The 57671-nt window shown below is 49.6% G+C and carries 52 protein-coding genes, 2 tRNA genes and 2 rRNA genes (1 of these 56 running past the window's edge); 18 read left to right on the forward strand and 38 right to left on the reverse strand.

Translation table 11 applies throughout. The features are described 5' to 3' along the window. The 3 genes from G451_RS0108665 to G451_RS0108675 form a co-directional block, all read left to right on the forward strand. Positions 1 to 186 (forward strand): 23S ribosomal RNA (locus tag G451_RS0108665); the annotation flags it as partial. Between the two features lie 47 nt (positions 187 to 233). Then, positions 234 to 348: ribosomal RNA gene (gene rrf / locus G451_RS0108670) — 5S ribosomal RNA — on the forward strand. Positions 349 to 783: 435 nt separating this feature from the next. After that, positions 784 to 1266 (forward strand): NanQ anomerase/TabA/YiaL family protein, encoded by a 483-nt coding sequence (locus G451_RS0108675; RefSeq protein WP_027183948.1) that lies wholly within the window; start codon positions 784 to 786, stop codon positions 1264 to 1266. Between the two features lie 393 nt (positions 1267 to 1659). Here G451_RS0108675 and G451_RS32530 read toward each other — a convergent pair whose 3' ends face one another. After that, positions 1660 to 3369, reverse strand: coding sequence for an adenylyltransferase/cytidyltransferase family protein (locus G451_RS32530; RefSeq protein WP_051261308.1), 1710 nt, complete (start codon positions 3367 to 3369; stop codon positions 1660 to 1662). A gap of 737 nt (positions 3370 to 4106) precedes the next feature. Here G451_RS32530 and G451_RS0108685 point away from each other — a divergent pair. The 3 genes from G451_RS0108685 to metK all read left to right on the forward strand — a co-directional run bounded on the left by G451_RS0108685 (position 4107) and on the right by metK (position 6911). After that, positions 4107 to 4313 (forward strand): hypothetical protein, encoded by a 207-nt coding sequence (locus G451_RS0108685; protein WP_027183949.1) that lies wholly within the window; start codon positions 4107 to 4109, stop codon positions 4311 to 4313. A gap of 475 nt (positions 4314 to 4788) precedes the next feature. Continuing rightward, the gene (panC, locus tag G451_RS0108695) at positions 4789 to 5658 is read left to right on the forward strand and encodes a pantoate--beta-alanine ligase (RefSeq protein WP_027183950.1); all 870 of its coding nucleotides are present in this window, start codon (positions 4789 to 4791) and stop codon (positions 5656 to 5658) included. Positions 5659 to 5741: 83 nt separating this feature from the next. After that, entirely contained in the window at positions 5742 to 6911 is a 1170-nt protein-coding gene (gene metK / locus G451_RS0108700) for a methionine adenosyltransferase (protein WP_027183951.1), read from the forward strand. A 120-nt stretch (positions 6912 to 7031) separates the two neighbouring features. Here the strand turns inward: metK and G451_RS28435 are convergent, their stop codons facing one another. From G451_RS28435 to G451_RS0108720, 4 genes are all read right to left on the reverse strand, one after another. Then, on the reverse strand, positions 7032 to 8255 hold the full coding sequence (locus G451_RS28435; protein ID WP_034641462.1) for an ABC transporter substrate-binding protein: 1224 nt from the start codon (positions 8253 to 8255) through the stop codon (positions 7032 to 7034). A gap of 42 nt (positions 8256 to 8297) precedes the next feature. Beyond that, positions 8298 to 9260 carry an ABC transporter ATP-binding protein gene (locus G451_RS0108710; protein WP_027183952.1) on the reverse strand — a complete coding sequence of 321 codons (963 nt, stop codon included), beginning with the start codon at positions 9258 to 9260 and terminating at the stop codon, positions 8298 to 8300. Next, positions 9245 to 10231, reverse strand: coding sequence for an aminoglycoside phosphotransferase family protein (locus G451_RS0108715; RefSeq protein ID WP_027183953.1), 987 nt, complete (start codon positions 10229 to 10231; stop codon positions 9245 to 9247). The genes G451_RS0108710 and G451_RS0108715 overlap by 16 nt, the downstream gene beginning before the upstream one ends. A 173-nt stretch (positions 10232 to 10404) precedes the next feature. Beyond that, on the reverse strand, positions 10405 to 10623 hold the full coding sequence (locus tag G451_RS0108720; RefSeq protein WP_051261309.1) for a hypothetical protein: 219 nt from the start codon (positions 10621 to 10623) through the stop codon (positions 10405 to 10407). A gap of 191 nt (positions 10624 to 10814) precedes the next feature. On the opposite strand from G451_RS0108720, the gene G451_RS0108725 reads away from it, so the two are divergent. Next, complete coding sequence (locus tag G451_RS0108725) at positions 10815 to 11240, forward strand: hypothetical protein (RefSeq protein WP_027183955.1); 426 nt, start codon at positions 10815 to 10817, stop codon at positions 11238 to 11240. Between the two features lie 64 nt (positions 11241 to 11304). Next, a complete protein-coding gene (locus G451_RS0108730; protein ID WP_027183956.1) occupies positions 11305 to 11757 on the forward strand; it encodes an amphi-Trp domain-containing protein in 453 nt (150 codons plus the stop codon). A gap of 235 nt (positions 11758 to 11992) precedes the next feature. Here G451_RS0108730 and pheT read toward each other — a convergent pair whose 3' ends face one another. The 9 genes from pheT to G451_RS0108775 form a co-directional block, all read right to left on the reverse strand. Beyond that, positions 11993 to 14389 carry a phenylalanine--tRNA ligase subunit beta gene (gene pheT, locus G451_RS0108735; protein ID WP_027183957.1) on the reverse strand — a complete coding sequence of 799 codons (2397 nt, stop codon included), beginning with the start codon at positions 14387 to 14389 and terminating at the stop codon, positions 11993 to 11995. Positions 14390 to 14754: 365 nt separating this feature from the next. Beyond that, entirely contained in the window at positions 14755 to 15795 is a 1041-nt protein-coding gene (locus tag G451_RS0108740) for a phenylalanine--tRNA ligase subunit alpha (RefSeq protein ID WP_027183958.1), read from the reverse strand. Between the two features lie 33 nt (positions 15796 to 15828). Beyond that, the gene (gene rplT / locus G451_RS0108745) at positions 15829 to 16182 is read right to left on the reverse strand and encodes a 50S ribosomal protein L20 (RefSeq protein ID WP_027183959.1); all 354 of its coding nucleotides are present in this window, start codon (positions 16180 to 16182) and stop codon (positions 15829 to 15831) included. An 85-nt stretch (positions 16183 to 16267) separates the two neighbouring features. Further along, a complete protein-coding gene (gene rpmI, locus G451_RS0108750; RefSeq protein ID WP_027183960.1) occupies positions 16268 to 16468 on the reverse strand; it encodes a 50S ribosomal protein L35 in 201 nt (66 codons plus the stop codon). A 43-nt stretch (positions 16469 to 16511) separates the two neighbouring features. Beyond that, on the reverse strand, positions 16512 to 17036 hold the full coding sequence (infC, locus tag G451_RS0108755) for a translation initiation factor IF-3 (protein WP_027183961.1): 525 nt from the start codon (positions 17034 to 17036) through the stop codon (positions 16512 to 16514). Beyond that, positions 17023 to 18957 carry a threonine--tRNA ligase gene (gene thrS / locus G451_RS0108760; RefSeq protein WP_027183962.1) on the reverse strand — a complete coding sequence of 645 codons (1935 nt, stop codon included), beginning with the start codon at positions 18955 to 18957 and terminating at the stop codon, positions 17023 to 17025. The genes infC and thrS overlap by 14 nt, the downstream gene beginning before the upstream one ends. 78 nt (positions 18958 to 19035) lie before the next feature. Next, positions 19036 to 19110 (reverse strand) — tRNA-Val (locus G451_RS0108765). A 321-nt stretch (positions 19111 to 19431) separates the two neighbouring features. Continuing rightward, a tRNA-Val gene (locus tag G451_RS0108770) sits at positions 19432 to 19506 on the reverse strand. A 104-nt stretch (positions 19507 to 19610) separates the two neighbouring features. Beyond that, positions 19611 to 20714: an NADH:flavin oxidoreductase gene (locus G451_RS0108775; RefSeq protein WP_027183963.1), complete on the reverse strand. Its 1104-nt coding sequence runs from the start codon at positions 20712 to 20714 to the stop codon at positions 19611 to 19613. A gap of 238 nt (positions 20715 to 20952) precedes the next feature. On the opposite strand from G451_RS0108775, the gene G451_RS0108780 reads away from it, so the two are divergent. Then, positions 20953 to 21138 carry a hypothetical protein gene (locus tag G451_RS0108780; protein ID WP_027183964.1) on the forward strand — a complete coding sequence of 62 codons (186 nt, stop codon included), beginning with the start codon at positions 20953 to 20955 and terminating at the stop codon, positions 21136 to 21138. A 226-nt stretch (positions 21139 to 21364) separates the two neighbouring features. Here G451_RS0108780 and leuS read toward each other — a convergent pair whose 3' ends face one another. The 15 genes from leuS to G451_RS0108865 form a co-directional block, all read right to left on the reverse strand. Further along, a complete protein-coding gene (gene leuS / locus G451_RS0108790) occupies positions 21365 to 23887 on the reverse strand; it encodes a leucine--tRNA ligase (protein WP_027183965.1) in 2523 nt (840 codons plus the stop codon). Positions 23888 to 23916: 29 nt separating this feature from the next. After that, positions 23917 to 24381 carry a transcription antitermination factor NusB gene (nusB, locus tag G451_RS0108795; protein ID WP_027183966.1) on the reverse strand — a complete coding sequence of 155 codons (465 nt, stop codon included), beginning with the start codon at positions 24379 to 24381 and terminating at the stop codon, positions 23917 to 23919. Positions 24382 to 24501: 120 nt separating this feature from the next. Further along, positions 24502 to 24972: a 6,7-dimethyl-8-ribityllumazine synthase gene (ribH, locus tag G451_RS0108805; RefSeq protein WP_027183967.1), complete on the reverse strand. Its 471-nt coding sequence runs from the start codon at positions 24970 to 24972 to the stop codon at positions 24502 to 24504. A gap of 26 nt (positions 24973 to 24998) precedes the next feature. After that, positions 24999 to 26213 carry a bifunctional 3,4-dihydroxy-2-butanone-4-phosphate synthase/GTP cyclohydrolase II gene (locus tag G451_RS0108810; protein WP_027183968.1) on the reverse strand — a complete coding sequence of 405 codons (1215 nt, stop codon included), beginning with the start codon at positions 26211 to 26213 and terminating at the stop codon, positions 24999 to 25001. A 420-nt stretch (positions 26214 to 26633) separates the two neighbouring features. Next, positions 26634 to 27296 carry a riboflavin synthase gene (locus G451_RS0108815; RefSeq protein WP_027183969.1) on the reverse strand — a complete coding sequence of 221 codons (663 nt, stop codon included), beginning with the start codon at positions 27294 to 27296 and terminating at the stop codon, positions 26634 to 26636. A 3-nt stretch (positions 27297 to 27299) separates the two neighbouring features. Next, the gene (gene ribD / locus G451_RS0108820; RefSeq protein ID WP_051261310.1) at positions 27300 to 28466 is read right to left on the reverse strand and encodes a bifunctional diaminohydroxyphosphoribosylaminopyrimidine deaminase/5-amino-6-(5-phosphoribosylamino)uracil reductase RibD; all 1167 of its coding nucleotides are present in this window, start codon (positions 28464 to 28466) and stop codon (positions 27300 to 27302) included. Next, positions 28435 to 28893: a deoxycytidylate deaminase gene (locus tag G451_RS0108825; RefSeq protein ID WP_027183971.1), complete on the reverse strand. Its 459-nt coding sequence runs from the start codon at positions 28891 to 28893 to the stop codon at positions 28435 to 28437. The genes ribD and G451_RS0108825 overlap by 32 nt, the downstream gene beginning before the upstream one ends. Before the next feature lie 6 nt (positions 28894 to 28899). Beyond that, positions 28900 to 30138, reverse strand: coding sequence for a serine hydroxymethyltransferase (gene glyA / locus G451_RS0108830; protein WP_027183972.1), 1239 nt, complete (start codon positions 30136 to 30138; stop codon positions 28900 to 28902). Positions 30139 to 30276: 138 nt separating this feature from the next. Beyond that, positions 30277 to 31521 (reverse strand): beta-ketoacyl-ACP synthase II, encoded by a 1245-nt coding sequence (gene fabF / locus G451_RS0108835; RefSeq protein ID WP_027183973.1) that lies wholly within the window; start codon positions 31519 to 31521, stop codon positions 30277 to 30279. 225 nt (positions 31522 to 31746) lie between these two features. Further along, the gene (gene acpP / locus G451_RS0108840) at positions 31747 to 31983 is read right to left on the reverse strand and encodes an acyl carrier protein (RefSeq protein ID WP_027183974.1); all 237 of its coding nucleotides are present in this window, start codon (positions 31981 to 31983) and stop codon (positions 31747 to 31749) included. A gap of 36 nt (positions 31984 to 32019) precedes the next feature. Then, positions 32020 to 32763, reverse strand: coding sequence for a 3-oxoacyl-[acyl-carrier-protein] reductase (fabG, locus tag G451_RS0108845; RefSeq protein WP_027183975.1), 744 nt, complete (start codon positions 32761 to 32763; stop codon positions 32020 to 32022). 235 nt (positions 32764 to 32998) lie between these two features. Next, a complete protein-coding gene (locus tag G451_RS0108850; RefSeq protein ID WP_027183976.1) occupies positions 32999 to 33994 on the reverse strand; it encodes a beta-ketoacyl-ACP synthase III in 996 nt (331 codons plus the stop codon). A 38-nt stretch (positions 33995 to 34032) separates the two neighbouring features. Further along, a complete protein-coding gene (plsX, locus tag G451_RS0108855; protein ID WP_027183977.1) occupies positions 34033 to 35073 on the reverse strand; it encodes a phosphate acyltransferase PlsX in 1041 nt (346 codons plus the stop codon). Next, positions 35060 to 35242 (reverse strand): 50S ribosomal protein L32, encoded by a 183-nt coding sequence (gene rpmF / locus G451_RS0108860; protein WP_027183978.1) that lies wholly within the window; start codon positions 35240 to 35242, stop codon positions 35060 to 35062. The genes plsX and rpmF overlap by 14 nt, the downstream gene beginning before the upstream one ends. 49 nt (positions 35243 to 35291) lie before the next feature. Next, the gene (locus tag G451_RS0108865) at positions 35292 to 35822 is read right to left on the reverse strand and encodes a YceD family protein (RefSeq protein ID WP_027183979.1); all 531 of its coding nucleotides are present in this window, start codon (positions 35820 to 35822) and stop codon (positions 35292 to 35294) included. Positions 35823 to 35994: 172 nt separating this feature from the next. On the opposite strand from G451_RS0108865, the gene rpmB reads away from it, so the two are divergent. Further along, positions 35995 to 36210: a 50S ribosomal protein L28 gene (gene rpmB, locus G451_RS0108870; protein WP_027183980.1), complete on the forward strand. Its 216-nt coding sequence runs from the start codon at positions 35995 to 35997 to the stop codon at positions 36208 to 36210. 128 nt (positions 36211 to 36338) lie between these two features. On the opposite strand, the gene ahbD is transcribed toward rpmB, so the two are convergent. The 4 genes from ahbD to G451_RS28445 all read right to left on the reverse strand — a co-directional run bounded on the left by ahbD (position 36339) and on the right by G451_RS28445 (position 40869). Then, positions 36339 to 37481, reverse strand: coding sequence for a heme b synthase (gene ahbD, locus G451_RS28440; protein ID WP_034641466.1), 1143 nt, complete (start codon positions 37479 to 37481; stop codon positions 36339 to 36341). Positions 37482 to 37605: 124 nt separating this feature from the next. Further along, positions 37606 to 38592, reverse strand: a complete 987-nt coding sequence (hemB, locus tag G451_RS0108880) for a porphobilinogen synthase (protein WP_027183981.1) — start codon at positions 38590 to 38592, stop codon at positions 37606 to 37608. A 212-nt stretch (positions 38593 to 38804) separates the two neighbouring features. Beyond that, complete coding sequence (ahbC, locus tag G451_RS0108885) at positions 38805 to 39989, reverse strand: 12,18-didecarboxysiroheme deacetylase (protein ID WP_027183982.1); 1185 nt, start codon at positions 39987 to 39989, stop codon at positions 38805 to 38807. 148 nt (positions 39990 to 40137) lie between these two features. Beyond that, a complete protein-coding gene (locus G451_RS28445) occupies positions 40138 to 40869 on the reverse strand; it encodes a hypothetical protein (protein WP_051261311.1) in 732 nt (243 codons plus the stop codon). Between the two features lie 89 nt (positions 40870 to 40958). On the opposite strand from G451_RS28445, the gene G451_RS0108895 reads away from it, so the two are divergent. Then, positions 40959 to 41636, forward strand: coding sequence for an SOS response-associated peptidase (locus G451_RS0108895; protein WP_027183983.1), 678 nt, complete (start codon positions 40959 to 40961; stop codon positions 41634 to 41636). A 183-nt stretch (positions 41637 to 41819) separates the two neighbouring features. Then, positions 41820 to 44267: a methyl-accepting chemotaxis protein gene (locus tag G451_RS32535; RefSeq protein WP_051261312.1), complete on the forward strand. Its 2448-nt coding sequence runs from the start codon at positions 41820 to 41822 to the stop codon at positions 44265 to 44267. Between the two features lie 131 nt (positions 44268 to 44398). Here the strand turns inward: G451_RS32535 and tsaB are convergent, their stop codons facing one another. The 5 genes from tsaB to G451_RS0108930 form a co-directional block, all read right to left on the reverse strand. Further along, positions 44399 to 45178 carry a tRNA (adenosine(37)-N6)-threonylcarbamoyltransferase complex dimerization subunit type 1 TsaB gene (gene tsaB, locus G451_RS0108905; RefSeq protein ID WP_034641468.1) on the reverse strand — a complete coding sequence of 260 codons (780 nt, stop codon included), beginning with the start codon at positions 45176 to 45178 and terminating at the stop codon, positions 44399 to 44401. Positions 45179 to 45253: 75 nt separating this feature from the next. Beyond that, the gene (gene rseP / locus G451_RS0108910) at positions 45254 to 46315 is read right to left on the reverse strand and encodes an RIP metalloprotease RseP (protein ID WP_027183985.1); all 1062 of its coding nucleotides are present in this window, start codon (positions 46313 to 46315) and stop codon (positions 45254 to 45256) included. Positions 46316 to 46501: 186 nt separating this feature from the next. After that, positions 46502 to 47698, reverse strand: coding sequence for a 1-deoxy-D-xylulose-5-phosphate reductoisomerase (gene dxr / locus G451_RS0108915; protein ID WP_027183986.1), 1197 nt, complete (start codon positions 47696 to 47698; stop codon positions 46502 to 46504). A 24-nt stretch (positions 47699 to 47722) separates the two neighbouring features. Further along, positions 47723 to 48526, reverse strand: coding sequence for a phosphatidate cytidylyltransferase (locus tag G451_RS0108920; protein ID WP_156921564.1), 804 nt, complete (start codon positions 48524 to 48526; stop codon positions 47723 to 47725). Between the two features lie 228 nt (positions 48527 to 48754). Continuing rightward, the gene (locus G451_RS0108930) at positions 48755 to 49150 is read right to left on the reverse strand and encodes a class II SORL domain-containing protein (RefSeq protein WP_027183988.1); all 396 of its coding nucleotides are present in this window, start codon (positions 49148 to 49150) and stop codon (positions 48755 to 48757) included. 408 nt (positions 49151 to 49558) lie between these two features. On the opposite strand from G451_RS0108930, the gene G451_RS0108935 reads away from it, so the two are divergent. The 6 genes from G451_RS0108935 to G451_RS0108960 form a co-directional block, all read left to right on the forward strand. Next, a complete protein-coding gene (locus G451_RS0108935; protein ID WP_027183989.1) occupies positions 49559 to 51592 on the forward strand; it encodes a hypothetical protein in 2034 nt (677 codons plus the stop codon). Continuing rightward, entirely contained in the window at positions 51579 to 52874 is a 1296-nt protein-coding gene (locus tag G451_RS28455) for a polysaccharide biosynthesis/export family protein (protein WP_034641473.1), read from the forward strand. Before G451_RS0108935 ends, G451_RS28455 begins: the two co-directional genes overlap by 14 nt. A gap of 4 nt (positions 52875 to 52878) precedes the next feature. Further along, positions 52879 to 54294 (forward strand): GumC family protein, encoded by a 1416-nt coding sequence (locus G451_RS0108945; protein WP_027183990.1) that lies wholly within the window; start codon positions 52879 to 52881, stop codon positions 54292 to 54294. 66 nt (positions 54295 to 54360) lie between these two features. Continuing rightward, positions 54361 to 55473 carry a sugar transferase gene (locus tag G451_RS32540; RefSeq protein WP_027183991.1) on the forward strand — a complete coding sequence of 371 codons (1113 nt, stop codon included), beginning with the start codon at positions 54361 to 54363 and terminating at the stop codon, positions 55471 to 55473. A 74-nt stretch (positions 55474 to 55547) separates the two neighbouring features. Then, complete coding sequence (locus G451_RS0108955) at positions 55548 to 56954, forward strand: O-antigen ligase family protein (RefSeq protein ID WP_169727850.1); 1407 nt, start codon at positions 55548 to 55550, stop codon at positions 56952 to 56954. Between the two features lie 16 nt (positions 56955 to 56970). Further along, positions 56971 to 57671 carry the 5' portion of a glycosyltransferase gene (locus tag G451_RS0108960; RefSeq protein WP_027183993.1) on the forward strand. It continues 481 nt past the right edge of the window, so 701 of the gene's 1182 nt are visible here — the first part of the coding sequence; the start codon lies at positions 56971 to 56973; the stop codon falls past the right edge of the window.

The following is a 57671-nucleotide window of genomic DNA, read 5'->3' on the forward strand; positions in this document are numbered from 1 at the left end:
GCCAGCGGCATCGCAGGGTAGCTACGTTCGGAAAGGATAACCGCTGAAAGCATCTAAGCGGGAAGCCTGCTTCAAGATAAGATCTCCCTGAAGACTCCGAGAAGATGACTCGGTTGATAGGCCGCATGTGTACGTGCAGCAATGTACTTAGCAAAGCGGTACTAATAAGTCGTTCGACTTATTTTCCTTCAAACTATCCTGTTTCTTATTTTACTTATATATCACCAATATTTCCTGGTGACCAAGGAGGAGGGGGTACACCCGATCCCATTCCGAACTCGGAAGTTAAGCCCTCCATCGTCGATGATACTGCGGTTCTAACCGTGGGAAAGTAGATCGTCGCCAGGATTCATTTCCACTGCCACACACGGCAACACAAAGCCCGAACTTGATGAAAGTTCGGGCTTTCGTGCGTTCAAAGACCGGAAATTGCCTCCGGCATTTATTTAAATTCGGCTTTATTCAGAAGCAAAACTGCTGTAGCAGGATCAGTGTGTTTTCCTTGCTGTTGACATGTTGTTTGTCTTAAAATGTCCACTCGACTATTTATAATTATTTAAACGAAACATGCTTAATTGGTAATGATCATCTTGAGATCGACGTTTGGGGGGACCGATCCCATAGGCGTTTTGAAGAACGCTGGCATCTGATCCTGCTACAGAGTATCAGGGAGGTTTGCGCCTTCCTTGTTCTTTTGAACTTTTAAAGAAACTATGAATTTCAAGTTACCTGTGAGGCTGGGTTTGAAGTTTTAACCATCTGATTGCATTTGAGGAATACGATATGATCTATGATTCTTTGAAGAACCTTTCTCTGTATGGTTCAGGCGAGCTTTGGCAGAGCATTTGCGAAATGGTGCTGGGGCTGAATATTGATACACCGGAAGGAGAATATTCTATTCAAAGCGATATCGCCTTCTGTCGTGTTATGCAATTTGAGACCAAATTGGAAAAAGATTGCCGTATCGAAGGACATCGCCGATTTATCGACATCCAGCTTACCATTGCCGGAGCTGAACAGATTGATATCTTTCAACTCGATAGCGTCGCGGAAGAAACACCATACGACGAGACGAATGATGTCATGTTTTATACAAGTCAAAATGCTCCGATGATTTCAACAATCAATCATGCCGGCTTTTTTACTTTCTTATGGCCGCATGATCTGCACAGACCACAGCGTGCTGTTGAATCATATAAAGATGTCAAAAAAGCCGTTGTTAAACTCGATGTCAACGCTTTTCTTCATAGCCGAGGCGGTAAATAAATTTTACTAGGTGTTTAGTCCCATGATGTGCTGGTGTAAAATATGACCTGAAATGCGCTGATGACGGAATGTTTATTAAGGGAATCGCTGACATCCCTGCCAACAACCAATCTCGACAATAAATCAATAAATGCCGTCGCATCGTGCCACTTCTTTCCAACTTTGAGGTGTGAAATATCATTCTCTCAGACTGTGTTCGGGTATCGACATTAAATTGTCGCTTCAGAATATTGGCAGTTACGAGGGGATTGTGTTTTGAGTCCGTTATCACAACATATTTTCATGCTGTTCTGCTGCATTCCAAGCTCATTTGGCGCGCATGCCGGGCGACACAAGGGGAGCTGATTTTAAACAATTCTTTTTCTAACCGTAAATAAGCTGTCATCATAGAGCTTACAGTTGCTCCGTCTGCTTCAAATAGTCCCAGGTTACTTGCGGAACAAGTTGACAAAGGTTTTTCCAGTCTTTGTCTCTATAAAAGCGACGAACCAAAGACGCACTAATAATTTTATCATGGCGTGCTATGCGTGGAATTTCAATAACCTGAATTTCATATTCCGGGCAAATAATTTTGAGTTGTTCATTGTGTTGTTTCGTAATCTGACAATATGGTTCTTCCCCGACAAACCTGAGGTTAATTCCAAGCAAGGGGGCGATGTGAATACAGAAAGGAAGGATGTCACGTGTTGCGTCAATACGTACATGTTGGCAGGCTTCTTTATTAAAATACTCTGGAAACGATTCTGAAGAAACCATGAATTCTCCGGATGGAAGAATTGAAACATTGTTGATATGGGCAACACCTGCTTTGACAAGCTTAAACCGGATGTCAAAAGAGAAGAATGAGCGATTCTCTTCGACGACGAACACATACAGATGGTCTACCATCCCAGCCGCTGTTTCAATGAGATGTACATGACCCCACGTGAGGGGATTCGCATTGATTACAGTTGCTCCAATACGGCACGGAGAGATTGTAGGTTTAATTGCCTTCCCGCGTAAGAAATCAAGATATATCTGAAGGTTTGGATGAGAGAGCCCTGAGAGGTCTGGTTTCCTCTTCTGGAGGGGAGAGACTGCCGTCGTTGTCTTCGATTTTCTGTCGTTGATTTGATGAATAATGTGATTGAACAAAGTATCGGCTATAACTGCATTTCCTTTGTATGAGAAATGTCCCCGATCAACAAAAATTTCACCGTGATTATGTGGGCGTTCAAAAATATTACGAGCGTCAAAAACTGGAATGTTGTAGCGGCTGTATGCTTTCATGTCGGTTGATCTTGTATCAATCAACTTATATCCATGCGTTCTGTTTTTTTGTGGAAGAGAAATTGTATTATCAAAAAGTATTACAAAATCTCCAGGAGAAATTCCTGCTTGCCATATTCGAATGAGATTACAGTTCAATCTACTCCCTCGTACTCCATGATTTTGTACTCGCCAGATCGGAGATTGAGTATTGTTATTATGGTGCTCATTAAATCTGTGTTGAAGAAAGCTCGAAATGGTGTGGTTATCCTCACAAACCAAGCCATAAACTTCTGAGGCTCCAAACATATGGAGAGTTCGATCAAATTGAGAGGATTGCCCTGTTGTTAGTCGGTGTCCCGCTATGACATTAACCCAGCGGCTAGAATAGTCCTCCTGAAATGGAAGACCATTAGCATCTCGGCCAAGATTTGCATCCGAAAAAATATCTTGAATATACTCATTATTAAACGTGTTGAGTTCTCCGAAGATCGTCTGGTGGATCTTTGAACAGGTGCGCAAGTATTCAAGGCGGTTTCCAACGTAGTTTGGGCCAAGGTTTGGATTGCCAAAACGTATAGAACGTAAAAATTGTTCATGGGGAGACGGGGAGTTGACATGAGATAACATCGGGCAAAAGACAAATAAAAACTGGGCATCGCGTTGTTTACAGATTGCGTGAGCTGCTTGCACTACCGATATATAAAACGAAGGACTCCACTCGACATCTAATAAAAAATCTGCGCCACCTGCATAATCAACTATAGGGCCTTTGGTTTCGTCATCACATGGAGAGACATAATCCCTGCAAGCCGAACAGGATATATTGGGATGACCATAGCATCTTGTCTTCATAAGCTCCCTTCCTTTTGGGGAGGACCCAAATCGATAACATTTAGATAAAATTTGCTTGCTCGATTCAGGTCAGGATCATCAATAATGTCCAAGCTGCTGTCTAGAAAGAAACTTGGTCCTATTTATAACAACGTGGAGTGTCGGTTAAGCCATGTTTGAAATGACATGACTTTGTTCAAGTTGAGCCGTTGACATCCAGCCATTTGTTGAATGCCACCGTTTCAGGTTGGAGTAGGCTTCGATATATCGATATAGAGTCAATCTAAGCTTCATACGTGCTGGAAAATTTTTGGTAGTGGACAATTTGCGTTCTCAACGTATGAAAAAATTATTTCGTATCATACCGTCCAGCAAATATGCCTCATTCACGTCTCCTGTTTACTAGCCAACATAGTGGCTTAACTCCGTGTCCACAACCCCGTAGTAAGATTTTCCTGATGTTGACGAAAAGCGGACAGTAAAATGCACTGCACAACAAGGTGGGCAAAATTTGCCCACTTTCTTGTCTGACAGACCTAAAGAAACCATGGGGCTGGACGATATGACTAATACTCGGGTGCAATTATTGCCGTGAATTCACGATATTTCGCGAAATAACTTGGTAACCCGACAGACTTAAGGATCGATAGGGTTATAAAGACCGCAATGAACACTGTTAAGTTCGCAATAAATGCGCGTTTCCCATATTGGCATGATCCTAGCTTTAAAAAGGGAAAGAACGTGGAGGTGGGAAGAAAATGCCGAATCCTATGAATTCTATTGTTAGCCATGATGAAGTTAATTCTCTTCTGAAGGGAGATTTTAGCCGTAAAGCCGAAATCGCTCCCATCCCGCGGCAACCAATGAACGCGACACCTTCTCGTTCTTCCAAGAGTGTGGTGACTCCCCTTGAACTTCGGTTTCTCATGAGCGGTCCCGGAAATCTTTTCGAGACCAACGCTTAATTATATCGTAGCCACACACGACACTATTTTTATCATCTAAGCGCGGAAGATACATTTTCTTCCGCGCTATTTTTTGTCTCTGATCACGCCATTCTAGTCTTTCTCATCGGTTTCCCCGTATCACTCGTATCTTGTCATCTTCGTTTACCATGCCATGGTGGTAATACTTCACCATTGAGCTAACACATTATGATTATAGTTAGTTATGTGGCGTAAATTTTCTGGATCGTACATATGGGAAGTTTGTTTTGGTTTTTGAAAATACGAGACAATAGACATTGATCACGAAATTATGAAGCCATGACTCATTTCCAAGGAGACCTTTTTTATGGGCAGATTCGAAAATCATGGTTTGCTGTGGACAGCAGAGGTCATTTCGGGTAAAGCCTGTATGAGTATATTCGGATAACGTGATTTAGTTTGTTTCGCCTTGAGTGAGCAAGCAATAGTAGGACTCTGTAAGCAGATATAGATTATGCAAATTTATCATTCTCCCCTTGATCTCCAGGTGACGGCATGGAAATGGCGCAGCCAGGGAGTCAATGTCGGGCTCGTCCCGACGATGGGCTATCTTCATCAGGGACATGTGAGTCTGATGAAGCACGCTCGAGATCGAGCAAACAAAGTTATTGTTAGTTTGTTTGTGAATCCGACACAATTCGGACCGAATGAGGATTTGTCTCGGTATCCCCGTGATTTTGAGCACGATGTTGCCGTCGCGGAGCAAGCAGGAGTCGATGTGCTTTTCGCGCCGACACCGCTCGATATGTATGATGATGGAAGCCCTGTGTGGGTTGATGTTCCTGATATGGCTCTCCGATTATGTGGAAAAACCCGGCCTACACATTTTCGCGGAGTGACAACTGTAGTCACGAAGTTGCTTATGCTGGCGATGCCGCAATTTGCGGTATTTGGAGAAAAGGATTGGCAACAGCTCCAGATTCTTCGCCGGATGGTGAGCGCACTCAATATTCCGGTTGAATTGATTGGATGCCCTATTGTTCGTGAAGCCGATGGACTTGCATTAAGTTCTCGCAACGTCAATTTGGCAGCGGAGGAACGCCGTCAAGCGGTCAATATCTATGCAGGATTGACCATGGCTGCGACTCGTGTCGCAGACGGTGTTACCGATGTTTCTCAACTCGTAGCTGACGTGCAAGCATATTATGAACGTAGCATGTCGCTTGGACGTATTGATTATTTGGAAGTTTTTCATCCATTTACCCTGCAGCCGTTGGCTTCCATAACGGGGCCTGCGCGAATCGCTGCAGCGGTTTTTTTCGAAAAGGCCAGACTTATCGATAATATGGCGCTCAATAATGACCTTCTGTCCGACCCGGCATGACGGTGGAGTGTCAATAAACACGTAAAGCATGTGTGAAGTCGTCTTTTGACTTCGCGCCTACTAACACTGTGGAGGAATACTCTATGATCAGCAAGAAAGGCCGTTATCTGTTCACTTCCGAATCCGTGACTGAAGGACATCCTGACAAAGTTGCGGACCAGATCTCTGACGCCGTTCTCGACACCATTCTCGAGCAGGATTCTGATGCCCGCGTGGCCTGCGAAACCTTGATTACGACTGGGGTTGCGTTTATCGCCGGTGAAATCACCACGAAAGCGTACGCAGACTTCCCGTCAATCGTTCGGGATACCGTCAAGGAAGTGGGGTATAACAGTTCGGCCATGGGGTTTGACTGGGAAACCTGCGCTGTCATTTCGTCTATTGACAAACAGTCCGTTGACATTGCTCAAGGCGTTGACCGTAAGGCTCCTGAAGAACAGGGTGCCGGTGACCAGGGGATGATGTTTGGTTTTGCCAGCAATGAAACTGACACCTTGATGCCTGCTCCCATCTACTATGCTCACAAACTGAGCCGCCGTCTTTCCTATGTGCGCAAAAACAATGTGCTGGATTTCTTGCGCCCTGACGGCAAAACACAGGTTGCTGTCGAGTACATCGACGGTAAACCGGTACGCTTCGATAACATCGTTGTGTCTTCGCAGCACGATGAAAATATTGCTTATGCCGATCTTGTCGATGCTATCAAGAAGGAAGTTATCCTGAGTGCATTGCCTGAAGACATGTTGTCGAAAGACACGAAGATTTATATCAACCCGACCGGTCGATTTGTCATCGGCGGCCCGCTGGGTGACTGCGGCCTGACCGGTCGTAAAATTATTCAAGATACGTATGGTGGAATGGGGAACCATGGTGGTGGTGCTTTCTCGGGGAAAGACCCCTCCAAAGTGGACCGTTCCGGAGCCTACATGGCGCGCTATGTCGCGAAGAACGTAGTCGCTACGGGAATTTGTGAAAAGTGCGAAGTCCAGATCGCATACGCGATCGGCGTCGCTGACCCGGTTTCCGTCCTTGTTACATCGCAGGGAACGAGCGAAATGAGCGATGAAGAATTGACCAAGGCTGTGCGTGAAGTTTTTGATATGCGTCCTTACTTCATCAGCAAACGCCTTGATCTGCGCCGTCCCATCTATAAGGCGTCGTCGTGTTACGGGCATTTTGGCCGCGAACGTCCTGAATTCACTTGGGAAAAAGTCGACGCTGTTGAAGATCTGAAGACTGCTTTGAAAATCTAAGTTCAATACGGGAGGGGAATCCTCTCTTTTGTGGTCTTTATAATAAAAACGCCGAGCACTTCGGGAATATCCTGAAATGCTCGGCCGTTTTATTATTGACTTGTGGTGAAGGGGGCCGTTTTATTCTTGGTGTAAAACGTGTTCGTTCCAGCCTTCTTCAAGTGGTTCGACGTAGCCGGCTGGAATCTCAGGGACTCCTTTAGCGGCCAACGCCTCGGGTGTCATAGTCGCTGCCCCGAGATCAACATCGCTGAATTTTTCCTGCCAATCTTGAGGAAGTTTTGCGATGTCGATAGCGGGGTAGTCTCCCCAATGTTTGGGGTCGAATTTGTCGAGCTGAGCTTCGGGGGAGAGCAGAAAGTTCGCAACAACCATAGCGCCAGCTTTGTTCGGAGCTGTATCGGGTATGGCCGTAAAATGGGTGTTGAAAATCGATCCGTCATCCATAACACATGTCCGTACGGTTTTAGGATAGTCTCCGTCCAAGATTTTGCTTTGGGCATGTGCCGGATGATAACTCATACCAAAGTCGATTTCTCCTCGACCAAAAAGGGTATCCAGGGCCGCCGAGTCTTTTGGATAGCTCCGGCCTTCCTGCCATAACGCTGGCTTGATGAGATTGAGATACGTCCAGAGCAGCGGAGCCTTTTTTTCATATAAGGATTTGTCATACCCGCGCATGTACTGCTCGAACCCTCCGGATACCGCATAAAAAACCTGGCGAATAAACGCTGATCCTGTAAAGTCCGGTGGTTGTGGATACGTAAAGCGTCCTGGATTTTGAATGATCCATTGCGCCAAGGCTGCGTATGTTTTGGGTGGATTGGGAATTTGGGCAGAATCATATTCGAATACAAACTGGGCACGTCCATAGGGGGCTTCAAATCCTCGGACAGGATATCCAAAATCAAAGCGGACGCTATTGGGATCCACATAGCGGAAGTTGGGTAATCGCTCGGCAAATGGACCGTAGAGCAGGCCGGCTTCCATGGCGTTCTTAAAGTTTTCGCCATTAACCCACAGCAAATCAATAACGCCGTTTTTTTTCCCTGCTGTTTTCTCAGTCAACAGTTTCGATACAAATACGGCTGCATCCATGGGAATGCGTTTCAATGTTATATTGTAACGACTCTTTAGTTCCTTTGCGACATATCCATCGATCCATTTGTTGACATCGGCAAAACCGCCGAACATGTAAAAAGCGACTGTTGTCCCTTTCGCCGCTTCTTCGATTTGGGCAAAAGAGGAATCTTTAAAAGGGTCTTTCTGCTGGTCCTGTGCATAGCTAAGGCTCGTGCAACACAGAAGCCACATGGTCAAACATAAAGCGATAAATCGATACATGTTTTCCTCTCTTTGATGGCGTTGCCGGCGTTTAACGGTGGTTCAGGCAGTGATTGTGCGAACAAGTTCGATACGCACGTGGTCGCCGACGTCGGCCTCCTGACTGAGTCCGTAGATTGTCAATGTAACAGTTTCAAGTTGGACTTTATACTGGATATAATGCCCGACGAAAAGCACTTCCAACACAGTTGCCGGTCCGTTGGGATCCGGATGTAGGCGCAACCCTTCGGGTCTGGCATAGACCATGCCATTGTTGTCTTCCAGAGGAATGGGCGTGTCCAGGAAGGAGAGAAGTTGGGGAGGGATGGCATTGACCGGCCCGAGGAAGGATGCAGCCTTGAGATTTCGTGGGTTGTGATAGATGTCGGCGACACTGCCGAATTGTTGCAAGCATCCATCGAGTAGAATACCGATTTTATCAGACATAATAAATGCTTCAGCAAGGTCATGAGTAACACTTACCGTCGCTATGCCAAACGCCTTTTGGGTTTGACGAATGAATTGCGCGGTTTCGGCTTTGAGGTTTCGATCAAGATTGGCAAAAGGTTCGTCAAGAAGTAAGGCGGATGGTTCGACGGCCATGGCACGAGCGAGCGCAACCCGTTGTTTCTGGCCGGCTGACAACGTGGCTGGATAGGTATCGCCCATATCGGAAAGGTGAAACGCGTCGAGCATGGAGGCGACGCGGGACTGAATTTCGGCTTTGGGGAGGTGTCTGGCGGTCAAACCGAAACCTATGTTTTGGCGAACCGTAAGGCTCGGAAAAAGAACGTAATCTTGAAAAACAAGAATGACTGGATGTGCTTTTGACGGTGGACGGGTGAAGGTTACCTTTCCACTGGTGGGTGTATCCAGCCCGGCGATAATATTGAGGAGTGTTGTCTTTCCGACACCGGATGGCCCAATGATCGAAATGATTTCATTTGGTTCAGCGAGAAAGCTGACGTTGTTGAAAACGGTCTTCCCGTGAAATTGCTTGCTGAGATTGTCTACGCGAAAAACCATTCCATATTATCCAGGTAGGACGTAATTTTTCGAAACGTCTCTTCGTTTTTCAGAGAACGCTCGACCTGAGTGTATTCATACCATGCCATAAAACACCACGATAGAGCGCGAAGTAAAATCGTGCGCTCAAGAAGGGCTGTTCCTTCACGGAGTACATCGAGCTCCGGAACATTCTGTGCTTCGTGTTCGAGGAGGCCGGATCGATAGGCACAGAGAAATGTCTCTTTTTCTTTTGCTGAAAGTTTATGGTCGGTTTTCCATAATGTCGTTGTTGGAACACAAAAGTGTCCGAGATCCTGATAGCGACTTGAAATCACCGCTTTTTCCCAATCAACAAGGCAGGCTCGTTCCGGCGAGATGAGAAAGTTACCGGAATTCACTTCCGTGTTCACAATCACATCCGTATCAGCCTTGAATATATGGGAAGTTTCATCGGCCAATTTTATAATTGTATCATGATAGTCCAGTAGTTTGGAGCGTTCCGCGTCGCGAGGATGATCAGGAAAACGTTGGATAAGTCCCAGGCTTTCACGAGCGATATCGGCGATGGGGTGGTGTTGATGAATGAGGTGAGGGGCTGCCTGCACTGTGGGCAAAGCATGAATGCGAGCAAAGATGTCGGCGGCTCGTGTAAGGTCGCGCTCATATTGAAGAGCACGGCCTGGAATATATTCCATTGCCAGGCATCCCTTGTCGAGCCCGAACTGTTTCTCGGGGGCGACATCGTACCAGTAGGGCTGGGGGGTGACACCCGAAGGAGCAACTGCTTCAAGAACGTGGAATTCGTATTCGATTTGGTTGCTCAGGCCGAGTTGGCTGCCATGATTGATTCGAAAAACAATATCGCGCCCATCAAGATGAACAAGATAATTGGCGTTATATTCACCGGCCGCGAGAAAGACGGGGTCGTCAATGCGAGATGCGCGATGAGTACATTGAAGGTAGCGGAGAATGGCTGTGGTGATGTTCATAACATGCTTGGTATAAAATATGAGCGTAACCCTGGGGTTTATTGGTGCATTCCCGAAGAAGAATGCAAAAAAGGGCCAACCGCTCAGGCGGGCAGCCCTGAACATCGTATGGTGGAGGAGTAAAGGAAGCAAAGAGCCCGGTCAAGCTGGACCGTGAATGCAAGCATAAACTCTTATTCTGTGGGTTTGTCAATTTCCTTGCCGTGGATGTGGTCCATAGCAAATCCTCCTTGGTAGATAACACCGGTCCGTGAATCGACGATAAATTCTTGCTGCTCTTCAAAAACAGCGATGTATCGACCGTTTTCGGATGACTTGGCGTAAAGCATGAGAAAACCGGCAAGGATAGCCAAAATGCCGATTTTGAAAATGATATCAATGCCATCTTTCATAAAAAACTCCATGTTTTTTGTCTGTATCAACAAAGTAAAACCTTTGTATTTTGATGTATTAGCGTTTTTTTAAGAGAAATCAAGCGTGTTCATGCTGTACATAATTTGTACAAATTACAAAAAAATATGTTTACAAAAAAATAATTGTCGTACAAGATGCGTACAGCTTTTGACATAAACGAGGAGGGGATATGTCGATATTCAAGCAAGATAAAGAAATCAAGCGAATGATTTTTAACGTTGAATCGGACATTGCTGAACGGCTCGAGTTGGCGAAAGAACGAGCGAAAGCTATCGATAAAAAACTCGATGTCGATACAGCGGTAAACAAAGCCTTGGAAAAATTTTTAAAAAAAGCGGAAAAAAAATTATCTGAGATTCTTGGTGAACCGCGAGGAAAACGGAAAGAAAGTGAAGCGCAGGACGAGGCTGACGATGCTATCGCCGTTCGTTCTGGATCAGATGTCGTGGCGAAACCGAAAGCCGAAGTTGCAACCAAGGCTGCGGCTGATGTGGCCATCAAGCCTGGGGCGCACGTTACGCCAATTAAGTCAGATGGAAGCACTGCATCCGGCGAGAAAAAAACAGGTGAGAATTCAGCGAAAGCTAACGCATAATGCAATAATATTGCCGTCTGTCATCACACACAATCCATAAGAAACAATGGAGAAGGAAAAGAACATGAGCAAAAAAGGTATCGAACTGAAAGGAAACATGGAATATCAGGCCATCGTCTATTTTCTTGAAGACATTTTGGCCAGCTTCAAAGAGCGCACGATTTGCATTCAGAAAAATGACGACCATGTCACGCTGAAGCCCACGGATTCCATTGATTTTGAAGTTGAAGCGACCACGAAAAAGAATAAGCAAAAACTGACCATCGAACTGTCTTGGACGGAAGAATCTGTTCAAGATACGACCGAGACTTTCACGATTTCTTGCAAAGAGCCTGAACCTGCTCCTGAAGCCGTCGAAACAGAAGTTGTCGTCACCAAGCCCGCTGAAGCCATGGCGAAAGAAGCTGTTGAAAAGACCGCTCAGCAACCTGCCAAGGTCGATGACAAAACTTCTGCGAAAAACCAGGATAATAAGGCCGATGAGAAAAAGCCGGGTACTACTCCCACCAAAAAATAGTTTGTATTTGTCCTCCCTGATCAGCGCGGGCGCGCTTTAGAAAAGAATGGGCCGCGGGATTCCCGCGGCCCATTCTTTTGCTCAAGAGAGAATAACGCTGAAGTTTTTGTATTACTCTGTAATGTACTTCTTATTCATCAGAGACACAGCGGAGCATAGCATTTTGAAACAACAAAACGCCGCCGTGAGCCCGAATTGAGGCTCACGGCGGCGTTATCTATAGAATGGAATAGAATTAGAATCGAACGGGCAGGGCGCTCGTCAGGCTATCGGCCAATTTGGCATGAAGTTTATCGACTTCTTTGTCTTTGAGCGTCTTGTCAGGATGGCGATACGTCAATCGGAAGCTCAGATTGCGTTCTTCGGTATTATCCTCGGGTTGGTAGACTGCAATCAACGTCGTATCATCTAAATTTGGAATGCGAGCGCTGTTGATGGTTTCAAACACTTTGGCCACGCTTAAAGTCACGGAAGCGATGAGCGTAATATCACGTTTAACTGGCGGATATTTGGGCAAAGCAACGAATTTTACGACGTGGTCTCGCCAGACAGAAGCGAGCAGATCGGCATCAAGCTCTGCAACCCAGACATTCTTACGGGCAAGGAAGCTGTCTGCAATATCGGGCATAACACGGCCCATGACACCAAGTTCACCCGCAGCGGTTGATACAACAACGCATGGCTCCAACCAGGGGTGATCCGTTTTCAGGGTAAACGTTGGGTCTACGTGTCCGAAAGTTGTAAGGAGGTTTTCGACAACACCCTTGAGGTCGGCATAATCGCATTCTTCATCGGGCCAGGGCCATGCATTGGGATTTCGTCTACCAGAGAGAACAAGGCCAATACGGGTTGGTTCGAAGGCCCCGGTTTCGTTTTGAGGAGCTGCATGAAAAACTCTTGCCACTTCAAAAAGACGGAGATTGGTATTTCCCTGCGACATATTCTGTCGCACGCTCATCATGAGTCCAGGAATCAGCGTAGGCCGCATGACATTTTGATCTTCAGACAACGGATTGGCAACGGGAATACGGATATCGTCCGGGATTGCAAAGAGATCAAGATCGGTTTGTCCGACGAAACTGTAGTTGATGGCTTCGTTGAATCCTTTGCCCACAGCCCATGTCTTCAGGCGGTTGGCGAAGCTGTAGTCATTCTCCGTGGCGGACTGATCGTCAATGTCTTTTGTAATAGCAGGGAGAATTGCCGGAATACGATCGAGACCGTAGACACGACCTGCTTCTTCGATGAGGTCGACTTCCCGTTCAAGGTCGGGGCGAAACGGCGGAGGCGTGACTGTCCACGAATCACTTTTGCACTCCACGGTCATGCCAAGAGCAACGAACGTCTTGCGGCAGAATTCTTCATCCAAATCTATGCCAAGTAGACTGGCTGCGCGGGCCGGTCGAAATGTGATAGGCGTTTCTGTCCATGGTGACGGTTCATTGGTCACAATTCCAGGACGAACCTGTCCTCCAGCAACTTGATGCATCAGGCCTGCGGCACGATTCAAGGCAAAACGCGATCCGGGTTGATCCACGCCGCGCTCGAAACGGTACGATGCTTCACTGGACAAGCCGAGTCGGCGAGCCGTGTGCCGGATGCTTGGTGGATGAAAAACCGCAGATTCCAGCAAAACGCGAGTAGAGCTGGCCTGCATTTCCGAGTTGGCACCACCCATGACACCGGCGAGACCGACAGCGCGCTCAGCATCGAAAATAATCATATCTTTGGCGGTCAGTGTGCGTTCCTGATCATCCAAAGTGACGAATTTTTGTCCTTCTTCTGCCCGACGAACGCCGATGATATTGCCCTTCAGCAGATCGAAGTCATAGGCATGCAGCGGTTGCCCAAGTTCCATGAGCACGTAGTTGGTGACGTCGACGATATTGTTGATGGGACGTTGTCCCACTGCAAGAAGTCTCCAACGCAACCAGTCGGGACTCGGCCCAACGGTGACGTCTTCAAGTGCACGTACCTGGAAAACCGGGCAAGTATCAGGATCGGGAATTTCAATGGATATAATATCAGAGGTGTCGGGACCGTCTTCAGGGACATGGACTGCAGGTAGGGTCATTGGTAAATTGAATGCAAGCGCGATTTCACGTGCAAGGCCAATGACACTTAAACAGTCGGGACGGTTTGGCGTGACACCCACGTCAAGGACTTCGGTATCCAGGCGAAGAGCATCAACCAGTTTTTCTCCGGGGTTGAGATCTTCCGGCAACACCATGATGCCGGAAGATTCTTCGGCCAGACCGAGTTCTTTTTCCGAGCAGATCATGCCGAGCGAGACGACACCACGAATTTTACTTTTCTTGATTTTAAAGTCACCAGGCAAAACCGTTCCAACCGTGGCGACGGGGACGTTTTGGCCAGCAGCAACGTTGGGCGCGCCGCAAACGATGGTTAATGGTTCGTCTGCAACCACATCCACTGTGCACACCGACAGTTTGTCTGCATCGGGGTGCGATTCGCGGGTCGTGACATGCCCAACAATCACGTCGTCGATATCTTGAAATGGCCGGATGATCTCTTCCATTTCCAGACCGAGCATAGTGAGGCGGTCGGCCAATTCCTGGATCGATCCCGTATATGGGACAAATTCACGCAACCAGTTCAAACTTAAAAGCATTATTGCCTCCAGCACGTAAGAAAAAAGAAGAAGAATGCCTCCGGCGATTCTGCACTCACATCTTTATAAAAAGTTCAAGAAACGTGAGTACAGAGCATCTTCAAAAACGATTTACGTTAATTGTTTTGTATTCTGCGTATCCATGCAGTTTGCAACATACGTAACACAAATGTGTTTCCGAATGCCTATTCACGGTGGCCCCAGGATTCACACCCCCGTTAAAAAGGTTTGAAAAGAGGAGGTGATGGGAGGGGAGAGGGGGCTCTGGGGAAGGGGCAAGGAAGAGGGGAAACCTCTTTCCTCAAAAGGGGAGTCTCCTCTCTTTCCCGACCCTCTTCCTCAGACCGTTGGAGGCAAACGCTTCATCACGCAAATTGACGTAAAAAGCGGGTGTCGTTTTCGAAAAGCATACGGAGATCGCCGATACCATATTTCAGCATGGCGATGCGTTCGAGACCCATGCCAAAAGCAAATCCTGTCCATACCTCCGGATCGTATTCGGCAGAGGTAAAGACATTGGGATCGATCATTCCGCACCCAAGGATTTCGAGCCAGCCGGTTCCCTTACAGACTCGGCACGTTGAGCCAGCGGTAACGCCTTTTCCTGCACACATGGTGCAGGAAATATCGACCTCGGCACTTGGCTCGGTGAATGGGAAAAAGCTCGGTCGGAAACGGACCATGGTATCGGTGCCGAATACGCGATGGACAAACGCCGTCAGCACTCCACGTAAATCGGCCATGCTCACATTTTTATCGACAAGAAAGCCCTCGATTTGGTGAAACATGGGGGTATGCGTCAAATCCGAATCACGACGATAGACTTTGCCAGGAGCAATCGCAGCAACAGGCGGTGTCTTAGACAACATCGTCCGGACCTGAAGTGGAGACGTGTGCGTTCGAAGGAGCGTATCAGTCCCAATATAGAGGGTATCTTGCATGTCCCGGGCTGGGTGCTCAGGGGGAAAATTGAGTGCTTCGAAGTTGTAATAATCGGTCTCGATTTCGGGACCGATGACAATATCAAAGCCGAGACCGGCGAATGCCGTGCAGATATCGTTCATGACGAGCGTAATGGGGTGCAGGCTGCCCGAATGAGGCGCACGCCCGGGCATGGCCGGATCAAAAGAAGAAAGAAATGCGTTTGATTGTGAACGCTTGAGTTCTTCTATGCGCTTGGCATGAAGGGTCGTCAGCGTATTTTTTGCGGTATTGGCGGCTTTGCCGGCTTCTGGCCGCATCTCAGGAGACAGTTCGGGCAAACGAGCTAATACGGCGGCAAGCGCGCCTTTACGGCCAAGGTACGCCACTCGAACGTCTTCGAGGTCCTCAAACGATGAAACCTGGTCGAGGCGCTCGCGGCATTCCTCGACCAGGTTGTGAAGGTCGTGAAACAGATCCGACACGTCGGTATCCCTTGGTTGTGCGGGTGAACGGGGTTATTGCATTTTCGCTTTGGCCACTTCCGCGAGTTTGGCGAAACCTTCTTTCTCCCGAACAGCCATGTCAGCCAGCATTTTGCGATTGATCTCAACGCCAGCCAGCGACAGGCCACGCATGAACGCACTGTAGCTCAGGCCATGCAAGCGAGCAGCTGCATTGATGCGGATGATCCACAGCTTACGGAATTCGCGCTTTTTGGTCTTCCGGTCACGATACGCGTAGACCAGGGCGCGTTCGACGGTCTCACGTGCGGTTTCATACAATTTAGAACGGCCACCGCGGTAGCCTTTGGCCATCTTCAAATATTTTTTATGCCGTTTATGGGCGGCTTGTCCACGTTTTACACGCATGGTTGCTTCCTCCTCGGTTCACGAAAAAAACGCTCCGCAGGCTATAACGGCGCCAGCGGAGCTGATATCTGGCGATGAAAAACGACTAGCAGCAGTACGGCATCAGTCGACGCACAGCCTTTTCATTGGTCGAATCGACCAATGTAGCCTTGCCAAGCTGACGCTTCCGCTTAGAGGCCTTCTTCGTAAGAATGTGGCGCAGATTTTTTTTACGACGTTTGAATTTGCCGCTGCCGGTCACAGTAAAGCGCTTGGCCGCGCTGCGGTTCGTTTTAATTTTAGGCATGGTGCGTCCTCCTTGGAATATGGGCGCGACCGAATCCGGTCGGTTATTTCTTTTTCGCTGTCGGGGCCAACATCATGTTCATGGTGCGGCCTTCAGAGCGGGGAGGTTGATCAACCTTGGCGATTTCTTTGAGATCTTCAATCACCCGGTTCAGGATCGTTAATCCCCTGTCTTTATGAACAATTTCACGGCCACGGAAAAACACGGTTACTTTACAGCGATCACCGGCTTCAATAAATCGCCGGATATGCTTGAGCTTTGTTTGATAATCGTGCTCGTCGGTTTTTGGGCGGACCTTAATTTCCTTGAGTTGGATAGTGGTCTGCTTTTTCCGGGCTTCCTGTTGCCGTTTCTGTTGCTGGTACTTGAACTTCCCATAATCCATGATTCGGCAAACGGGTGGTTCGGCCCCGGAAGCAACCTCGACAAGATCAAGGCCTTTTTCCTGAGCAATACGCAGCGCTTCCTGCGTTTGCAAAATACCGAGTTGTTCCCCGTCGTCAGCAATCACCCGCACCTGGCGAGCGCGAATTCGATTATTTCGACGGACTTCGCTAGAAGAAACTATAGCTCATGCCTCCGCGTTTGAATGGTTCCAGGCAATCGTTGCGAATCATGTCGACCACCTCATCAATGGTCTTGGTTCCGAGATTCTCGCCGGTGCGCAACCTGACATTGACAACATTGTCGGCCACTTCCTTGTCCCCTATAACCAGCATATAGGGAATTTTTTCCACCTGCGCCTCACGGACTTTGTAGCCGAGTTTTTCATTACGGGTGTCGGCTTCAACCCGTAGACCGACGCCTTGCAACGTTTTATGACAGGCTTCGGCGAAATCATTTTGGGCGTCGGTGACGGTCAAAATACGCACTTGGGTGGGAGCAAGCCACGTTGGAAAAGCTCCTCCAGTGTGCTCAATAAGGATTCCAAGGAATCGCTCGACCGATCCGAGAATGACGCGGTGTAGCATAACAGGCCGATGTCGCTCACCATCTTGGCCGATATAATGCAAATCGAACCGTTCAGGCAGTGTGAAATCGCATTGCACAGTCGCGCATTGCCATTTCCGGTCTAAAGCATCACGTAGCTTGATGTCAATTTTCGGACCATAAAAAGCGCCATCGCCTGCGTTGATTTCGTACGGCAAACCAACGGACTCAAGTGCATCCGTCAAGGCTGTGGTGGCGCGTTCCCAATCATCGTCAGAGCCGATAGATTTTTCCGGCCGTGTGGACAGTTCAAGCTCGAAATCAAAACCGAATAGTCCGGCGACGTCTTTGACGAATTGTATGACACCGGTGATTTCTTCGAGGAGCTGATCTGGCCGACAAATGATGTGGGCGTCATCCTGCGTGAACGCACGAACTCGCGATAACCCGTGGAGTACGCCGGACTTTTCATGGCGATGCACCATGCCAAGCTCGAAATAGCGCTGGGGTAAATCGCGGTAACTGCGAATATTCGAACGATAAATGAGCATGTGCGACAAGCAGTTCATGGGTTTGATGCCATAGGCCTGCTCATCAATTTCCGTGAAGTACATGTTTTCACGGTAATTTTCATAGTGACCCGAGCGCTCCCAGAGTTCCCGTTTGAGAATAAGTGGGCCTTGCACGATCTGGTAGCCGCGCTTCAAATGTTCTTTGCGCTCGAAATCTTCGAGAATGGTGCGAACGAGCATACCTTTAGGATGCCAGATCACCATACCCGGACCGGCTTCTTCGGAGAAGCTGAACAAGTCAAGTTGCGTGCCGAGCCGGCGGTGGTCACGCTTTTTCGCTTCTTCGATGCGATGCAAATACGTTTTGAGATCTTTGGGATTGGCAAACGCCGTTCCATAGATACGTTGCAGCATAGGGTTCTTTTCATCCCCACGCCAATACGCACCGGCTACGGACAGCAGCTTGACGGCTTTCAGCATTCCCGTGCGCGGAATATGCGGACCACGACAAAGGTCCGTGAAGTTCCCTTGGGAATACAAGCTGTAATTGTCTTGTCCGAGGTCGTTGATGATCTCCAATTTATACTCTTCACCCATGTCTTTAAACAAGGACAACGCTTCATCCTTGGAGACGAGACGACAAGTGAAGGAATGGTCGCGGCCGACGATACGTTCCATTTCGGCTTCGATCGCTTCGAGGTCCTCCGGTGTGAAGGGCCGCTTATAGGCGAAATCGTAATAAAAACCGTTCTCGATAGCTGGTCCGATAGTGACCTGGGCTTCGGGAAAAAGGGTCTTCACGGCTTCGGCCATAATATGAGCGGCCGAATGCCGAATAACGTCCAGGCCCTCGGGGGTATCGGCGAATACGGGAACAAGCTCGTCACATCCCGCCGGAATAAGCCGGTCGAGATCGAAAATTGTTTCGCCACATTTGGCGGCAACCGTATTCTTGAATTGCTTTTTGGACAAACCTTCAGCCAAAACGCTGGCGCATGTTGCGCCTTCGCTGAGGTCTATGGCTTTGTCCGCAACCCGAATCTGCACGTGATAGCTCCTTTTTCAGGGCAAAAAAACGTTAAGTGCTATAAAAAAGGGAGGCATTGGCCTCCCTTGAAGATCATGTGGTAGGACCGAGGAGATTTGAACTCCTGACCCCTTGCGTGTCAAGCAAGTGCTCTCCCCCTGAGCTACGGTCCTGTGAACAAAATCAGGGAACGGATTAAATGCCCCAAGCCAGCCCCAAAGTCAACTAAAAATGTTCCCGGAAAGAATTGGGGCGAATATATGTCGACTTTTTGTCAGTGCTGGCGGGTGCGAATTACATGGATGGAGTGGGGAAGGTCAAGGATTATTTTTAAAATTGGGACGAAAATTCAATAGCAGAAAAATCCCATATAAGAATGGTAAGTTTTGAATGAATACTTTTGGAGCCATGAGGCGAACGTTTTGAGTGATCTCATGGCAAGCATGCGATTTTGCAATAAAAAAAGGGAGGCAAATTGCCTCCCTGAATTGGTATGGTAGGACCGAGGAGATTTGAACTCCTGACCACTTGCGTGTCAAGCAAGTGCTCTCCCCCTGAGCTACGGTCCTGTTCGTCGTTGCGAGATCGACCTTCTATCTCTGAGAGGGGGGCGTGTCAATGAAAAATAGTATTTTTTTCAAAAAAAAATCAACTTTGGTTTTCTTGCGTTTTTTCAGCTTGCGTCCTCTGCGGCTTTCTTATGAAAAATGCAAACTTTCGGACCAGGTTTGGCGCAGGTATTACACGAAATACATTGGGCTGGAGCGGTATCACCGGCTTTCCAGCGTGCGACAAGATCGTTTTCGCAAATAAATGGTCTGGCTAGCGCCAGATAGTCCATGGAATCGTCGTTGAGCATGCTCGTCATGGTTTGGAGGTTGCGATGACCACCAACACTGATAACCGGGGCTTTGACGTTGGACTTGATGCGCTTGGCGTATTGCGCAAAATAGGCTTCACCATTGGCGTCGATTTTTCTCGCGTATCCTTCATTGTCCCGTGAGGACCGACTGCCTCCGCTGATTTCAATGGCGTCGATTCCTTCCCGGTCGAGTTCCTGACAAACGTACATGCACTCTTCAAAGGGCATGCCTCCATCCATGAAATCATCGCAGTTGATTTTTACGAAGACCGGGTACTGTGGGCCGACAGCGGCGCGAACTGCAGCGTAGGTTTCTCGAAGCATTCGGCTGCGATTTTCAATGGAGTCTCCGTATTCATCCGATCGCCGATTATAGTGAGGCGAGAGAAATCGTCCTAACAGATAACCGTGCGCTGCATGAATTTGTACACCATCGAATCCTGCCGCCTGGGCTCGCCGCGCGGCATCGGCGAAAGCCTGTTGAAAAAATAAAATCATGTCGTTGGGCATTGCGTGAGGTGTATTGTGGAACGCTCCATCCATGATAGGACTCGGCCCCCACATGACTTTCGATGCGTCCGAGTCGGTGATGGTTTGTGGCCCTAATGCCGCGATTTGAAGAATAATATTGGCATGGTGCTCATGAACTCCATGAACCAAGGGTTTATAGTCATCGATAAAAGAATCGTCATATATCCCCATTTGGCCGGGAAGAAGCTGCTCAACATCCGTCACAGCACACAGTCCGGTAATCATAGTCCCGACACCACCCTTGGCCAAATTGGAATAGACTGTACAGAGCTGCGGCGTCACGTGTCCTGTTGCATCCGAAACGCCATCATACACGGCGGAGCGGATAAACCTGTTTTTTAATGCCATTGAACCGATATGCGTCTTGTCGAACATTGTTTTCATGCAAACTCCGAAGGTCTGTACCGTGAATATTGTTGGGGAAAGGTGGGCCTAGAGCGTTTTTCAGTGAAACGGAAGAATGCCTCCGGCGGATCAAGAAACTTTTTGGAAAAAGTTTCTTGATAATCTTCAAAAACTTTAAATGGTTACAGTATGATTTGAAATGAACGGCATATCTGTCGGAATTTCAAGTTGTTCAACATAAACGATAAACGCCCTAGATGTTTAGTCTCAAGATGGCGTGGATGCGAGCGAGACCTTGCCACTTGTGGCTTTGCCGGATACGGAAATCGCCGTTTTCGGGGAGAATGACGAAAATATGGAATTGGCCGGCTGCCTCGTGAGCTTTCTTGTCGATGCCTTGGAGGAGATGGCCATGCAAGGGCGTGTTGGGAGGCGATTACTGACCATCAATGCAAGAGCGTGATGAATCGGTTCGATGTTGACCCGGCCTCTCAAGAAAAACGCCGAAGGCCCGCAGTGGTCCTTCGGCGTTACGATCAGTATGATAGAACATCTATCTGAGCACGCTGGGCTGGAGCCAGACATACGGCTCAAGACAATAGCTCTCGTGCAACCAGTTAAAGTTTTTGAAGATGATTAAGAAACTTTTTTCAAAAAGTTTCTTAATCCGCCGGAGGCACTCTTCGTTTTTAATTCGCCACAACGTTGACCAACTTGCCCGGCACAACGATGACTTTGCGAACGGTTTTCCCTTCAATGTGGCGAAGTATATGCTCATCTTGCATGGCGGCCGCTTCAATAGCGTCTTTTCCGGCGTCGGCAGGCACCGTGATCTTACTGCGCAGCTTGCCATTGACCTGCAGCACCACGGTGACTTCGTCCTTCACCAGAGCGGTGGGGTCTACGGTGGGCCAGGGTTCGTCGGCAAGGCGGCGTGTGTGTCCCATGGCTTGCCACAGTTCTTCACACATATGGGGTGCCATGGGAGAAAGCACGGTCAAGGCCGAGGCCATGGCCGAGGACACGACCTGCATACCGTCGGGATTGGCCTTGAATGTCTCCAGGTTGCCGTAGAGAAAGTTGATGAGTTCCATGATCGCTGAAATAGCCGTGTTGAACTGAAAGCGATTCTGGATGTCCTTGGCGACCTTGTCGACACAAGCATGCTCGCGTCGACGTAATTCTTTGTACTCCGCGGGCAGATTTTCCAAGACATCGGCTGGGAAACTGTAGCACGGATCCATGGGGGACAGGGCGTCTTCGAGTTCTTCGGTCACGAGTCTCCAGACGCGTGACAGGAAACGTGCCGATCCTTCGATGCCGGAGTCGCTCCAATCAAGATCTTTTTCCGGTGGTGCGGCAAACAAGATGAACAAGCGTACCGTGTCGGCGCCGTACTTGTTGACCATTTCATCGGGGTCAACAACGTTGCCCTTGGATTTCGACATCTTGGAGCCGTCTTTGATAACCATCCCCTGTGTAAGCAGGTTCATGAACGGTTCGTCGAATTTCAGATATCCCAAATCGCGCAGGGCTTTGACGAAAAACCGCGAATAGAGCAGGTGCAAAATGGCGTGTTCAATACCACCGATATATTGATCGACAGGCAGCCAGTAATCAACGGCTTGCGGATCGAAGGGGGCATTCTCGACATGTGTCGAGGTGTAGCGGGCGAAATACCAGGAGGATTCCACAAAGGTATCCATGGTATCGGTTTCCCGGCGTGCCGGTTTCCCGCAAGTCGGACAAATCGTTTCGACAAAGGACGGTGTGTCGGGCAAAGGCGAGCGACCATCGGCCCGAGTTTTCACATCGAGCGGCAACTTGACCGGCAAATCGGATTCGGGAACCGGGACGACACCGCACTCGTCACAGTAAATGACCGGAATCGGTGCACCCCAGTATCGTTGCCGGGAAATGTTCCAGTCGCGCAAGCGGTAGTTGACACTGCGTTTGCCCAATCCTTTCTCTTCGAGAAAATCAGCGATTTTTTCTTTGGCTTCGTCATTATTCAAGCCTGTAAATTCCTGGGAATCGACGAGAACCCCCGGATCGGTATAGGCTGCTTCCATGGTCAGCGGATCAAGGACATTGTCGCTGTCTTTCGGCGTGATAACGACCTTGAGGGGCAGTTTGTATTTTGTGGCAAAATCAAAGTCGCGTTGATCGTGCGCCGGTACGGCCATAACCGCGCCTGTTCCGTAGCCCATCAAGACGAAGTTGGCCACATAGATGGGCATTTTGGCGCCAGTAACCGGGTTGATGCAATAGGCCCCGGTGAATACGCCTTCTTTTTCCAAGTCTTCGGCGCCGCGTTTGATTCGGTCCATGTTGCGGACGTTATCGACAAACGCCGTGACTTCAGCAGCCTGTGGCTTATCTTTGATAAGTTCCGGAACTAACGGATGTTCGGCTGCCAGACTCATGAACGTCGCGCCGTAGAGCGTATCCTGGCGTGTGGTGAAGACCGCAATTTTTTCGCTTCCGGCATCGGTCGGAGATTCAAGCTCAAAGTCGATTTCCGCACCAATGCTTTTGCCGATCCAGTTGCGCTGCATGGTGAGCACGCGCTCTGGCCATCCTTGATCGAGCATACCCAGATCATCAAGCAATTCATCTGCATAGGCGGTGATGCGGAAAAACCACTGTGCCAGTTCTTTTTGTTCCACTTCGGTATCGCAACGCCAACACAGGCCTTCTTCAACCTGTTCATTTGCGAGAACCGTTTGACAAACCGGACACCAGTTTTGTGGAGCTTTCTTGCGATAGACAAGACCTTTTTCGAGCAGTTTTAGAAAGAAAAGCTGTTCGTGGCGGTAATATTCCGGCGTACACGTGGCAAGCTCACGCTTCCAGTCGAGCGAGTAGCCTAAGCGTTTGAGCTGGGCACGCATGGTATCGATATTTTCGAATGTCCATTTGGCTGGGTGAGTACCATGTTTGATGGCCGCGTTCTCTGCGGGCAGACCGAAGGCGTCCCATCCCATGGGGTGGATGACGTTGAAGCCGTGCATGCGTCGAACTCGGGCAATGACGTCACCGATGGTATACACACGCACATGGCCCATATGTAGCCGCCCCGAAGGGTAAGGGAACATTTCCAAAACATAGTATTTGGGTTTGTCCAAATCGACGTCAGTGTGAAAATGATCACCTTCATTCCAAATGTTTTGCCATTTGGCTTCGATATCTTCGGGCGTATACTGTTTCATGACCATGTTCCCCGGAAAAGTGGTAGCGGTTAAAGACCTTTTTGAATGGAAAAACGGCCCTGATCTACGGCTTTGGCCACGGCATCGAGAATGCCGTTGACAAATGCGCCGGAATTATCGTCCCCGAAATCGCGTGAAAGTTCAACAGCTTCGTTGATCGCGACACGTAAAGGGATATCCGGCCGATGCAAAATTTCGAACAGAGCCAGACGCAGAATCGTCAAGTCGATCTTGGCGATGCGGGATAGTCGCCAATTTTGAGAAAACGAAACAATAATTTCGTCGAGTTCGCTGGTTTTTCCCCATACCCCCATGACAAGTTCGCGTACGAAATCAAGATCCTTGGGAGGATTGACCGGATGCAACGGGATGCGCTCCAAAGCTGCATCGACATCGGCGGCACTATGGGCTTCGGCGAATTCAAAGGAATAGAGCACCTGCAACGCGCGAATACGAGCGCGTCGTCGTGATTGCCCAACTTTTTTCTTAACCATACAAACATGCCTCGCCGGCTTCAACCGGCTGGTTGGCGTGTTGGTTTTTCCCGTCCTCGGTATGATAAAAGCCAAGGACGGGAGAAAACATTACGGGACGTTGTGCCCCGATCAGAACGATTACACCTGTTCGAGAATCCGAGTGAGTTCCAAAACAGCCGAAGCGGCTTCGACACCCTTGTTGCCGGCTTTGCTGCCAGCGCGTTCTATAGCTTGTTCCAACGTATCTGTTGTCAAAACACCGAAACCGATGGGAACCCCTGTATCAAGGCTGACTTGAGCCAAGCCTTTGGCACATTCATTAGCAACAAAGTCGAAGTGGGGGGTGGCACCGCGAATGACACAGCCCAAGCATACCAACGCGTCATATTTACCCGATGCCGCAATCTTTTTGGCGGCCAGAGGCATTTCAAACGCGCCGGGCAAACGGATAATCGTCAGATTTTCACGGTCGGCTCCGTGGCGAGTCAGATAATCCACTGCACCGCCGATCAGGCGGTCTACGATGAAATCATTGAATCGGGCAGCCAGGAGACCAAAGCGCAGTCCTTGCGCTTGCATCTGTCCTTCAATGGTTTTGATATGCAGCATGCGTTTTACTCCACGTGGATGATTATTTAGTCGTCGAGATGGTTCAAAATATGGCCCATCTTGTCTTTTTTAGTCTGCAGGTAGCACAAGTTTTGCGGACAGGCTCCTATTTCAATGGGCACACGTTCGACCACTTCCAGGCCATAGCCTTCTAAACCAACAATCTTTTTGGGGTTGTTAGTCATAAGGCGCATTTTTCTCACACCGAGCGACACGAGAATTTGTGCTCCAATACCATAGTCGCGCAAGTCTGCTTTAAAACCGAGGCGTTTGTTCGCCTCGACCGTGTCCAGGCCTTTGTCTTGGAGGTTGTAGGCTTTGATCTTATTTGCCAAGCCAATGCCGCGACCTTCCTGGCGCATGTACAGGATGACACCTTTTCCGGCCTCATCAATCATGCGCATGGCCTCTTGGAGCTGTCCACCGCAATCGCACCGTAAGGAACCAAGTGCGTCACCGGTGAGACATTCGCTATGAACGCGAAGCAAAACAGGTTCATCCGGATCGATTTCGCCTTTTACCAGGGCGAGATGCGTTTGGTTATCGGTTGCAGTTTCAAATGCGATCGCTTTGAAATGGCCGCCGAAACACGTCGGAAGTTCAGCTTCAGCCACGCGCTCGACGGTGACGGAACCGAATTTCATGCGATACTGGATGAGATCTTTAATCGTGGCGATTTTGAGATCGTGCTTTTCGGCGAATTCTTCCAGGTCGGGCATGCGTGCCATGTTGCCGTCTTCGCGCATGATTTCGCAGATGACCGCACAAGGTTTCAGGCCAGCTAACCGGGCTAAGTCCACACTGCCTTCGGTTTGACCGGCACGCACGAGAACGCCGCCTTCTTTGGCTCGTAACGGAAAAATGTGGCCAGGAGTGACGATATCATCGGCAACGACGTCATCAGCAACTGCCGTAAGAATGGTCGTTGCCCGGTCATAGGCGGAAATACCGGTGGTAACGCCGGTTTTCGCTTCGATGGAAACCGTGAAGCCCGTACCGAAGGAACTTTTATTGTTCTTCGTCATCATGGGGAGGTTGAGCTTGTCCACCCAGTCCGGAGACAGGCTCAAGCAAATCAAACCTCGGCCGTGCGTGGCCATGAAATTGATAATTTCGGGAGTGATTTTTTCAGCGGCAATCGTGAGATCGCCTTCGTTTTCCCGGTCTTCATCATCCACTAAAATAATCATTTTGCCTTGCCGAATGTCGGCAATGGCTTCTTCAATCGAACAAACAGCCATATCAATACCTCACTGAGGTTGTGCGTTGAGGGGGCGGGACGCGGCCTCCTGTCGCCAGGGAGGAGGTGAAACGAAACGAATTCCTTTTTAGGAAATGGGGTCGTTCCGCTTTTTCTCCCCCATGGCCCCCCCTCCTCATCACCCTTCATCCCCAAACCTGTTGGACAGGGGCAATGACGGGGCTTCATTACATCATGTCACGACTCGTTGAAAAATCGTGTTGCACCGTCGTATTCTGTACGGTGCAAAAAATTGTTGACGACATCATGGGCAACTGTGTCGGGGGGGACAATACCGCTTAACGCCCTGATGTGTCGTAAAAATCTTTATTGACCGATGCTTCCATGGCATCTGTTCGGGCGGAAGGAAAGAAGGCAACGCTTTCCACGCGTCGAAGGCCAATCAATTAAAATGAAAAATTTAAAATCCGTGTTCTCGTAAAAAATCTTCAGTCAATCCCCCTGAGGCTTGTACATCTTGCGAAGGGGTTTTTGTCCAAGGAGCGACCATTTTCTGGACGTATTTCCCGATGACATCCGTCTCCATATTGACGTGTGCCCCCGGAGCCCATCCGCCAATGGTCGTTTCAGCAATCGTTGTCGGAATGATGTTGACCGAAAGAAAGTCCGGGCCACAGGTGTTGACGGTCAAGGAAATACCGTCAAGTGCAACCGATCCTTTTTCGACAACGAAACAACCATATTCTTCCGGATACTTCAGGGTGAATTGAGTCGATTCACCGACTTTGTCAATGGCAATGACGGTAGCCAAACAGTCGATGTGTCCACTGACAAGGTGTCCCCCAAGTCGATCACCAAGAGCCAAGGCGCGTTCAAGATTGACAATGGAACCTGACCGCAATGCACCAAGGTTCGTTCGCGACAACGTTTCGGCAGAAGCATACGCGGAGAATGCATTTTTACCGGGTGTTTCTACGGTAAGACACGCACCGTTGACGGCGATACTTTCACCCGGAACCGTTGCATCAAGCGCAAAAAGCGATGTGATTTGGAACCGGGCCTGGCCGGCTCTGGAATCAACAGACTGAATGCGTCCTTTTCCTTGTACAAGTCCTGTAAACATGCGTTACCGCGGCCGTTTGAGGGTGAGAAGAAAATCATCGCCTACCGGCTGAACCGATGTGACGCGAACGGGCAGAGCCTCATCCATTTGGAGCGGAGAACGCCCATAGAATACGGGGATAGCCTGGTCATCGCCAAGAATTTTGGGAGCCTGGAACAAGAGTGTTTCGTCGACGAGTCCCGCTTCGAAAAGTGACATGGCAAGTCCACCGCCCCCTTCACAAAGAACGTGGTGCACGCCGTATTCCTGGCGTAATTTGATGAGACCAAATTCAAGGTTAAGACCGGACTCGTCGTTGCCGTCCTCGGACGTTGCCGGAGGCAGGGCAATGACGCGGACGCCCATGGATGTCAGTCGCGTCGCATTGGGATGGCTTGCCGACGTATTGTTCGTGAAAAAGATTGTTTTTTCCGGACGATGCTCAAGGAGCTTAAGGGCGGCAGATTTTCCCGGAAGATTGCTTGTCACAATAACAGCCAGCGGATCGTTGGCATTCTCAGGCATGGGATTGAGGCGTACATCAAGACCGGGATTATCGGCACGAAGTGTCCCCCCACCGATCATGACTGCACCGACGCGGGCCCGTAATTCATGAACACGTTTGCGCGAAAGCGGACCAGTGACGTATGAAGAATGACCGTTGCGGCAGGCAATGCGACCATCCAACGTGGTTGCCATCTTCAAAAATACGTATGGACGCTTTGTGTCTTTCCATACGAGAAAATCATCAATCAGGTCGCGGCATTCATCATATAGCAAGCCAACTTCGACACGAACGCCGTTGGATTCGAGAAACGCAGCGCCACCACCGGCTACATCAGGGTTCGGGTCAAGGCATCCAATCGCAATACTGCGTATTCCGGCATCAAAAACGGCTCGCGTGCATGGTGGGGTTTTGCCATAGTGATTGCAGGGTTCGAGCGTGACAAACATTTCGCACTGGCTCGGATCCACCCCTTTTTCGCGCGCATCGGCAAGACAACGCACTTCGGCATGCGGTTGTCCAAAGCGTTCATGAAAACCTTGGGCCACAATGCGACCATCGGACACAAGAACCGCTCCAACACACGGATTCGGTGCCGTCGGCCCTAGACCTTGTCGGGCCAAGCTGACAGCGTGCGCCATATAGGCTTCGCGATCAGTCAAAATCGGCTGAGAGCACTTCAACATGGACTCCTGCTTCCTCGATCATGGCTTGAGACAGCTCATCGGGATAGCCTTCAGCGAAATAGATGTTTTTTATGCCGCAATTGATGAGCATCTTTGAACAGATCAGACACGGTTGCGTCGTGCAATAGATATCGGCGTCTTGGATGCTGATACCATGTACGGCGCATTGAATGATGACATTTTGTTCGGCGTGCAGGCCACGGCAGAGTTCATGACGCTGGCCCGACGGAATGCCCAGTTTCTCGCGCATGCATCCTTGGTCGAGACAATGGGCCGTATTGGCCGGGGCACCATTGTAGCCGGTGGCCAAGATACGCTTGTCCTTGACGGCTATGGCCCCGACCTTGCGGCGAAGACAGGTACTGCGCTCGGCCACAAGAAAGGCGATGCGCATGAAGTATTCAGGCCAGGGGAGTCGTTTACTCACGTCATTTTACCACGCGAACAGCGGATATTGTCTGGCGAATTCCTGCACTTGGCAACGGATTTCATCCAGCGCCGTTTCATTTTCCCGTTTGATGATGGCTGCATCGATCCAGCCGGCCACACGTTCCATATCGGCTGTGCCCATACCGCGAGTGGTCAATGCCGGGGTTCCCAAGCGGATACCCGAGGTAACAAACGGAGAACGGGTTTCGAAGGGGACGGTGTTTTTGTTCACGGTGATACCGGCTTTATCCAAAGCGATTTCCGCATCTTTGCCCGTGACATCCTTGTTTGTCAGGTCAACAAGCATGAGATGGTTGTCGGTTCCGCCGGACACAAGGTTGTATCCCGCATCGGTCAGGACTTTAGCCAGCGTTGCCGCATTTTCGACAACACGCTGCTGATAGGCTTTGAATTGGGGGCGAAGAGCTTCGCCGAAGGCAACGGCTTTTGCGGCGATAACATGCATAAGCGGACCGCCTTGAATGCCGGGGAAAATTTGAGAATTCAGCGTCTTGCCGTATTCTTCGCTCGACAAGATCATGCCGCCGCGGGGACCACGCAACGTCTTGTGCGTGGTTGTGGTCGTGTAATGGGCTTTGCCGATGGGCGACGGATGGAGACCCGTGGCAACGAGTCCGGCAATATGTGCCATATCGACCATGAGTTTAGCACCGACTTCATCGGCAATGGTGCGGAAGCGATCGAAATCAATGATACGCGGGTACGCACTGGCACCAGCGACAATGATTTTAGGTTTGTTGGCGCGAGCAAGTTCTTCGACCTGGTCGTAGTCGATCTGCCCCGTTTCTTTCTTGACTCCGTAGAAGACGATATTGAACAGCTTCCCCGAAAAGTTGACCGGGCTACCATGGGTGAGATGGCCGCCGTGGGACAGGTCCATACCCAGAATTGTATCGCCAGGAGTCAGTTCGGCAAAATATACGCCCATATTGGCCTGAGAACCGGAATGGGGCTGTACGTTGGCATAGTCGCAGCCGAACAGCTCTTTGGCGCGGTCACGAGCAAGGTCCTCGGCAATATCGACGAATTCGCAGCCACCGTAATACCGCTTACCGGGATACCCCTCAGCGTATTTGTGTGTCATGACGCTTCCTTGCGCCTGGCGTACAGCTGTGGAGGTGAAATTTTCCGAGGCAATCAGTTCGAGCTTGCCGGTTTGACGCTCGACTTCGAGGATGATGGCCCGCCCGAGCTCGGGGTCCTGGATGAGGAGTTCTTCCATGAGAGTCCCGCCTTTTCGGCTTGTGTCGACATGGTGTGACATGCCGTCTGGTTATCAATTGCTTTGAAGACGCGGAAGCGACCGTCCCGGGAAGGACGGTCGCCTGCGCGTTTTTCAATGCGGCGAAACGCGCCGCGATTATTCGGTAAACCGCTTAAACAACATGCACCCGTTGGTGCCTCCGAAGCCGAAAGAGTTGCACAGTACCGTGTCGACCTGTTTTTCCAGGGAGGTATTGCCAACAATATTCAAATCGCAATTCGGATCCTGGTTTTCCAGGTTGATGGTCGCGGGAATAATTCCTTCGGTGATCGTTTTAACGCTGAACACCGATTCGATGCCTCCGGCAGCACCTAATGTATGGCCAATCATCGACTTATTCGACGTCACGGGAATATCTTGCGCCCGATTACCGAATACAGTCTTGATGGCTTTGGTTTCGCAGGAGTCATTGAGTGGGGTGGACGTGCCATGGGCGTTGATATGCTGGACGTCATCAGGTGTGAGACCAGCGTCCTGAATGGCCGCTTGCATAGCCAGTGCCATGCCCGCACCGTCTTCGTCCGGAGCCGTCATGTGGTATGCATCCGAGGATGCACCGAATCCGACGACTTCGGCGAGAATGTTTGCTCCACGTGCTTGGGCATGTTCCAGAGACTCAATAATGAGTATGCCGCACCCTTCACCGATAACGAATCCATCACGATCCTTATCAAAAGGCCGCGATGCTTTTTTCATATCGTCGTTGCGAGTGGACAACGCTTTGAGAGCATTGAATCCCGACACGGCCAACGGCGTAATCGTCGATTCCGTGCCACCGCAAATCATGGCGTCGCATCGACCAAGTTTGATATCGCTGTACGCGTATCCGATGGCATGGACGCCTGATGCGCATGCCGACGTTGCAGCCAGGTTCGGACCTTTGGCTCCGGTCGAGATGCTTACTTGTGCGGCAGCCATATTGGCGATGAGAACCGGGATGAAAAAAGGCGAAACGCGATTCGGTCCTTTTTCAAGCAATATCTTGTGATAATGCTCGATCGTATCAAGCCCACCAAGACCACACCCAATAATCGTGCCAACACGATGGGCATTTTCAGGCGGAATGCTCCAGTTTGCGTTTTCGAGCGCCATAGCAGCGGCTGCGACAGCAAACTGTGTGAAGCGATCCATACGGCGGACCTGTTTTTTTTCAATAAACTTTGCTGGATCGAATTCTTTACATTGAGCAGCGAACCGAGTTTCAAATGCTTCTGCATTAAAACATTCGATGGGATAAACACCGGATTCGCCGGCAATCAATTGGCTCCAGCTCGTTTCGAGATCGGCCCCGACGGGCGTAACGGCCCCAAGGCCGGTAACGACAACGCGATGTGTGCTCATGATACGTCTCTCCCTCATGAGGGCTTGGCCGACCGGACATGCCAAGACAGAACGACTGTAAAACCCGCCCGGTCGGGACGGCCGCGCAGCGGTTGTTTCGGACTTCGGTTCCGATTGTGCAAAAACAATCGGGAGATGAATATCCACCTGTCTTCATCAGGCGGTACGATTCATTTGAAGACAACAATCACCGCATCGGGCGGCCCATGGGAGAAATGGCGGCAATTAGCCGGCGTTTTTCTCGATGAAGTCGATAGCGTTCTGTACGGTGATGATTTTCTGGGCGTCTTCGTCGCCGATTTCAACGCCGAATTCTTCTTCCATAGCCATGATAAGTTCGGTCAGGTCCAAGGAGTCGGCACCAAGGTCGTCGACAAATTTGACTTCGGGTTTGACTTCGTCTTCGTTAACACCGAGTTGATCCACAATGATTTCTTTTACTTTTTCAGCAGCAGCAGACATGGCGATTCCTCCAGATGATGTGGTATTTGGGATGATCTACATATACAGGCCACCGTTGACGGAAATAACTTGTCCCGTCACATAGGCGGCGTCCTGTGATGCGAGATAGGCGCAGGCTCCGGCCACATCGTCGGCCTGTCCTGCACGCTTCGCGGGAATTTTTGTGATAAATTGATCTTTGGCGGCGTCGGGAAGATCGGACGTCATATCGGTCTCGATATACCCTGGCGTAACGGCATTCACGGTGACGCCACGACCGGCGAGTTCCTGGGCGGCCGTTTTGGTCAGTCCGATAAGACCGGCTTTCGCGGCAACGTAGTTGGCCTGTCCAGCATTGCCCGATTGTGCAACAACCGACGCAATGTTGATGATGCGGCCATTGCGTTGGCGGCTCATGATTTTTGCGGCTTCACGCAAACAGGTGAACGCACCCGTCAGGTTGACGGCAATAACCTTATCCCAATCTTCGTCTTTCATACGAATAAGCAGACCGTCTTTGGTGATACCGGCATTGTTGACGAGCACGCCGAGTTTGACCTTGTTTTTGATTTCGTCGGCAAAAAACGTGCTCACGGCCTGTCGATCAGCGACATTGAGACAAAACGCTTGAGCCTTTCCACCCGCTGCGATGATTTCATCGCATACGGCCTGTGCCAGTTCCGGTTTGGAAACATAGGTCAGGTAAACCTGAAATCCGTCTTTGGCCAAACGTTTCGCCACGGCCGCGCCTATGCCGCGCGATCCTCCAGTGACGAGGGCGGTGGTGATATCTGTACTCATGATGACTTTCCGATGTTTCGACGAAGAACGCCGCGTTTGAAACCGGACTTCCGCAGACTTGGGCCGCCTTGTAGCCTAAAGCCGCGTCGACTGCAATTGGATCGTCAGATGGAAAAAAGGACCGAGGAAGGTGTTCGCTTCCTTTCGGCACGGCCATCTTGCACCATGTTCCCCTTGCGGCCAAGGCTATACTTTAAAACGAAAGTGCGCATTGGCAAGGGGTGACAATTGTGAATTAAAACTGAAGAATGGCTGATCCCCATGTAAAACCACCACCAAAAACGCCGAGGAGTACACGGCAGCCCGGCTTGATTCGACCATCATGCACTGCTTCAGAAAGAGCGATAATAATGGATGAGGCCGATGAATTGCCGTAGCGATCAACGGTGACGCATACTTTTTCCGCAGGTAAACCAAGTTTGCGGGCCACGGCGTCGAGAATGCGATAGTTGGCTTGGTGAGGGATGAAGAAATCGATGTCGTCGGCTGTGAGCGAGTTGCGTTCAAGCACTTCCCGGCAGACGCTTTCCATGCTGCGCACGGCCACTTTAAAAACCTCGGGACCATTCATTTGGATGAAATGGCGTTCATCCACTATTTCTCCCAGTTTCGCCGGTGCTGCTGAGCCGCCACCGACCGTCAGGAGATGGCCAAAGGCTCCGTCACTCTTGAGTTCAACGTCCTGGATTGCTGCGTCATGCTTGGCGCCTTCGAGAGGGGCATTACCTAAAATGACTGCGCCAGCACCATCTCCGAACAGAACACAGGTGGTGCGATCTTTCCAGTTGGTGCGAGACGTGAGAGATTCAGCTGCGACGACGAGAACTTTGGCGTCTTCATGCAGGCTGAGAAATGCACGGCCCGTTTCAATGCCGTTGACGAAACCGGAGCAGGCGGCATTGAGATCGAATGCAGCCTTGCCGCGCACACCGAGTTTCTCTTCAAGAATGCAGGCTGCCGGTGGGCAGAAAAAGTCGGGTGTTAGTGTGCAGAGAATGATGTGGGTCAAGTCATCGGCCGTCATTCCGGCTGATTCGAGGGCCCGGCGAGAGGCCACAAGGGCCATGTCGCTGACGGCTTCGCCTTCGGCGGCCACGCGTCGTTCCTTGATTCCAGTGCGGGAGGTGATCCACTCGTCGGATGTATCGACGAATTTTTCCAGATCAGCGTTGGTGAGCACCTTTTCAGGCACATAATGGCCAATACCGAGAATGCGAGGGGCTTTTGTCATGGGAATTGTCCACGTAAAATAAAGATTGCAGTAACGTATTATGCCGGGCGCTTTTTGATGACTTCGAGGTCTTTATTAAGGGCAAGCCCTTCCTCGATCCGGTTGACAGCGTCGTGGGCGACAAGTTGTGCGGCCATATCAATTGCGGAGGTCATAGCTTTAGCATTGGAGGCGCCGTGGCAAATCATGCAGATGCCGCGCAAGCCAAGAAGGGGGGCACCGCCGTATTCTGCATAATCGACGAGACCGGAAAAACGTTTCAGAGCAGACAATGCCAAGGTCGTGCCGATCTTGGCAAAAAAGCCACGGCGCAACTCTCCTTTGAGCAAGCGCCCGAGGGATGAGGCCATGCCTTCAGCGAGTTTCAACGCAACGTTGCCAACAAACCCATCGCAAACAATGATGTCGACATCTCCAGTGAAGAGATCTCGGCCTTCAATGTTTCCGACAAAGTTGAGGCTGCTGGCGCGAAACAGTTCGAACGCCTCTTTGACCTGCATGTTGCCTTTGCCTTCTTCTTCGCCAATGGAGAGCAACGCAACTTCAGGATTCGGTCGAGAGAGTAACGCTTTGGCAAGCACATCGGCCATAACAGCGAACTGCATGAGATGGTAGGGCTTGCAGTCCACATTAGCACCGACGTCAATCAAAACGACGGGATCGGCCTCGGTGGGCATGAAGGTCGCCAAGCCGGGGCGATCGACGCCTTTCAGACGTCCGATGCCAAACATGGCGGCGAGCATCGTGGTGCCGGAGTTTCCCGCACTGACCACGCCGTCGGCGTCATCGGTTCTCACCAGGTTGCAACAAACCTGAATAGAGGTGTCCTTCTTCTTCCGTAACGTTTCGGAAGGTTTCTCCTCCATTCCCGCGATTTCCGAGGCATGAACCACGGAGATCGTTGCTCCTCGCGTGTCGTAACGCGTAAGCTCGGCTTCGACGGCCGGTTTGTCACCGACCAGAATGACGTCGATAGCTCTGGTCTTGGCGGCTGCAACAGCTCCCTGGACAACCACACGGGGACCGAAGTCCCCGCCCATGGCGTCGACGGCGATGCGCGGCCGGCTATTCGGCTTCATTGCTCCTCAGCATCTGCCGGCCTTTGTACATGCCGCAGCTCGGGCAGATACGGTGGGGCAGAGTGGGTTCGCCGCATTCACAAAAGATAACATTGGGGATATCAACATGATGGTTGGCGCGGCGTTTTCTTTTTCTCGTTTTGGAGATTTTCCTATTAGGGACTGCCATGATGGACTCCTTTTTTTCGTCGACGCGAGCGGGGGGTAAACTTGGCCGCTCACTGTTTCGTGTTTAACTGCATATTGCGAAAAATCGCCAGCCGAGGATCCCCGTCTGTCGATTCACAATCGCACGACTCAATGTTGCGATTGGCACCACATTGCGGGCATAACCCTTTGCAATCTTCCATGCAAAGCGGTTTGCTAGGTTGCGCCAAAACATACTGTTCCCAGACCATCTCTCCCATATTGAGTTCGATCGTCTTGCCACGTTTGCGCAAAAACGAGGGTTCAATCTGTTCTTCTTCCGGGTTGGGAAGTTCTTCGAACAGATCGAAATCCTGGTCGATCACAACATGTGCATCTTCCATGCACCGGTCGCATGGTATCGTCGTCTCTCCGGTCAATTTTCCTCGAATCAAGTAGCCGCTGCCTTCAGGACTTATGAAGAAATCAGCCTGGAGCGGGGAAACAACCGTATTACCAACACCAAATGTCTCGAACGCCTTCGTCCAGAACGAAGGGTCGGAAAAAGAAAATTCCCGGCCCTCGGCCGGGAGATCGGTGATGTCAAACCAGAATTCTATCATAACGACCTCGCGGAACTCGACTTGCTATAACGTTGACTGGGTACTTGTCAATAAAAAACGACTTGCGCTTTCAATGTGAAACCTGTATGAGACGGAGTTCTCCATGGCTGGAAAAGAGTGTATGCGTCCCTATGACGCATTTCCCAATAGATCAATGTAAAGGAGCCACCCCATGTCCAAAGTCTGCGAAAATTGCGGAAAGCGTCCGCAGTCTGGAAATAATGTCAGTCACGCCAACAATAAGACCAAACGCCGTTTCAACCCGAACCTGGTTAAAGTTCGTCACCAGCTTGAAACCGGTCAGGTGAAAACCGTGACGGTTTGCACTCGCTGCCTGCGTTCCGGTGCTGTTGTGAAACCGACGGTTCGCACCAAGCCCGAAGCATAAACGCCTCGTGGTTATCCGCAAGATTTTTTAGCGGTCGAAGTTTCATGCTTCGACCGCTTTTTGTATTGTATCAGCTTTGTTGCTGCACGCAATACAGCAGGAAGACAAAAGTCCCTTTCAGACGTGTTCTACCGAAGTTTTTGAGGCGTATACGCGCACAGCGGTTCTTCCGCCATATAATCACCACTCATGGTATGTGCGCGAGCACGACATCCGCTGCAAACATTATGATATTCGCACGGGCCGCATTTACCTTTGTATGCTTCGCGGTTCCGGAAGTTGGCAAACTGCGGTGAGTTCCGCCAGATTTCCGGGAACGGTGTTTCGCGGATTTGTCCACAATCGAGTTCGAGATACCCGCACGGCTGTACCTGCCCGGTATGGGAAATAAAGCAGAAACCGGTTCCTCCGAGACATCCCTTGCTGACGGCGTCCATTCCGAACGTTTGTGGCGTGACGGGCAGTCCTTCTTCTTTCGCCCGTTGGCGCATGATGCGATAATAATGTGGAGCGCAGGTGGCTTTAAGGTGCATACTCGTGGTTTTGCGGAAATCATAGAACCAGTTGAGCACTTCTTCGTATTCTTCGCCTGAAATGACCTCGGCACCGAGTTGGGCGGCCCGGCCGGTTGGGACGAGAAGAAAAATATGCCACGCAGCCGCACCGAGTTTTTCAGCCAGTTTGAAAATATCTTTGAAACTGTTGAAATTGCCACGGGTGACCGTCGTGTTAATTTGGAACTCCACTCCGGCACGTTTCAGTGCTTCAATACCAGCCAGAGCCCCGTCAAACGCACCAGGTACACCGCGAAGAAAATCGTGGCTGACCGCCTCCGGTCCGTCTATTGAAATGCTGCATCGTGCGATGCCGCTTTCTTTTATTTTTTGCGCGACTTCATCATTGACCAGTGTGCCGTTGGGGGCCATGACACACCGCAAATTTTTGGATCGGGCATGACGGACAAGTTCGAAAATGTCTGGCCGAAGTAACGGTTCGCCACCTGTGAAGATAATAATAGGGTCGCCGACTTCGGGAAAGGTATCAATGAGGGCCTTGGCATCCTCGGTAGAAAATTCTCCCGGATACGGGTCTAAATGCGCTTCTGCCCGACAATGCTTGCAGGCCAGGTTACACGACCGCGTCACTTCCCAGGCAATGAGCCGAGCTGCCGGGGTGCCATCGTCCAAAGTGGTTCTTTGAGCAGCCATTTTGACATCGTGACTGCCCGGGTGCCCCGTCGGGGCTCCGTGAGGATGTTGTTTTGGGTGCATTCACTATCCTTCTTTCCCGGGGGTACCGGGGAGAGAACAACGTTTTCAAGGATATCCCGCACAAGGAGATATCGCTTTCTTCGGTTAGGCTGGACTTTGGAAGATAGACAAGATGAATGTCATCTTATTTTTTCCAGCCATCAAAAAAAGCTTCAGCAAAATAGGTGATGATAATATCCGCACCAGCGCGTTTGATAGCAAGCAGCGATTCCATGATGGCTCCTTTTTCATCCAGCCATCCATTTTGCACGGCAGCCATAATCATGGAGTATTCCCCGCTGACTTGGTAGGCGGCCAGAGGAGTCGGATAGGAGTCAGCCAATCGTCGCACGACATCAAGATATGGCATGGCGGGTTTGACCATGAGGAAATCCGCACCTTCAGCCAGGTCGGCTTCAGCCTCTCGGATCGCTTCACGAGCATTTGCCGGATCCATTTGATATGATTTTCGATCGCCGAATTGCGGAGCACTTTCCGCAGCTTCGCGAAACGGGCCGTAAAATGTCGATGCGTATTTCACCGCATAGGACATGATTGGAGTATCGGTAAATCCGCTTTTGTCCAATGCCGAGCGGATTGCTCCGACACGCCCGTCCATCATATCGGAAGGAGCGACGATATCTGCTCCTGCTTGGACATGGCTGACAGCGGTTTTTGACAAGAGTTCCAGCGTGGGGTCGTTCTGGACGACACCTGCGTCGTCAAGCAGACCACAATGTCCATGAGATGTGTATTCACACAAGCAGACATCGGTCACGACGAGAAGGTCGGGGTAGGCTTTTTTTATGGCTACGATGGCCTTTTGAACAATGCCATCCGCTGCATAGGCTCCGCTTCCGACAGGATCCTTTTCAGCAGGAATTCCAAAGAGGAGGATTGAGGACAGACCTTTGTCCACATAACGACCAACGCGTTCCACGCATTTTTGAATCGATAATTGCGATTGACCGGGCATGGAGCTGATTGGCTTTTCATAGCTGGCATCGTCTGTTTCGACGACAAAATACGGCTGAATAAGATTTTGAGGCCGAATTTCAGTTTCGCGGACCATGGACCGCAGTACATCGGTCCGACGCAGCCTGCGGCCGCGGTGAAAATAATATGAATCCATGGGGATGCCTCCAGCGGCTTAAGAAACTTTTCACTGTTTACAAAATGCTCCCTGTCTTTGGCACAGAGAGTCAGACGTGTGAGGAGGCGATGTCTTCGGATGTTCCATCCCGATAAACGTTTTTGAAAAGGGGACGGGCCTCTGCACTCACTTTGGGGATATATAACATATCCCCAAAGTGAGTGCAGAGTTGCCGGAGGCATCATCTAGACCTAATCTTTACGAATTTCGTCGTCGGTCAAGTAGCAGGCTGGGTCTTCGGCCCAGATGTCTCCGTGATACGCTTCAGCGCGAGCACGGAAGTTGCCACCGCAAATTTCCAGATAGCGGCAATCACGACACCGGCCACCGACATAGGCTTTCTTATTCTTGAGTTTATGCAGCAATTCAATCTTCGGGTCGTCCCAAATTGCCGAAAAGGGGCGTTCCAGCACATTGCCGAATGTATGATTGCGCCAGAATTGGTCGGCATGGACCTGGCCATCCCAGGATATGCAACCGATACCACGTCCGGAGTTGTTGCCTTCATTGTATGACAGCAGCTCCATGACTTCGGCTGCACGTTTCGGGTCTTCCCGCAGCAGCCGGAAATAGACGAAGGGCCCGTCAGCGTGGTTGTCCACGGTAAGCACTTCTTTTTCCAGACCGGCATTGAACAGGTCGCGGGTGCGATCCATGATGAGGTCGACAATAGCCCGAGTTTCCGCGTGATCCAAGTCTTCCTTGATCAGCTCGGAGCCGCGTCCCGAATACACAAGGTGATAAAAACAGATGCGGGGCACTTCAAGATCGCGGATGAGATCGAACAGAACTGGAACCTCTCCTTGGTTGCGCCGGTTAATGGTAAAGCGCAAACCGACTTTGAGTCCTTCGGCCTGACAGTTCTCAATCCCTTGCAGGGCTTTCTTGAACGCACCGGGGACCCCACGGAAACGGTCGTGAATTTCTTCGCCACCATCCAAAGATATGCCGACATACGAAAGGCCGACTTCCTTGAGTTCTTTGGCCTTTTCTTTGGTAATCAGCGTTCCGTTCGTCGATATGACGGCACGCATGCCTTTGGAAACGGCATGTTTGGCCAACTCAGTCAAGTCTTGACGGACAAGGGGTTCGCCACCGGAAAACAGCATGACCGGCGAACCATATGCAGCCAGATCGTCAATGATTTCCTTGGCTTTATCCGTGCTTATTTCGTCCTTTCCATCCACTTCCGTGGCTTGAGCATAGCAATGAACGCATTTAAGATTGCACCGTCTGGTCATATTCCAGACAACAACCGGTTTTTTGTCCTTGGAGAATTGTAACAAATGCGAAGGCAGGTTTTTCGAGCCTCGACCGTAGCGCAAGGCATCGGAAGGCTCCACCGTGCCGCAGTAAAGTTTGGAAATGCCGATCATGGGGGTATCCTTTCTAGTAATGTGGAAAACGTGCCTACCACAATTAAGAACGGTTCGGTAGGGGGGCAAGATGCGCTTGTCCCCGTGGTGATGTCAATGATCTGACATGAAGTACGGCCGGGAAAATGGTCTTCCCGGCCGTACTTCATTAATAGGTGAGGTTTTGGCTGGCAGGCGGCGGAGGCGGAGACTGAGGAGTTTGTTCCATTTCCTGTTGCATAAGCTCTTGAGATTCTTCATCAGGTTCCGGACGGCTAAAGTTCCAGTTCTTGATGAGGTCGCCCATATCGCGCGCCAAAACTGTGACGATGGAATAGACCGGGTCAAGTGGCATGCGATCGACTTTTCGGAAGAGAATATAATCTTGGTTCAATCCGGCTTCCATGCGACCGGCATGGGCCATGGACCAGATGCGTTGTCCGGAGCTGACATCGAATATATCCACTTTCAAAGATACACCGGTTTCGCCACGAGATCCACCGGACATAAGATAGGTAATATCTCCGACGACAACGGCATTAACCCCCATGCGTCGGCCTTCGGCAATTGCCTGCTCAATATTGATATACTCGCGAGTACGGTCATAATACAGTGTCGGGAAAACACCCTGACCTGTCCAGGCTTGCCAAAACATTTCCGTAATTTGTGTGCCGAGACTGCGTGAATAATCAATGTCCTGCGTAACGCGAAATGGCAGAATAAGCGCCGAATATGGTCCAGGGGGCGGTCCCATGGGCTGAACATAGATTTGCGGATGGTTGCGCTTAACCCAATTATCCACGTATACTGTGGTCTGGCTGTCAATGGCCGGTTGGATGGCACATGCGCTGATCAGCATAGTCAGAAGAAGTGTTATAGCAAGGATAGGACGACGTCTCATTGATGTTGCCTCCGATTTTCAAGGTGATAAGCAAAAAATGGGCCATTATATTTTTGAGACGCAGCCCAAACAGGAACCAAAGGAAAGTTATGTGCGGTCGTTTCGCTTTAGGAGTTCCTCGGAAAAAAATTGCCGAAGAATATGGTCTTGATCGTGTTCCTCGTGCACCGTTGCGCTATAATATCGCTCCATCACAGTCGATTGAAGCACTTGTCGTCGGGCGAGAACAACGCATCAGGCATATGGCATTGTTTCGTTGGGGGCTTGTCCCCTTTTGGGCCAAAGACATTCGCATCGGTTCACGCCTTATTAATGCACGGTCTGAGACTGTATTGGAAAAGCCGGCGTTCAAAGCTGCTATAAAATATCGTCGTTGCCTGATCCCTGCTCAAGGATTTTACGAATGGAAAAAGAGCACAAATGGGAAAACTCCACATTTTATCTTTGATCCAGCACACGACGTCATAAGTTTGGCCGGCATCTATGAACACTATGAGGATCACAAAGGAACCATTATCGACTCGGCGTGCATTCTGACTCGACCGGCTGTCGGGCGTATGGCTTCTCTTCATGATCGAATGCCCGTCATTGTGACGCGAGACGATTATGCCGAATGGCTTGACCCTTCACAACAAGCTCCTTCCGATATTCGGCATCTTCTGGAGCGCATCATGCCTCCAACTTTGGATATGTATCCTGTTTCATCCATGGTCAACAATCCCTCATGCGACATCCCGGAATGTTTGCAGCGGTTGCAGGAAAATTAGCATATTTCCCCCCTCTACATGCCGTTTTTCGTGGCATAAAAAAGATACAAAAACTGCTGTCTTTGTATAATACTCCCGCCTGCGCAGTTTTTTGAAGTCGTGATATCTACATATCCGTTGGACAACATTGTTTATCGCAATCAACATTGATACCGTTTCAACCTCGGCATCTTGGGGAGAATTATGTCGTCTTTTTTTCGTCGGGTCTCAATTTCTCAAAAGCTCATTGGTAGCTCTCTTGTGTTTGCTATTCCTATTGCCATTTTACTTACGGGATTCATCCAAAGCCACCTTCGGGATGTCCGTTTCTCCACGCTGGAGGAATACGGAAATACCTATCAGCGTCCTTTGGAAGCGCTCATGTCGACGATACCCGTGCATATGTTTGCCATGCTCGATGCGCAATCCGGCAATTCGGCTGCCTTGAGTCGTGCTCAGAAAGTCGCTGCAGAAATTGATAAAATTTTTACCCAACTCAATGACGTGCAGGTGAAGATCGGGACGGATTTGCAGTTCACCGAAGAGGGGTTGGGTAAACGTGACCGGATCGAATTGATGCCTGAGCGCGTCGAATCTCGGTGGAAGAAAGTGAAAACGGCGTCGAATCCTCAAACCATTGTTGAGCGGCACTTCGCCTTGCTGGATGATATTGCTGGGATGATCAGTCATTGTGGCGACACGTCGAATCTCATTCTCGATCCTGATTTAGATTCCTATTATCTTATGGATATGACCCTGCTTGCGTTACCTCAAACGCAGAAACGTTTGGCTCATGTTATCGAAGATATTCAGGGAGTATATGCACAAGGCTGGCTTGAGCCGGAGGATCGATTGCGTCTGTTGACCCATGCCGCCTTGCTTGATGAATCCGATATGCAGCGCATTTTGGCCAGCGCCACGACGGCTTTGAATGAAGATGCCAATTTTTATGGTGTACAGCCTTCATTTCAAAAAAATCTTCCACCGGCATTGAAGTCATATGAGCGAGATACAAAGCGATTTCTCGACAACGTGCGTCGCCTTGCATCTGCGGCAACACTTCCCGATGATGTGCCTGCTATTCTGCAATCCGGTTCGCAGGCGGCGCAATCGGCGTTTTCTTTGTGGAATACAACTGTTGATGAATTAGACGGTCTTCTTGGCATCCGTATTGATGATTACGTTCAATCCAATTCGCTCACGATTGTCTTAACGATTGTGGCCACGCTGGCCGCCGGTCTGCTCGTCTTTTTCTCTTCGCGCAGTATTCTCATTCCGTTATATCGCATTAGCGAATTTGCCCGAAACATCGCACAAGGCGACTTTAACGCGTCTATTTCCGGGACGTTTTCCGGCGAACTCGCTGACCTTGCTGAAGATATAGCATCGATGGTGTCGGAGCTCAAAATCAGACTCGGTTTTTCTCAAGGTATTCTCAAAAGCATTACAGCACCATTTGTTGTTGCCTCTCCGGAAAACACATTGGATTATACGAATCAGGATATGCTGGATATGCTTGAACTGCCAGGACATCCCGATGATTATACAGGACGATCCATCGCGGAGTTACTGTGGAACGATCCGACGCATGATACCGTGACCCAGCAGTGTCTGGCTAATGATGCCGGTATTACGAAGCAGGAAGTGCGATATACAGGTCGGGGGGGTAAAATCCATACGGCGATTGTAGATGTGAATCTCCTGCGTGATTTTGATGGAAATAGAATTGGATGTTGCGCGCTCTTTAACGACATCACGAACTTGAAAGCGCATGAGTCGGAAATTGAGGAGAAAAACAGGACAATGTCTGAAGTTGCCCTCCAGGCGCAGGAGATTGCCGACATTGTGACTCGTGCTTCAGAAAATCTTACGGAACAAATTGAGCAAGTCACGCAGGGAGCGACCGTGCAGAGCGAACGCACCACTGAAACCGCTTCTGCTATGGAAGAAATGAATGCCTCTGTTGTCGGTGTCGCGCATAATGCGAACGATGCCGTGAAAAGCGCCGATCAGGCAAGAAATATGGCGAATGAAGGGAGAAAGCAGGTTCAGATTGCCATGGATGCCATTGCATCAGTGGAGCGTGAAGTCCATGACCTGCAGGGCAAGATGGAAACGCTTGGGGAGCAAACGAAAACTGTGGGACGAATTATTGCCGTCATTACAGACATCGCCGACCAGACGAATTTGCTTGCCCTCAATGCGGCAATTGAAGCGGCCCGTGCGGGTGAAGCCGGACGAGGATTTGCCGTGGTGGCTGATGAAGTTCGCAAGCTTGCCGAAAAAACCATGCAGGCCACACAAGAAGTGACAACATCGATATCGTCAATTCAGAACGGGACAGCCGGTGCTATCACAGCGACTGAGAGCGTTGTTGATCGTATGGTGGAAAGTTCCAAACAGGCGGCCGCTTCCGGGGACATTCTTCGTCAAATAGTTGATATCGTTCAGGGGACGGCGCAACAGATCGAAGCTATTGCCGGGGCCGCAGAAGAACAGGCGCGAACAAGTGAATCCATCACCCTGGCTGTGGATGAGGTGAATCGTATCTCTGTGGAAACATCCGAAGGGATGGACCGAGCAAGCGATACCGTTACTGGGCTTTCCACGCAGGCGCAACAACTGTTGGAGCTGATTGCCACCATGCAGTAATGGCTTTGCGCTGGGATGAAATGATATTGAGAAACATGGAGTCATCACGGATTGTGATGGCGATGGCGAGCAAAAGATACTTTACGAAGCGGGCGGCAAAAACAGTTATGTTTTTGCCGCCCGTTGTCTTTTTAGGAATTATTGTGTGTTGGATCTTTCGTTGTGAATTGCTCAAGACGTTGCTTGGCTTCATCAGGATCCAAACCGATTTTTTTTGCAATTGTATCGAGATTGTCTTCAGCATCGGATGCGCGAAGATAGAGCGGCGTAATTGGCGTATCTCCATATTCTGCACAACGTGCGGCACTCATGAGCGCGTCCGGACTCGGGACGTCAAAGCTTGTGGCAAGAGTGGCAATATCCGGAAACGTGCTTTGGAAATAGGACATATTCGCTCGAACACCGCTTCCGACAGCACAGTCGGGACGCATTTCCGATATCCAGGCAGGCATATCATCAAGAAGCAGAGGCAGGGGATCGCCAAGACTCACTGCCGGCAGTATATTTTCTTCAGGCCCAACCAGGGAAAAACATTGTGCATAAACCTGACGGCGTCTGGAATGGGTTAAGACCGCCAATCGTCCCCGTAAGAGCTGGCCGGGGGCATGAGCCAGAAGATACAAGCTGCACAAACCGGCCATTGGGATATGGAGGCTTTGGCAAAGACCGCAGGCTGTGGCGAGAACAACGCGTAATCCGGTAAAGCTTCCTGGGCCTCGGGCAACGGCAACACCTGAGATGTCTGCCAATTTCAGGTCGAATTTCCCCAGAATTTCTCTCAGGGCTGGGGTCAGGATGGATGCAGCTCTGCCGAAAACGTCATATTCTTGATGGCAAAGTAAACCGGAATCGTCAAAAAGAGTAATTTGAAGCCGGCTTTCGGTTCCGTTGAGTACAAGATAGGGGTGCATGAGGTTTTGCCGTATTGTTGTTCCGCGCCGGCGTGGAAGTGCATTCTCCACGCCAGCAACTGTTTCGATAAAACGTTAGAGTAAAATCCGCTGAATATCGTTGAAAATAGCCAACGCCATGAGCCCCAATAGAAAAGCCAGTCCGACATGGGTCGTGATGCGTTGCAATTTCTCGCTGACAGGTTTGCGGAACGCCGTTTCCAACGTATAAAATAGAATGTGTCCACCATCGAGCACTGGAATAGGCAGCAGGTTGAGCAGGCCGAGGTTGACGCTGATAACAGCCATGAGCGCCAAGACGTTGAAAAGACCTTCGTTTGCCTGCTGGCTTACCATTTGTGCAATCATAATGGGGCCGCCAACGGAATCGAGTGGGACAACGCGCGTAAAGAGTTTGAGGATACCTTCAGCGGTCAACGCGATAATGTCCCATGTCTGATTCAAGGCGCCGACAATGGCATTACCTGGATTTTGCGGAATCGTCACGGTTTTACCCGCAGACGTCACACCTATCAGAGCAACGTGTTCTTCTTCCCCAAAGAGGTTTTTTATGGTTTCAACTTTGGGCTCGATTTTCTTGCTGAATACATCGCCTTCACGATCAATAGTTAGCGTAATGGGGCCTTGGCTTGAACGGATGATCGTGGACATATCCCTCCAGTAGGACACATCGGTATCGTCAATGGCCAAGATACGGTCGCCGCTCTTGAGCCCTGCAGACAGAGCAGGACTATTGTCGCGCACTTCACCGACAATCGGCAATAATTCCATTTTGCCATTCGCTAAAAGAAGAACGAAGAAAATTAACCAGGCAAGAACGAAATTAAAAATTGGTCCGGCAGCAACAACAAGCATACGCTGCCAAGCCGGGCGTAAAATAAAATGGGTTTCCGGAGGGAATTCCGCGGGAGCTTCCTCCCCGGGATCCTGGGCAACAAGTTGAACATAGCCACCAAGAGGGATGACTGAAAGGCGGTATTCGGTCAAGCCAGATGTAAATCCAGCCAGTTTGGGACCAAAACCAAGAGAAAAGGTCTTTACCCCGATCCCAAACAATCGGGCCACGGAAAAATGGCCAAGTTCATGAAAAAAGATCAAACCGCCGAGAACGAGAATGACCGACAACGTACTGAGCATGAACCATCCTTTGCAGGCCATTTGGGCCTGGCCTGGTTTGAACGTTGGTGTCGTGGAAAGAGGAGAACGAAGAGTATCAGTCTCGTCCTCCGTGACAATATGAGGCAAAGGATATGCATTCTAGATCAAGAAACAAGACTCCATGCACCATGTTCACCACATGCCGAGGAGTTTGGCTCCACTATATCAATATTTCGTGACCTCTTGTCGGGTGCGTTTGTCGAGTTCAATTATGGCATCAAGACTGGATACATCGCAACCACTGTGATGTGAAAGTGCTTTTTCGATGCACCGTGGGATATCGAGAAAGGCGATATCCTCCTGTAAGAATCGTTCGACTGCAATTTCATTGGCAGCATTCAGCACAACCGGGTGACTTGGTCCACTTTTGATGGCGTCGAACGCAAGTTGAAGACATGGAAACACGTCGAGCCGTGGTTTTTCGAACGTCAGGGAGCCGATTTCGGTCAGATCGATCGGAGTCAATGAAAGCGGAAGCCGCTTAGGATATCCCAGGCAGTAGGAAATTGCTACTCGCATATCTGCCGGGCCGAGATGGGCAAGCAGGGATGTGTCGTGGTATTCCACCAACGAATGGACCATGCTTTGAGGGTGAACAACGACATGAACACGTTCTACGGACAAACCGTAGAGATGACATGCCTCAATGACTTCCAGCCCTTTGTTCATGAGCGTTGCCGAGTCGATACTGATCTTTGCGCCCATAGACCAGTTGGGATGTTTCAATGCTTGCGCCGGGGTGACTGTTTGGAGAAATTCCGCATCTTTTTCGCGAAAGGGGCCTCCCGACGCAGTGAGGATGAGTCGAGTCACATCGTTTTCTTCATGGCCCGTGAGCGATTGAAACAAGGCATTATGTTCGGAATCCACAGGAAGAAGGACAGCATTATTTTCTCGGCATGTCGTGCGGATGAGATCGCCAGCCAAAACCAATGATTCTTTATTGGCCAGAGCAATGAGTTTACCAGCCTTGGCCGCGGCTAACGTAGGGGGCAATCCGGCTGCGCCGACAATGGATGACAGGATGACATCGGCATCAGGAAGAGTAGCAAGTTCGATGTATGCCTGCTCTCCGACCAAAATGTGAGGATTATACCCGGCCGGGAGAAGCGACTTGAGTTCTTTGGCGCCTTCTTCCGTTAATACCGCGAGGTATTCTGGACGGAATTGTTCGGCCTGTTGAGCAAGACAGGAAATATTGCGCGCTCCGGCCAAGGCGAGAATGTGGTATTGTTCGGGGTGTTCGGCTGCAACGGATAACGTGCTTTTGCCGATGGAACCTGTCGCCCCGAGAATGACCAGATTGCGAGGGAAATCGGGCAATGTGTCAGCAGAAGGCAGGGATGAAATATACAGACTCACGGAGAACTCGTTTCGTTGGCGTGGTTACTGGAAGAGCGGGAACATCGTTGTGATGGCGTAGTAGACGGGTAAGGCGAACAATAGGCCATCAATGCGATCGAGGAAACCACCATGTCCGGGTAGAAGAGCGCCGGAATCTTTGACATTTTGCCGGCGCTTGAGCGCAGATTCGTAAAAATCTCCAAATTGTGCCGCAATGTTGACTGCACAGGACACCAGAAGAAACAACGGAAGCGAATCCGAACCAGCTACGGCATAAAAGGCTACGCCGATGAACAGAGAGAAAATTAGTCCGCCAATACTGCCAGACCATGTTTTCTTCGGGCTTACACGCGGCCATATTTTAGGACCGCCGATTTTCATGCCACAATAGTAGGCTCCCACATCCGATGCCATGACAAGCAATAGGATAAAAGCAGCTTCAATACGCGAAAGGATCAAGAGTAGGGAAAGAGGCATGGCGATGTAGAGAACGCCGGATGTGATGAACCCAGGACGACAGTCGGCTTTTGTGCTCCATAGAAATACGAGATTTTCGGCCCACAGACATCCCATCACGGTACATAGGAGCGTAAAGACATTTATTGAAGGAGCCAGGGCAATGACGAGACCACCGATGATAAAGCCAATGACTTTACGGATAACCTCATTTTTGCTCCAAAAAAGGCTGTAAAATTCACTTTGAGCGACAAGTGAAACAGCCATAACAATAAGAGCCAGGAACGGTCCCCCGAGGCCAAACGCGGTAATAAGCACCGCAAGACCGACCAGGGATGTGACGACGCGTCGTTGATGCGACGTCATGCGCGAAGGTATTGTACTGGTCACGGATACTCTTGTTTTACGTTTTCTATTCCCGAACGAGAGTGTACTCTGTCAGGCTGTTCGGGAAAATCCCGCCTGACTCGGAGTTTGGTTCTAAGCGAAATTGGCGTCGCCGTAAATGCCGATTGTTTCATGATCGGTGGAGGAATCGAATTGTGAGGGTAAAATAAAGAAAAATCCGGAAAAACGCATTGGCGTTTTTCCGGATAAAAGACATTTCTGTCGGCAATACTAGCTTTGAACCGTAATGGCCTTTTCGCTTTCCCACAATCCATGAATATTACAGAAAGCAGAAGCAATAAGGGTGCCGGATGTTGTCAATTTCAGGCCGCATGTAACGGAATGATTCGTGTAGATGGGGCCTTGGTTGGGGCCGGACGCGTCTTCACCGTGAGCTGAAAACTCAAAATGTCCGGCTTGGTACGCGAATTTTCCGCCTTCAGGCTTGTAGTAAAGCGTGATCTGGCGGATGTGGTGTTCCGTAGTGTTCGGGTGGGCGATTTCTTTTCCAAGAGAGATCGTGACGTTAAAGACTTCGTCGGCTTTGACCGTGTCGGGGGCTTCAATGACAGGAACGTGTTTTTCAGTCTTCCAATCTGCGGTCTGATAGATATCGCCAATTTTCATACTGGTATCCTCCTCAGGATAACGTGAGTTTTACGTAAAGTGCCTTGGATTCGCCTGACAGGGGCGATATGTTTCGTAAAAAACAAGGCACAGAAGATTAGGGACATTCTATTGAAAAAAATGCCCATAATGTCAATGGTGGAAACAAAAAAAAAATGAGTCGCCGGCTTGATTTCTGAAGAAAAATAAACTTAATTGAAATTAAAGATAAGAATCACTCCGGTAAAAAAACGCTCGGGCCACTCGATTGAGGTGCGTTTTTTTCTTTAAAGAAATACGTGGGTATTCGTGATTCGGACAAAAGCAGATTGGCACTGCATTTGCGTTGCTGTTTTTTGTGTTAATTCAGTTCTTTAGCAAAAAAGGTTCGTTTTTATGAGATGTCAGCCGGGGAAACAGGCGGTATCCGTGGCGGCGGTACTATACGGCCTATGCATCGTACTTCTGTCGGGGCAAACAGCGCTCTGTCAACAGACCAAGCCTTTTGGTCCACCTCCCGGGATGTATTATACCGTCGTCGCCGGTAGTTATTACAAAGACAAGTCTGACGCAGAACACGTGTTTGAGACCCTGGCGGCAAAGTTGCCCGAGGATATATTGGACCATCTTGAAATTCTCAAGATGTCTATGTTTTATCTTACTCGACTCGGTCGATTTGAAGAGCGGGAATCAGCTGAACCCGTATTGGCGGCTGTCAAAAAGGTCTTTCCGGGAGCCCAGATCGCACCGTTTAAAGATGTTCAAGGGTTAGACGTGGTGCGCCTCTGGAAAAAAGAAGTGCAGCCTTCTGAAGCAAAAGGCACTGCACAGCATAACGCGGTGAAGCCAACCCCACCTGTTTTGTCTTCTGTCAGAGCCTTCACGCATGAAACGCCTTCTCTTCCGTCTGTACATGAGAAAAAGTCACGCGACGTAAGCTCGCAACAGATTGCTTCCGCTAAACCTACGTTAACTTCACAGTCGACTTCTCAGACGCAGGCTCCTTCTTTTGCATTGTCCGATGAGTCTTCGAAAACGCAACACGCACAGGATGTTGCGAAAACTCCGCGGAAAGTGTCGACTCCCGTACTTCCTATTTCGGTGAAAACGCCTGGCGGTGAAACAGTTTCCCCTATCTCAGCGCCCTCTTCAATACAGACTGCGACGCCACCTGCTGCGATGGAGCAAACGCCCCCCAGCACATCAAGTGCATCATCACAAGAACAGACGGAGGAGCAGTCCGCTACGGATGGAACGAAAACGCTACCGAAAAGCGCTACTCCCATACTTCAACTTCACGTTCCGGTGAAAGTGCCGGGTGGTGAAACGCTATTGCCGGCAACCCCGTCACCAAAAGATGTTCATGGCGAACGCACATCCAAAACTCCGACCGCGTTGCTTCCCGAACGTTCCCCAGTATCAAAGGCACACGATGACATGGGAGGAGGGCTCCAGGAAACTCCAGAAGAGGCTTCAGCTCTTTCCTCTCCGGATGTGTCGGATCCAGGGAAGAACGTAAAGCCCGTTCCGAGTCCAGCGGCGGAAAAGGCATCTGTTAAATCCAATACATCCAATGTGATTGCAGAGTTGACTCCTGATGACACAGGCCAGTCAATGCAGGCGGAAGAGCGTGTTGCTGAGACGGAATCCAACCCTATTGTTCGAATAATCGCCGGAATTTTTGCATTGGGTCTGCTCACGTTTGTTGCCCTTGTGATGTTTCGACGCGATAAAAAGAACGAACCCAAGGCATTTCGGAGCATTACACCACATCTGCTCAAAGCGGTGGATACTATTCGGCTTGACGGCCTGACGGCGCTTGTTGATGCAGCCGTGCTTCGTTATCAACGGGAGTGTTTTTACAAAGGGGGAAAAATCGTTTGCCAAGGATCGACAACCGACATGAAGACCATTCTTGTCACCAGCTGTTTTTCCAAAGACGGCAAGACGTTTTCGGCTGTAGCGCTTGCGAAAACTTTGTGTTCACATGACGACATAAAAGTTCTTGTTGTGGATGGAGCAATCCGCAATCCGGAACTCCATAAAGTCTTTGAAAAGCCGCAGGGACCGGGGTTGCTTGAAGCGGTCTATGACAACCTTGATCCTCTAGATCTTGTTGTTCCGACAAGTAAGCCCAATCTGTTTTTCTTACCAAATGGCAACCCGGATACTCGTCAGGGCAAATCGATATTTTATGAGCAAATGGACGCAATTCTCAAGGCGTTGAAAGAGCAATATGATTTTATCGTATTTGATGGTCAATCTGTTATGCAAAATAGCGAAGTGCCCCTGCTGTGCAGTATCTTTGACATGATTGTTTTGGTTGCGGCATGTGAAAAAACGAAATGGGAAGTGCTGAAACTCGCAACGGATAAACTGACGTCAAGCGGAGGCAACGTGTTGGGTGTCATCTTGAATCGTCGTAAATTCTACATCCCAAGGTTCCTCTATGGTAAAATATAAATTGCAGCATTATGGGCTCGGCTTGTGTCTTTTGGGGGTAGTCCTTTTGATGGCGGGGTGTAGCACGACTTCTCTTTCCTCCGGCCAAGAACGCAACCTCGATATGGCATCATTCTCCGTCGATGAGGGAATATACCCTGACTCAACAAGCCTTTTTACGGATTATCGTTTGGCTCCGGGGGATCTCTTGGACGTGTTGTTCCAAATTAGCACCTGGGAAGTCAAAGAACGGTTTGTCATCGGGGTGGATGACGTTATTCAAGTTAAATTTATTGATATACCAGACTTAAATGTTGAACAAAACGTCAAGCCAGATGGGCGTATTTCATTGCCGTATCTCGATCAGATCGAGGCGGCAGGAAGAACAGTCGCTGAATTGACCGACGAGTTAAAACAAAAATATAAACGATATCTGCGCAATCCCGAAGTGTTTGTTGTCGTTCCTGAATACAGCGCACACATCAAAGAGCTTAAGCATGATTTGCACACGGCTCCTCGCGGTTTGTCGCGGCTTGTGACCATACGCCCTGATGGATATGTCACGTTTCCCCTTATCGGGGATGTGTTTGTTGCCAACAGGACGATTCCGGAAGTCGATGCGCAAATTGATGAAATGTATGACGCCTTTCTCCCGGGACTCACGGTGAATTTGTTTCTCGAAAAAAGTTCGGGAGCCGTGGTGTATGTATTGGGTGAGGTCAATAAACCCGGAGCATTTTCTGTGGCCAGACCTATCTCCGTCATGCAGGCCGTGGCTTTAGCCGAAGGCATGTCGAGTTATGCCAAACCATCGTCGGTTATTGTCTTCAGGTTTCCGACGCCGAAACCGATTGAAGAAAACTATGATAAATATGCCAAAACCGGGGGGCGCAAGATCGAGAAGACTCGCGGTGTCTCCAAAGTACTTGATGACTCCATGGACGGCACGAGACCTGCGAATACGTTTGCTCCTGCCAGCACTGACGAACCTCAAGAGGAAGTTCAGGACAAGCCGAAAATTATTGCCCGGCGATTTGACTTGGAGTCGGCTATGAATGGCGATAAAGGGGCGAGCCTGTTCTTTCTGCGGCCCAACGATATTGTCTATGTCCCCAAAACAGAATTGCATCAAGTGGCGGAAGTCATGAATGATGTGAAGGACATCATGATGTTCCGAGGTTGGGGTATCACTCTTGGTGCCGACTTGATTGATGATCCGCTTCTTGATTTCGACGATTCGCGTTGGAGTGGCAGGACGAAAAGCGAAGTACGTAGCGACTACATCATTAACTCGAATAATTAAGCGTATGGCAAACGAAAATTCTCTTCCCAAGCCGGTGCTGTCCGAGACATCCGAAGAATACCTGCGAGAGCTGGCGCATATGGCGTTTGCTCGAAAGCGGATTATTATCGGAACAACGCTTCTCATTTTCGCATGTACCATCCTGATCGCCTTTTTCTGGCCTCCGAGGTACATGGTGGAAGGGAAGATTCTCGTTAAAGGAAAGAAGATCGAGAAAAGTCCGGAAGTACTGGAAGACACACAAATTCGTACTTTTGAAGTCACCTCGCAGGATTTGACTTCGGAATTACAGATAATTCGTTCCCGTGATCTCATCGAACATACCGTGCTCGCTCTGGCTCAAAAAGGTGAATATTACACCAAAGCCGATACACAAGGCACGAAGTTGACGGAAGCTATTGAGCACATTCTCAAAAATCTCAATACGGATGTTGTTAACGACTCCAACGTCATCCGGGTGCAACTGTATGGCAACAATCCAAGCCGTGAACTCGTGATTCTGAACGAACTCATGCGGCAATATGTCATGTTTCGTTCCGGAATCTTCAACCCGTCTGAGGCCGTGGATTTTTATGGTGCCCAGACAACGAGTTTTGAGAAGGATTTGTTGCATACCGAGCAAGAACTGCTTCGTGTTTACAATAAGGGCGGTTCCGCTGATCCGAAGAAAGATATCGAGTTCAACTTGCAACTCAAGGCCGATCTTGAGAGGCAGCTCGATGCTTTTATGACCAGTGAGATCGAAAAAGAGTCATTTGTAAGTTATCTCAATAGAATGTTGGATTCCGAGCAGGTCCAATTCTTCTCATTTATTGATGTGCCTTCCATCAACAGTTTGAGTGAAGATTTACAACAGCTCATGATGCAGAAGGGGGATTTGCTCCGAGTCTATACGCCTGAAGCCGATAAAGTTGTCTATCTCGATGAGCAAATTTCGCACACCTACATGCTGCTCAAAAATGAGGTTGAGGCATACAAAGAGCGAGAGCAGGCGACCCTCGACTCGGTGCGTCAGCAGATTGATTCGTATGATAAACGACTGAAGCGTATCAACAATCGTCTCATGCAACTCAATGTCCAGCTTATTGAGGCAAATCGCATTGAACGAAAGCTCGCCTTGTTTGAACATTCTTTCGATACCTTTGCCAAACGTCTTGAAGAAGCACGTATTTCCAACACCTCCAATGCAGACAATCTGTTCAGTTTGAGTATTTTGAGCAAACCGTATTTTTCTGGGATTCCCGTTTTCCCCAATAAGCGCACACTCATTCCTCTTGGCTTGTTCGTGGGATTGTTGACTGGCTTTAGTCTCGGTTTCTTGGCGGAATATTTCGACCATACAATTAAAAAACCCGAGGATGCACTCCGACACACCGGGTTGCCCATGGTGATGTCTATTCCCATACTTGAAGATAAATAAAATGGAAGAAGAGAATGCAACGGAGGATGTTGTATTTGTTCTATAAACTGTCCACACTAGGATCTCATGGAGACTGAAGCCGTAACCAAAAGGAACACGCAGAGACAGAATGTAAAAAGTTCTTCAACGGTCTGTCATCTTGATGAAATGCACTTGGACGGTTTACCTTCTGAGTTGCAAAATCAATCTCTTGTTCTTGACGTTGTGAGTCGAGGCTTGGCTATACTGTTCCTTCTTGCTGGGCTTCCGTTGATGATTTGTATTGCCATTTATAGTTGGCTGACTTGTTCCGGACCTGTCTTATATAAAGGATATCGACTGGGGAAGGGAAAACGCCAGTTTACCATGTATAAATTTCGAACGTTGCCGGTGGGTCATGATAAAACCATGGGAGCGTCCATTGTTGGTCGAAAGCATCATTCCATCCCACCGTTCTATTGGTTTTTGCGCGAAACCCGCTTGGATGAGCTTCCTCAATTATTCAATGTTGTACGTGGCGATATGCTTCTGGTTGGTCCTCGTCCTCTCCGACCAGAGGTCTACATGCGGTACTGCGGTGGAATTGTTGACTTTGACAGACGTTTTTGGGGAAAGCCGGGACTTATTGGCGTTTCGCAACTGTTGACTCCTTCGAATACTCCAAAGCGTATTCGCGCTCGGCTCGACAATCTTTTTCAGGAAAAAAGAAACGGTGCCAAGCATACATTTGCTCTGGTGGCCTACACTATTTTTCTCGTTTTTCGAAAGGTGATGGTCAAGGGGGTCTATGCGTATTTGCGCAATATCGTTCGTGAGCGGATTTTACATAAGGAAAAAGATCGCCGATTTTATGAGCGCGTACCGCAAACCCGAACATTTACTGTATTCGAAGAACGGACCAATCCCTCTCGTTCCCGACGGCACGTGGGTGTCGTTCTTGATATCAATGAAACAACCATGCGCATGTATTCAAACATGCCATTACATGAACAGATACCCTGCATCACACTGAAGACGCTGTGTATGCGTCACGGCCGTGAGAAAACAAAAACTGCACATTGCGCTGTTGACGCCTTACGTGGCATCAAATCTGACGAAAAACGTTTTATCTTTTGCTATATTGTGGATTACAATCCTCTTACTCCTTTTTCTCAATATATTGTGGATAAGTATATTCTTCGTAAATCCATGGCTGGATAACTATAGGGAAGAGTATGGCGTTGTTTTCCTCTTTGTCGGAGAGAAGTCCCTTCCTGATATTGGGGACGTTCAGTGTGCTCATATCGAGCACTGTGCTTCTTGCGACAAAATATTACTATCTTGCTCCTGTTCCAGCTCTCGGTGTATTTGCTATTCTCGCTACGTTGAAGTGGCCAAAATTTTTGTATTATCTTGTCATTGCCTTGATTCCTTTCGGGGCGTTTCGGACAATATCGGAGGATCTTCCGTTTTTACGGTTGCATTGGATTGCTTCCTTCTTATTGCTGTTGGCAGCAGCGTATTGGACGCTTCCCAAACGAAGATTGCCGGATCGTTTGTCCTGTAATTTATGGAATCCCATGCTTCTTTTTTTGGCAATCAACTGTATCGCCGCATCCTTTTCCTCATATCCTGCTCTGGCTTTTAAGAATGTTTTGCTCATTGTTGTCGGGTATTTTGTTTTTTTCGGAATGACCTTGTTTTTCGTGGACCGCGATGGATTTGAACGTATTCTTCCTCGGGTGATCGTTGCCAGCGTTGCCTTGTCCGGAGGGCTCGGCGTCTTGGGGTATTTTTTCAATATCGATCTCTTCACGGGAAGAGACGAAATGGCGTCAAGCTCACGAGGAACGGGCGGAGTCGAAGATCCCAACAATATGGCGCTGTATGTTATTTACACCGTACCATTTCTTATTCACTGGGTGGCGAGAACAACATCCAAAGGGAAAAGTTTGTTCTTTCTTTTGCTGTTGGGGAACGCCACGTTGGCTATTGTCAGCACCTATTCGCGAGGTGGAGCGCTTGTTTTTGCCATTACTGCATTCTTGACACTTTTTGAACATCGCAAGCACATTCCACCACGGAAACTCGGATTGCTGCTGTCCGGATTCATGGTTGCAATCGCTTTAGCCTTGTTAGTTATTCCCCAGTCCTATTGGGAGCGGCAGGGCAGTTTGGCCTCAGAAGAGGATGTCTCACTGTCGCGGCGTGCTTCCTATCTCATGGTCGCCTGGGAGTCGATTCAACAAAGCCCCTTGGTCGGTTTTGGCCCGGGAACATTTCGTGAACTTTATGGGCGATCTGAAGTGACTCTCCAGTATAAACGGGAAGGACATTCGCTGAAGCGTGATGCGCATAATACCTTTGTAGAAGTGCTTATTGGAAGCGGAGTCCCTGGGTTTGCCGTATTTTTATGGATGATCTTTTTAGCGATACGGAATTTGGGGAAAACCAAACGAATGTATAGAGAAAAAGGGCAGTTCGTTCTCGCTGATTTGACCGGCGCGTATCGCCAAGCATTTTTTGCACTCCTTTTGTATTTGTGCATTTTCAGCGATGTCTTTCATAAATTTTTGTTGCTTTCGTTGGCTGCCTCACAGGTTGGCATGTATGCGGCCAAAGCCGCACCAGACGTACTCCATACTGAATGTAGCACGGATGAATTGTTGCAAACGTCCGAGACAACGGAAACGCTTTCCTGATGAAAGGATAAGACTGATGGATGTGAGCTTGTTTGTCTTTATCGTCTGTCTGTCGGGCGTCGTATCGGTTTTTTTCCCATATCCTCTGATGCTGTGGTTTCTTGATTGGTTGCACCCCCATCATCACGTGATTGATGGGAATTGCAAGTCCGTGCCTCATCATTCCGTGAGTTTTATTCTGGCTTTTCGTAACCCCGGACCGGCGTTTGCGGAAACGATTCAAACAACGTTGGCAATTCTTCAGGATCGACCTTCCTGGAATGCCGTTTTCGCTTCGGATGGTTCCGACGATGGCAGTGAGGAAATGGTTCGGGACTTGGGCCAGGGCCGTATTGAACTCGTCTGCTTACCGGTTCATCAAGGGAAAACCGCAGCACTTAATGCGGCTGTTACTCATGCAACGAACGAGGTGCTGGTTTTTTTTGATGCAGACTCTCGATTTGATGCCCTGGCCGTCGAAAGTCTGCTTGCACATTTGTCCAACGACAGTGTTGGCGGCGTGAGTGGAAGACGTTGCCTCAGCACGAAAGGAGTGCACGGTGGGGCACAACGTTCTTTTTTTTCTTTTGACGCCGCCGTCAAAACGTTGGAATCGCGTGTCTCATCTCTCACCTCCAATGAAGGGAAACTTTACGCCATATACCGGAGTCTCTTCCAGCCTTTGCCCAATGCGGTGACCGATGATCTCTACTCCTGCCTGTGTGTTATCAGACAAGG

The sequence above is a fragment of the Desulfovibrio inopinatus DSM 10711 genome (assembly GCF_000429305.1).
Lineage (GTDB): Bacteria > Desulfobacterota > Desulfovibrionia > Desulfovibrionales > Desulfovibrionaceae > Alteridesulfovibrio > Alteridesulfovibrio inopinatus.

Bases quoted from the DNA above. Each gene is read 5' to 3' on its own strand.
- G451_RS0108675 (WP_027183948.1), top strand. From the start codon at position 784: ATGATCTATGATTCTTTGAAGAACCTTTCTCTGTATGGTTCAGGCGAG.
- G451_RS32530 (WP_051261308.1), bottom strand. From the start codon at position 3,369: ATGAAGACAAGATGCTATGGTCATCCCAATATATCCTGTTCGGCTTGC.
- G451_RS0108685 (WP_027183949.1), top strand. From the start codon at position 4,107: ATGCCGAATCCTATGAATTCTATTGTTAGCCATGATGAAGTTAATTCT.
- panC (WP_027183950.1), top strand. From the start codon at position 4,789: ATGCAAATTTATCATTCTCCCCTTGATCTCCAGGTGACGGCATGGAAA.
- metK (WP_027183951.1), top strand. From the start codon at position 5,742: ATGATCAGCAAGAAAGGCCGTTATCTGTTCACTTCCGAATCCGTGACT.
- G451_RS28435 (WP_034641462.1), bottom strand. From the start codon at position 8,255: ATGTATCGATTTATCGCTTTATGTTTGACCATGTGGCTTCTGTGTTGC.
- G451_RS0108710 (WP_027183952.1), bottom strand. From the start codon at position 9,260: ATGGTTTTTCGCGTAGACAATCTCAGCAAGCAATTTCACGGGAAGACC.
- G451_RS0108715 (WP_027183953.1), bottom strand. From the start codon at position 10,231: ATGAACATCACCACAGCCATTCTCCGCTACCTTCAATGTACTCATCGC.
- G451_RS0108720 (WP_051261309.1), bottom strand. From the start codon at position 10,623: ATGAAAGATGGCATTGATATCATTTTCAAAATCGGCATTTTGGCTATC.
- G451_RS0108725 (WP_027183955.1), top strand. From the start codon at position 10,815: ATGTCGATATTCAAGCAAGATAAAGAAATCAAGCGAATGATTTTTAAC.
- G451_RS0108730 (WP_027183956.1), top strand. From the start codon at position 11,305: ATGAGCAAAAAAGGTATCGAACTGAAAGGAAACATGGAATATCAGGCC.
- pheT (WP_027183957.1), bottom strand. From the start codon at position 14,389: ATGCTTTTAAGTTTGAACTGGTTGCGTGAATTTGTCCCATATACGGGA.
- rplT (WP_027183959.1), bottom strand. From the start codon at position 16,182: ATGCGTGTAAAACGTGGACAAGCCGCCCATAAACGGCATAAAAAATAT.
- rpmI (WP_027183960.1), bottom strand. From the start codon at position 16,468: ATGCCTAAAATTAAAACGAACCGCAGCGCGGCCAAGCGCTTTACTGTG.
- G451_RS0108775 (WP_027183963.1), bottom strand. From the start codon at position 20,714: ATGAAAACAATGTTCGACAAGACGCATATCGGTTCAATGGCATTAAAA.
- leuS (WP_027183965.1), bottom strand. From the start codon at position 23,887: ATGAAACAGTATACGCCCGAAGATATCGAAGCCAAATGGCAAAACATT.
- nusB (WP_027183966.1), bottom strand. From the start codon at position 24,381: ATGGTTAAGAAAAAAGTTGGGCAATCACGACGACGCGCTCGTATTCGC.
- ribH (WP_027183967.1), bottom strand. From the start codon at position 24,972: ATGCTGCATATCAAAACCATTGAAGGACAGATGCAAGCGCAAGGACTG.
- G451_RS0108810 (WP_027183968.1), bottom strand. From the start codon at position 26,213: ATGGCTGTTTGTTCGATTGAAGAAGCCATTGCCGACATTCGGCAAGGC.
- G451_RS0108815 (WP_027183969.1), bottom strand. From the start codon at position 27,296: ATGTTTACAGGACTTGTACAAGGAAAAGGACGCATTCAGTCTGTTGAT.
- ribD (WP_051261310.1), bottom strand. From the start codon at position 28,466: ATGTTGAAGTGCTCTCAGCCGATTTTGACTGATCGCGAAGCCTATATG.
- glyA (WP_027183972.1), bottom strand. From the start codon at position 30,138: ATGGAAGAACTCCTCATCCAGGACCCCGAGCTCGGGCGGGCCATCATC.
- fabF (WP_027183973.1), bottom strand. From the start codon at position 31,521: ATGAGCACACATCGCGTTGTCGTTACCGGCCTTGGGGCCGTTACGCCC.
- acpP (WP_027183974.1), bottom strand. From the start codon at position 31,983: ATGTCTGCTGCTGCTGAAAAAGTAAAAGAAATCATTGTGGATCAACTC.
- fabG (WP_027183975.1), bottom strand. From the start codon at position 32,763: ATGAGTACAGATATCACCACCGCCCTCGTCACTGGAGGATCGCGCGGC.
- G451_RS0108850 (WP_027183976.1), bottom strand. From the start codon at position 33,994: ATGACAAAAGCCCCTCGCATTCTCGGTATTGGCCATTATGTGCCTGAA.
- plsX (WP_027183977.1), bottom strand. From the start codon at position 35,073: ATGAAGCCGAATAGCCGGCCGCGCATCGCCGTCGACGCCATGGGCGGG.
- rpmF (WP_027183978.1), bottom strand. From the start codon at position 35,242: ATGGCAGTCCCTAATAGGAAAATCTCCAAAACGAGAAAAAGAAAACGC.
- G451_RS0108865 (WP_027183979.1), bottom strand. From the start codon at position 35,822: ATGATAGAATTCTGGTTTGACATCACCGATCTCCCGGCCGAGGGCCGG.
- rpmB (WP_027183980.1), top strand. From the start codon at position 35,995: ATGTCCAAAGTCTGCGAAAATTGCGGAAAGCGTCCGCAGTCTGGAAAT.
- ahbD (WP_034641466.1), bottom strand. From the start codon at position 37,481: ATGCACCCAAAACAACATCCTCACGGAGCCCCGACGGGGCACCCGGGC.
- hemB (WP_027183981.1), bottom strand. From the start codon at position 38,592: ATGGATTCATATTATTTTCACCGCGGCCGCAGGCTGCGTCGGACCGAT.
- ahbC (WP_027183982.1), bottom strand. From the start codon at position 39,989: ATGATCGGCATTTCCAAACTTTACTGCGGCACGGTGGAGCCTTCCGAT.
- G451_RS28445 (WP_051261311.1), bottom strand. From the start codon at position 40,869: ATGAGACGTCGTCCTATCCTTGCTATAACACTTCTTCTGACTATGCTG.
- G451_RS0108895 (WP_027183983.1), top strand. From the start codon at position 40,959: ATGTGCGGTCGTTTCGCTTTAGGAGTTCCTCGGAAAAAAATTGCCGAA.
- G451_RS32535 (WP_051261312.1), top strand. From the start codon at position 41,820: ATGTCGTCTTTTTTTCGTCGGGTCTCAATTTCTCAAAAGCTCATTGGT.
- tsaB (WP_034641468.1), bottom strand. From the start codon at position 45,178: ATGCACCCCTATCTTGTACTCAACGGAACCGAAAGCCGGCTTCAAATT.
- rseP (WP_027183985.1), bottom strand. From the start codon at position 46,315: ATGCTCAGTACGTTGTCGGTCATTCTCGTTCTCGGCGGTTTGATCTTT.
- G451_RS0108930 (WP_027183988.1), bottom strand. From the start codon at position 49,150: ATGAAAATTGGCGATATCTATCAGACCGCAGATTGGAAGACTGAAAAA.
- G451_RS28455 (WP_034641473.1), top strand. From the start codon at position 51,579: ATGGTAAAATATAAATTGCAGCATTATGGGCTCGGCTTGTGTCTTTTG.
- G451_RS0108945 (WP_027183990.1), top strand. From the start codon at position 52,879: ATGGCAAACGAAAATTCTCTTCCCAAGCCGGTGCTGTCCGAGACATCC.
- G451_RS32540 (WP_027183991.1), top strand. From the start codon at position 54,361: ATGGAGACTGAAGCCGTAACCAAAAGGAACACGCAGAGACAGAATGTA.